This is a genomic window from Cupriavidus sp. TMH.W2 (genome assembly GCF_050847365.1).
GTDB lineage: Bacteria > Pseudomonadota > Gammaproteobacteria > Burkholderiales > Burkholderiaceae > Cupriavidus.
In genome coordinates, this window is the sequence record NZ_CP193794.1 from 57,672 (window position 1) to 108,561 (window position 50,890).

The following is a 50,890-nucleotide window of genomic DNA, read 5'->3' on the forward strand; positions in this document are numbered from 1 at the left end:
TCGGGTCGCATCCTGCAGCGCGTCATCGATGGCAAGAAGACGATCATCCGTGACGATGGGCTCGAACGCGCCACCTTCCTCCATGCGCGGACCGACAGCGAGCTGCGACAGGTGGTGCGCGGCTTCGTGCGCCGCATCATCGTCAAGAATGCCAACCTCAAGCGCGAGGACCTGCAGGCGCTGATGACGGTGTCCAACGAAGGCGGCTTCAGCGAGCGCCAGTATCAGGAAGCGGTCGAGACCGAGGCGAATCTGCTGCTGCAGGAGGAGGCTGGCAAGCACCTCGCCCGGGGCTGGGATGCGATGGGCGTGTTTGATATCGCCAACCGCATCTATCTGGGGTTGCCCAAGCTCGCGCACCGTACGGCGAGCTCGATGGCGCTGCAGCAGTACTCGACGCCGGCGCCCATGGCGCTCCTCGCGCAGGCCATGCTCGCGTCCCGTGAGGAACTGGCTGGCCGCTCCGTGTTCGATCCCACCATCGGCAACGCGTCGCTCGTGACCACCTTCAACGCGGGCCGCACCGACGACGCGCGCAGCCGCATCTATGGAGTCGAGCTTGACGAGGAGCGGGTCGCGGCGGCCCGTGATTTCGCGGACAAGGTGGTGCAGGGCGATGCCACGGAAGCTTCGTTCCGCAAGCTGTTCGGCGAGCCCGAGGGCTTTGATTACGTGATTGCGAATCCGCCCTTCGGCAGCATGAGCAGCAAGCGCACGGTGCGCCTGCCCGACGGCAGCGCGACCGACGAAATGGAAGTGCAGCGGCTCGATCACTACATCTTGCTGCGTTCGCTGCACGCCCGCCGTGACAACGGCCGCGCCGTGTTCATTACCGGCGCGGACAGCACCGTCGACGAGGGGGCGATCGAGGGCCGCAGCAAACACCTGCTGGCCTATCTACTGGACCATTATCACGTCGACGGCGTCGTCGATGTGAGCGGGGATCTCTACAAGAAACAGGGCGCCGGCTACCCGCTGCGCCTGTACGTGCTTGGTGCCCGCCGCGTCGAGCCGACCGAGGCCGTCGTGCCGGACCGGCTGCCGGTGCTGCGGACCTACGACGAGCTGCGCAAATGGTCGCAGGTCATTATTGACCGCCGCGACAACCCGGCGATTGCACCGGAACTGCGCGTCATGTCGCCGCGCGCTTCGGCGCAAGCGCGTCGCGAGATGCATCGCCATACCGGTGAGATCGACGTGGTCGAGTATCTGGCCGAACAGGCCCGCACCGTTAGCGCCGCGCTGCATCGCTATGCCTTCGAGAGCAAGGTGCTGTCGCTGGTCATTCCCCAGCCCGGTACCGACGTCATTCTGCGCACCCCGGGGGCCTTCTGGTGGGACGAGCGCAACCCGCGCATTGCGCTGCGCGGCATGGACGGCCGTTTCATGGTGCTGGGCCTGCAGCGACGCAGCGGCAGGTTCGCCAAGATGAATATCCTTGCCGTGGGCGACGACGCCGAGCAGCGCTACAGCGGTGCGATCGAGCGACTGGTCATGGCCGAAGCCGGCCGTGATCCGGACGTGGTTCCGGCCACGCCGGCGGCCGCCGTGGTGGTCGACGAGGCCGCCCAGCAGGCCGCCGAAGCCCTGAACACGTTCGAAGTCGACCTGCCGGATCTGCATGCGGTCACCGCCGGCCTGCGCGAGGGTCTGCATCCGACCAACGGGAAGCCCATCGAATCCGAAGGCATCCGCCGGGGGCTGCTGGACGAGGCGGGCAAGCTGATCGGCAGTCTGGAAAGTGTCAAGGAAGCCCGTCCGGGCGATGCGGAGGTGGCGCGGGCCGTGGATGAGGCCGTAGCCGCCGCCCGACAGGCGATCGATGCGTCGCAGCCCGTCGCGGCGCAAGGCAGCCAACTCCTGCGTCCGGGCCCGGAGGCGCCGCCGTGGACGCTGACCCCGGCGCAGTGGGATGCGGCACTGGCCGCGCTGGCCACGCCCGACGTTGGCGGCCGTCACCCCGGCGGGCGCGAAGCGCGCCGCGTGGGCGAAAAGGAGCGGCTGCGCTATGGCGTTGCCGACTGGTACCACCAGCGTGCCAAGGCCGGCGATGCCGACGCCGTGGAATGGGTGACTGACAGCTTCGCCCGGGTCACGCACGAGGATGTCATCCGCAAGGCGGTGGCCGAGGGCAAGCCGGTGCCCGAGCACGTGCTCGCGCAATACCCGGAGATGACGGCGACACCCGCCGACGCCGGCGCCGCCATCCGTGAACAGGTGCTGGCCTTGCGCGGCGTAGTGGGCGGTACTGCGCCCTTCACGGATCTGCCGCAAGGCTGGATCGTGATGAATGCCCCGCGCCCGCTGATCGGCGACCTGCTCGCACAGGGCGACTTCCTGCATGGCCGCTTCTACGCCGCGATCGATCCGGCCGGTGCGATGGCGGCCCGCTATATCGAGCAGAACCGCCGCGACGACGCCTACGTGCTGTTTGCGGCCAACGAAGCGACGCTGATGGCGATGGCCCTGCAGAACATCAATCCGCGCTACCACGCTGCGTATCTCGAATACGACGAGGCAGACCGGAAGGAGATCCTGCGCCCGCACATCAACGCGCTGAACGAAGGCAAGACCTACGGCGAGCTGCTGGCGCTGGCGGCCAAGGGCATGCCCGTGACGGCCATGCCGCAGGCCGAGCCGGCCGCCCCGGCGGCAAGCGGCCTGCATGCCGTCGAGACGGCCGAGCCGACGGAAGTGGCGGGCGTACCCGATTCTGCGGACGCAGCGGACAACCCGTTCGTGGCGGAGATGCACCGACTGGCGCAGGCGTCGGCGTCGCGCGGCACCTATCGCAACAGCGCCATGGAAGCGTTCAACAGTGCGCCTGACGCTGACCGTGCGGCCTTCTACGCCATGCTGAACCTCCAGCGCGGTGTGCCCCGTTCGGTGTTCGCCACGGCGCTGGAGAATTACTGGGTCGCGCAGCACCCGGCCGTCGAGGCCCCGGGCCCTGCGGCCCCGGCCGACGTGGCGCCGGACCCGAACATCGGCCGCACGTGGCGTACCGCCGGCGGCGAGATCGAGATCATCGGCCACTGGCATGCCAACCCGGCCAAGTATGTGACCCTGCTCAACGGCAAGACGCTCGGTGCGCCGGTCGTGGAGCGCGACACGCTGGAAGCGCGCATCAAGGAAGACACCCAGCGGGCGGCCGACCGCGAGGCGCGCCGGGCCGAGCAGCAAGCCCGCGAGCAGGCTGCGCAACAGGCGAGCGCGCAGGCACAGGATCTGGGCGGCTTCGCCGACGATCTGTCACCCCAGCGTCGCGGCAAGATCGTCGCAACACTGGACAAGACCTATACGCTGAACCAGCGTCAGCCGGCCAAGCTGCGCGATCACATCCGCGAACTGGTCGCGCACGGGTACCGGATCACGCGGGGCCCGGAGGGCGATCGCCGGTTGACGGGCCCCCGCGACAACTTCTTTGACGAGCGGGCCATCCTGAAGACCGGCATGGATTTCGCCGAATTCCTGATCGCTGGCGCGAACGCGGCACAGCTGGATGAGCCGAAGCCTGCGGCCGCCGTCGCCGTGGACCCAGTGGCGATCCCGGCGGCGAGCGAGGTGTTGCCGGCCACGGAACTGGCCGGCCCGGGCGCCGATGGGCTGGGCACGCTCGACGAGCTGCTGCAGCCGATGGAGCTGCCCGAGGGGGCGCTCGCCGAGGACAAGCGGGAGGACAACGAATTCCAGCAGCCATACGTGCCGTTTTCGAATGCCGGCGAAGCCTCGATGATGATTCCGGCGAACCTGTCCGGTCCGGTGTATGCGGCACTCGCGATGGTCAAGGCACGCCATGGCGATATCGACGAATACGTGGCCAAGGCGCTCCAGTTCGACGTCAGCGATCTGGAACGGCTCAACATGAAGCCCGAGCAGATCGACGCGCTGGCGCTGATCTTTGCGGCCCACGACCAGAAGCTCGGTTTCCTGCTGGCCGACAAGATGGGGGCGGGCAAAGGTCGTGTGATCGCGCTGGTGGCGCGCCGCGAACGGCTGGAAGGCCGCATTCCGGTATTCGTGACCGTGACCGACAACCTGTTTACCGATTTCATGGAACGGGACATCGTCGACGTCGACAGCCGCGCGCTGTTCCAGAACCCGCTCATCATCAACGATGGCTCCAAGACCGTCGATCGTGATGGCAATGTCGTCGCGCGCTCGCTCAAGCGCGATGCCTATCGGCGTTTGGCCGAGGCCGGCGAGCTGCCGCCGGGGACCGACATCATCCTGCTCACGTATTCGCAGCTGTCCCGCCGTCCCGAAAGCCACCTGACCTCGCGTTACATGCTGCAGGTCGCGGACCGTTACCCGATCTCGATGCTGCTCGATGAATCGCACAACGGCGCAGGCAGCAGCAATACGAGCGACAACCTCGATGCCATGTGCAGTCTGGTGGAGCGTCGCGGCGGCAACCTGCTGTTCTCCTCGGGTACCCCCATCAAGGGCGCGAAGAACCTGCGCCTGTACCGCGCGATCCTGCCCAAGGGCATCAATACCGAGGAGCTGCTGGAGGCGGTCGCGAGCGATCCGCTGTCGCTGCAGGAAGCGCTGAACTACGAGATCGCGGCGCGCGGCTGCCTGATCTCGCGCGAGCTGGACAGCAGCAACGTGATCCGCGAGTTCCGCGAGTCGCCACGGAAGGAGCATAACCTGCGCGTGGCCGATCAGGTCGCCGAGATCCTGAGCGGCATGGCGTTCCTGTCGGGGGACGTGCGCAAGATCGTGGGCCGGATCAACAAGGAATACGCCAAGGAACTGGAGAAGATTCCCGAGTCCGAGCGCGAAGGCGCCCGGATGGGCGCGACCAGCATGAACTTTGGCTCGCGCCTGCACGCCATCACGGGCCAGCTGCTGCTGGCGCTCAAGATGCCGGACGTGCTGGACTACGCCGTGCAAGCGATTCAGGAGAACGTCAAGCCCATCATCGCCCTGCGCCGCACTGGCGAGAGCCTGCTGGCCGACTACGTCAGCGAGGGCGACGTCGCGCATGAGCCCGATGCCACGCGTCGCAAGAAGGAGATGGGTACGGTCACGCTGGATCGCCCGATTACGTTCCGCGATTACCTGCGCCGCACGCTGGAGCGCCTGCTGGTCATCACCGACACCAATCGCTATGGCAAGGTCAGCAAGCGTCGTGCGGTGGGCGAGGAGATCGAGCGTGTCACCGAGCGTCTGCAGGGGCTGATCGACGAGCTGCCGGAGGATCTGCCGCTCACGCCGATCGACTATCTGCGCGAAGGGCTCGCCACCTACGGCCACAGCATGGTGGAAGTGTCGGGCCGCAACCTGCGTGCGCGCAGCATGGAGAACGGCAAGGTCGCCGTGGAGGCGGTGCCGGGGCGCACCGACAAGACCCGGGTGCAGCGCGCGGTGCGCGCCTTCAACAACGGAGATGTCAGTGCCGATGTGATCCTGCTGACCTCCTCGGGCAGCACCGGGATCTCGCTGCACGCGAGCCTGGCGACCGGCACCGACCTGCGCCCGCGCCGCATGATTAAGGTCGAGATGCAGGCCGACATCACGCAGGAGCGCCAGATGGATGGCCGGCATGACCGGACGGGTTCGGTCGAGCGCCCGCAGTATCTGATCCCGCTGACGGGCCTGCCGGCGGACGATCGTCTGGCCATGATGTTCAACAACGCCAACCGCTCGCTCACCGCCAGCACCGTGGCCAACCGCGACAGCGGCGAGCTCATCAAGCATGTGCCGGATCTGCTCAACGTGGTGGGCGACGAGGTGGCGCACCGCATGCTGCTAGAGCATCCGCGTCTCGCCGAACAGCTGGACATCAACATGCCGGACGATGGCGATGCCTTCATGAAGGGGCCGCTGTGGTTCGTCAAGTCCCTCACCGGACACATGTCGCTACTGCGCTCGGATGAGCAGTTCGCGTTGTACGCGGACCTGCAGGCCCGTTTCACCGAGCGGCTGGACCAGCTCAAGGCCGAGGGCCGCAACCCGCTGGAAGTGGTCTGCCACGACTGGCGCGCGGTGGTAACCAGCCGCACCGTCTTTCAGGGCGGAACGGCCGCGCAACCGTCCGGCGGGGCAGCGGTTGCGTCGGGCTCCATGTTCGACAAGCCGGTGTATCTCACCACGCTGGAGTACCAGCAGGAGATGAAGGCCGTGCGGGCGCTGGAGGTGGACGAGAAGATCGCCAAGGCCGACGGTCTGGACCATGGCGTGGGCGCCGCGCGGGCCATCGTCGAGAACCTGCGCGGCCGCCGCGAGGCGCTGCTGCAGCAGGTGACGGGCAAGAAGTTCGACAGCGTCGCACAGGCACTGGCTGCGCCCCCGGACAAGGACAACAAGCTCAACGAGACGCGCAAGCTCGCCGACAAGCTCGACTGGATGGAGCGCAATCTGGAGGTGCTGGGTCGCGGCTCGGTCATCTATCAGAAGGACATCACCGGCGAGGCGCAGCCGCACGTGGTGCTGTGGTACGCCCTGCCGGGCAAGCCCGAGGAGTACTCGCGGCCCAGCAGCTTCTACGTCTACACGTTGCAGCCGGGCACCGATGTCATCAACACCGTGACGCTCAGCGCACTGGCCGCCGAGGGCATCAACTTCGAGCCGATGGCGTTCAAGGACCATCTGGATGCACGGGAGACCTTCGACGAGGCCGAGAACGGCATCGTGACGCGGCATGTGCGCGTGCTCGACGGCAACCTGTTCGATGCCACGGGCTTGAACCTGCGCGAGCACGTGGGACGCAAGATCGTCTATACGGACGACGCCGGTAGCCGTCAGCACGGGATCTTGGTGCATGCGCACGTGACCGACAAGGCGCTGAACTCGCTGGCCGAGCGCGTGCGCGATCCGGCGCTGGTGGCGCAGCTGATCGAGCTGGGCCCGGTCGGCACGAACGCCTCGGGCAAGGTCGAGACCGACGATCGCGGGGCGGTCTATTTCTACAAGGGCCGGGATGGCGAATACCTGTTGCGCGTGCCGGCGAGCGTCGCGCGCGGCGGTCAGTACTTCCTCGATCCGGTGCTGTCGGTCATCAAGGGCATGGAGGTGATGAACCGCTTCGAACTGGACTTCAAGGAGGTCAATGGCGGGCGCCGGGCCACGGTGCCGCCGCATCGGCTGCAGGCCGTCATTGCCTACCTGATCGACCAGCACAACGAGAATTTCTATTGCAACGATCGCGAGCGGCTGGCCACGGCCCGTCGCGAGCTGAATCACGCGGCGAACCCGCTCGATCTGGCGGCGTGATGCCAGAGATCACCCACTATCCTCAGTCAGGAGATGACATGACCACAAACCAAGCGGCGCCAGCCTCGTCCCCGCAGGCGCCCGTCACGACGGCGCTGGTGCGGGAGATTTTCACCGCGCAGGGTCGCGAGATCGACGAGGCGCACGTGGCCAAGGTGGTGGATGTGGCCACCCGGGCGCAGGCCGTCGCGGTGCGGCTGCAGCAGGCGGGCGACCGTATGCTGCAGGCCGCCAGCGTGCTGGCCACCGACAGCCCGCAGCTGGCGCCGGCCGAACGCGCAGTGGCGCGCGTGGTGGAACAGATCGAAGTGCTGCTGCTGGTGTGCCAGTCGGTGACAACCCTCGTCTTCGAGCCCGATGACGCCGAAGTGGTGGGGGCCATCGACATGGGCGACGCGATCGCGAATCGTGTCCTCGCGGCAGCATAAGGGGAGGGGATCGCGATGAATTTTTCCAAGCTGGAAACCGATCTCGGCGCGCTCGTCGAGACGATGACGCCGCCGACGGTCAAGGCATCGGGCCAGAGCCTGATGGAGTACTACACGGCCAAGCGCGACGCCGTGTATGCGCGCTGGAGCGCCCTGCACGACAAGCAGCAAAAGGTCCATGAACGCTCCGCCGTCGTGGCCTTGGGCGCCGCTGTGGGGTCGCTCGGCATGCTCGTCACGTCGACGGCGCCGGTGGTGCTGCCGGCGGCCACGCTGGTGGCCGTCGGGACGGCGACGGTGGTGGCTGCGCGCGTGCTGATCCACCATGTGCGGATTGCCGCTGCGGATGCCGAGCTGGACGCGACCCGGCGCCTCGTCCACGAGGGGTCGGACGAAGACATGGTGCGGGCCTATGTGCGCGAGGCGGGCGGCCCCCTCACGCAGCTTTATCAGCGCACCAAGGACATGCTGCTGGGGCACGATCGCCGGGCAACCGCCCTGACGGCACGCATTGACAGCACGGGCCTCTCCGGTGACGCGCACCGGCACGCCGTGCAGCGCATGCTACGGGAGGCTGCGACGCCGGCGTTCGTCGAGTATGTGCGCCGCAACGCGACGCTGCCGTATGCGGGGGCCGCGCACCTGATGACACGTCTGCGGGCATTGCCCGGACTGGATCTCACGCCGCTCAAGCCCGGCATCTCCGCCGGCGCCGGCATGCCGGCGCTGGGCCGCACGCTGGTGGGGCTGGCGCCCACGCGGGGCGCGCCCTCGCTGTTGGCGGATCTGGGCCTGACGGCCGAGCGCAAGGCCCCGACGCCGGTGACGCACTATGGCTATATCGCGGCCAGCGAAAGCGACCGCAATTTCCTGCAGAGCTTGGGGATCGATCTGGGGACCTATGACGACATGCAGGGCGCGTTCCCGGCCCGGGTCGACGCGCAGGCGCTGCGCCAGCTCAACGAGTACCGCGAGGAGTTCCACGCCGACCTGCATGCGCTGCCGGATGGTCGCGTGGACGCGCGCACGCTGCTGCTGGATACGCCCGTCGGCACGGCCGATGCGGCGACGCTGTCGGGCTACCGTGCCTTCCTGCGCTATACCGTTGGGACCGAGGTGGGTGGCCGGCGTGCGGGCGACGTGCTGTCCGACGTCAATCGCGAGGTGCACCGGCGCAACGCCGCCCAGCGTCAGCTGGAACAACCGGCGCGCACCGCCGGCGCCACGGCACTGGAAATGTGACGACAGGCGGGCGGGCGTGTCCGGCACCGGACGCCCGGCCGCTCACATTGTCAGGCCAACAACAAGGCCGGCATGCGAGGGCATGCCGGCCTTTGTTCATTTGGCGTCCCGCTCAGGACGCCGCAGCGGGGAGGGGCGCGTCGCCGTCGCCCCACACCTTGACGGGCGGGGTCCCGCGCTCGAACTGCAGCCACAGCCCGCGTTCCGGCGTGACACCGTCCATGGCGCGGCCCCACGCTTCGGAAAAGTACACCTTGATCTCGTGGTCGCTCAGGCTGTTGGTGCCCGTGTAGGCTTCGACGACCCGGCGCGCGTCGGCGCGCGACGTGGCGCAGATGTAGACCGTGACGCTGTCGGGACGCACGCCCTGCCAGCGTGGGTCTTGGCGGTGGTGGCAGCACCAGCCCCGGCCGTTCCACACCTTCAGCTTAGGCCGCATGGCGGACCTCGCCGAGCGCGCGCACCACGGTGAGCAGGGACCCTTCGTGGTAGCCATGCTGGTAGTCACTGTCGCGGTAGTGGTAGTAGACCGCCTTGCCGTCGCGCATCAGGACGCCGATGCCCGGATCGCGCAGCGAGGGCGGCAGCACGGTCACGCCCTCGCTGCGCACGGCCTCGGCTTCCAGCGGCGTGAGGGGTGGGGTGAGCGTCGGGTGCTCCTCGTCGTCCGGTGCGTCGACCTCGTCCCACCCGCGCGCGTGCACGGACGGCAGCACCGGCTCCTCGCGCGTCCACTCGATGCGGCAGTGATGAAACGGCGTGTAGCCGCTGGCGGTGGCCGCGCGCGGGGTCTCGGCACGGTAGGCCCGGGCAATCAGGGCCCGCGCCTCGGTCTTGTTCTTCGCCTCGACAAACGACTCGGGGTGGACATGGGTGGGGGCGTGCAGCAGGAAGAAAAATCGGGTGAGCGGCTGGGCCATGACGGGCTCCGGTGCAGTGGGCTATGGCGCCATGGTAGAGGGGTTTTGGGCACTCCGCAAGTATCAATACGATACTTCATATGTTCTGTGATCCGGCGCGGCGGGGCAGCGGCTGGGATCAAGGCTCCCGCCGGAACCGACCGGGTGCGATCGCGCCGGGACGTTTGAGCTTGATCCAGTCGCCGGACGGGCCGGCCGTGTAGGGGCTGCCCACGCGCTTGCCGACCATGCCCTCCAGCCGCAGCGCGAGCACCAGCGCCCAGAGCGCGGCCGGATCCGGGATGTCGTCAACGAAGAGCATCGCCGGGACCGTGGCCACCAGCTCGCGCAGCCGGGCCCGCCGCTCCTCCAGCGGCCGCGTGCGGATGTCTTCGCCATCATGGACCAGCAGGTCGAACATGCAATAGGTGGTGAGATCGGCGCCGGCAACCCAGCCCCGGCGCAGGGCGCGCGCGTGCAGGCGGTCGAAGTCACTCACGCCACGCGCATCGAGCACGGCGATCTCCCCGTCGATCACGTGGCGGCGCCCCGGCAAGCCCGCGAGCAGGGGGTGCAGCTCCGGAAACCACGCCGTGGCATCGGCGCCGTGGCGCGTGCGCAGCGCCACGGGCGCGGGCGGCGCGCGTCGCCGGCCGCTCGCCGCCGCGATCGCCACCCCCGCCGGCCCCGGCAGTGGGGCGGTGTCGGCGAGCAGCCGGTAACCATCCATTTTTGGCTGCCATTGCCACTCGCCCGTGGCCGGCAGACGGCGGACCGCCCGGGCCAGCATCGGGTCCAGTGCGGCCAAGGGCGGGGGTGGGGGCAGCAGGCGGCGGGGCACGCGTGGTCTCGCAAGCGACAAAGGCTGCGTCAAATTATTCCAGAAATATTCCCGCCGGCTGGCGGACGGCGGGCAGACATGGGCGGCGCTCGACGCGAGTTGCCGAGCGGCACGCATCGCGATTACCATCTGTTAGGTGCCAATTGCTCAGATTCATATGATAATTTGTCCAATTGGATGTAAAAAAAACATTAATTTACGTTGAGGTCGACAATGCAAAGGTTCTATGGTCGGGTGCGCGCACCGGAAACCGAGCGCGCCATGCTGGAAAGTCTGGGGATCGAGGTGGCGCCGCTGCGTGCCGAGGATGGCGAGTCGTTCTACGTGGCGATGGGCGAGGCCGCGCGCGCGCGTCTGGCCGAGCTGGCCGCCGATTTCCCGCACGGGCTGCACGCGCGCAGCCGCGACCTCGACGGACCGCTCGCGGTGGTGGTCATGACGCCGGCCGAGCGCGCCGGCGAGGCGGCGTGGCTCGATTTCCTCGAAGCGCATCCGGCGCTGCGTCGCCCGGCGTGGTTCAGCCTGCAGCGTGACGCGCTGGCCGGCAAGCAAGGCGCCTACTGCACGCCGCGCGAGCAGGTGCAGGCGGTGCTCGCGGCGCACGGCGAGTCGGCCGACCTGTCGCACATGCTGCATTACGCAAGCCTCGACCACCTCGCCGAGACCGTACGCGGCAGCCGGCACTGGGGCCAAGGCGAGATCTTCGTGTGCGCGATCGACGATGCGCGCTTTGTCATCCTGAAGCAGATCGCGCCGTCGAGCTGCGAGATGCTGACCCTCACGCATCACGGCTTTCACGACGTCCTCACCGCCTATCGCTATGAGCAGCAGGCACTGGTCGAGACCCTGCGCGACTATCTGCAGGTCGACCCCGAGCCGGCCCCGCGCTACGAGCAGCCGCCCGGCTACGAGATGGGCGGCTTCGTGGTCGGGCATGCGGCAAAGATGAACGGCAATCCTGCGACGGCTACCATCGTCGCCCTCGAAACGCGTGACGGTCGTCCCCTCGTGACGGTGCAGTACCCGACGCCACAGCGCGTGGACGCGCCCGAAGGGGCGACCAGCACGCGTTTTGAGACGGACTGGCGCTCCATCAGCGCGACGTGGCGACCGGCGCCCCGCGAGCGGGTGCTGCCGGTGCTGCCGACGTTCCGCGATGACGTGTTGCTCCGGCAGGGCACCACGGTGGAATTGCATGACCCGATCGCCGACGTGCTGCGCACCGGGGTGGTCGCCGACGACTACACCGTGGCGGACCGCACCGGCGGCAGGACGCTCACGATGCAGCCGGTGGCCGCCCACACGCCGCGCGTGAGCTTCACCGAGGACGACCTGCGCCGCATCGTGACGCCGGCCCCCGACAGCGAGAACTTTGTCAGGCGCCCCGCGCACACCTATCGAGTGGCGATGCTGTCGGTGTCGCCCGAGGGCGAGCGCGCGCCGCTGGGCGTGGTCTTTGCCCATGGCGCGTCGGCCGGCGACGCCGAGGTGCGGGCGTACGACCGCCTGTGGACGCCGGCGCTGCGCGCCGCGCGCTGCCAGCCCGCGTATCAGACCGAGGCCGTGCCGCGCTATGTGCATGGCGGCTGGGGCCACCTGTTTGCGGACGCCGGCGGCACCGAGCGCGACTGCCGCCTCGTGTTCGATCGCAACACCTACGCGCTCACGGCCCTGCAGGTCCGCCATGGTGCGAAAGGCTGGGGCCCGGCCACCGAGGCCGAGCGCGCGAGTGTCGAGGACAGTCTCGTGCACGCCAATCCCGAAGCGCTGTTCGGGCCGGCCCAGTGGGGCCTGTCCGAGTCCGATACGCCGCCGGCGTGGACGCGCGAGCCCGCCGCCGCGCCGCGCATGGCAGCGGCCGACCTCGCGCCCTGAGCGGCCCCTCACCGTGCCGGCGCACCCTTCACCACGCACTCTGGAATCCCGTATGCCCGATCCGATTCTCCATACGCCCGCTGGGCCGCTGGCGCTGACCGCCGAGCAGGAATGGCTGCTCCTGCAGGCAGGTCTGCTCTGCGAGCGCGATGCCCGCGCCACCTACGACCTCGACACGGGCCGCACCATGGCCGAACTCGTCGACGCATGCGCGGCCGGTGGCCAGCCGCTGGGCGCGGCCGTGCAGGTCTGGCTCGCCGCGCCGGCGCCGGTGGCGGCGCTCGCGTGCCGGCGCTATCTGGCGGTGTGGGATGCGAGCCACCTGCAGCCGGGCGAGCAGGTGGTGGACGCTGGCGCCTTCGGCGCGGCGGCCGGCTACAGCGCGGCCGACCGCCGCGCGATCGCGGCGCTGCCGCTGGGCGAGCTCTGGGAGTGTCCCGACCGGGGTCCGGCCCACACGGTGCGGCGCGTGGCCGACGCGCCGCCGGTGGCCGACCTCGCGCGCATGGTGACGATCGTGGGCGAGTTCGCCGACGCGGTCGGCAAGGCGCCGGCCGCGCCGGCACCGAGACCGGGCGCAGGGGCGGCGCCGGCGGCAGCGCAGGGCTGTGCGCATGACTACCAGCAGTCGCCTATGGGCTACTGGCGCTGCCAGTACTGTTCGCAGGAGCGCGCGGCGACGGCGGAGGAGACGGTGCCGTGGTGGCCCAGCGCGGCGGAACAGCAGCGTGCGAGCGAAGCGCGGGCGCGTCGCGCCGGGGACGACCCGCAGCCCTGAGGGTGCGCACGGGGGGCGGGCAGAACACCGGCCCGGCGTGCGCCTGCGGCCGCCGCGTGCCAGCCCCCCCGGAAAGCGCTGGCGTTCCGAGACGCCCCCCAACCAACTTGGAGTGGAACGATGCATCAGAACAAGCTGGACCTGAACCAAAACGCAGAGGAGCCGGCCGAGGCCGCGCTGGACGCTGCACGGGCGCGCCGCGACGCCGCGATCGCGGCCACGTTTGACGCGCAGGTCGAGCGGATGCGTGCCATGCGGCCCAGCGTGCGCTGGCATGCGGAGACCCGCCATCACGCCCGCGACGACGGCGAAGCGCTGCCCAGCGACACCCGGATTCTCTGGGGTGACCAGCTGCGCCCCGTGCTGGTGGGCACCGTGCTACGTGAAGGCAACCACCTGCTGCTCACCATCACCGATCGCTCGGGCGCTGCCCCGGTCGTCCACGAGCAGCGGTTCGCGACGCAGGATTTCATCTGAGCCACGCAGCCATGACAACAACGGCGCTGGCTGGCGCTGCTCGACAGCGTAAGCAGGTTTCTGCATTTAACCGCCGGGCATGCGCGCAGGGCTTCCGCCGGGCCGCCGGCCCGGTACTCGCTACCAAGAAAGCGCGCCCGTTACGAGACCGCGCTGCTTCTGCCGTTTTCGAGAATCCTGATGACTGAGCCCGACAACACGGTACTACTGGTGGACGTGATGCAGATGGTCACCTCGTTGCACCGCAAGGCCGAGGACATTGCCGACGGCGATCTGCTCGACCGGCTCTCGCGCTTCGTGGCCTTCGCCCGCGACACGCGGCGACACTGCCGCCGCAGTGGGCGAGACTTCTCCACCAAACTTCACCCATCCTAGCGAAGGAGCAACACATGCCACTTCAACTGGGCGCGTCTTGGGCGCTCCTTGCCGGCATCGCCATCACCCTCTATGCCCTGCAACGTGATCCCGCGCCTCTATCAGCGTCCACCATGCTTGCCGCCGTCGGCTGGGGCGTGCTGCCGCTCGCCGTCGTGGCCGCGCTCGGCGCGCTATGCCATGCGATCGCGCTGCGGCGTGCGCGCCGGGCCGAGCGCGCGCTGAAGGCCCAGCAGCTGGCGGTGGCCGCCGCCCACCCCGGGGCGCGCGCGACGCCGCTATCCAACGGACGTTGGCTGCTGGCCGATCTGGCCACCGGCAAGACCGTGGGGGAAGTGGATGCCCCCGCGTGAGTGGGTCGAGGCGCGCATCGCCGGCAACGATTGGGCCGGGCTGGACCTGCCGGCGCCCGAGGCGCTGCGCGCGACTCTGCTCTCGGGCGCCAGCACGACCGTGGCCGACCATTTCCTGCAGTATGACGACGGCGTCGTGTGGTACTGCAACCCCTACGGCGTCGATGGCCTCCTTGGCGCCGAGCCCGATCTCGCGCTGATGCGGCGCTTCCTGACAACCGTGGCACTGGGCCAGATCTACGGCCCGACGCCTGACACTTCCTCCCAGTAGCGATGACTCCCATTGAGCTGACCGCCGGCGGCGCGCGCATGCGCCTCTACCCCAACACCGACCTGTTGGTCGATGTCCCGCGCGAGGTCGCGCTGCACCTGTTCAGCCTCGTGTGCCGCTACAACGTTGCGCGCGGGCGTAGCTGGAATCGATTCTGGCGCGGCCTCAAGCAGATTGAGCGCGACATGACGGTGTTGTTCGTCGAGGCCAATGGCAAATGGGAAGATCCGCTGCCGGCCGAAGCGATGCTCGGCACGACGCTGTGGTACAGCGGACTGGCCGAGGATTTCCGCGCCGTCGCGCACAGCGGCCGGCGCCAGCCACTGACGGTGGCTGTCAAGAACGAGCTGGTGAGCCTCAGCGAAATCTACACCCGCGCCACCGTCTCCAAGGAGGCGCTGGCGAGCGCATGGAAGGAATCCTATCCGGGGATCTCCACGCTGCTGCAAGAACACGGGGTGTGGGCGCCGCTCTTCGACGAAGACCGGTGCTTCGAGACCGGACATGTGATCGCAGTCGTTGAAGCCGTGCTTCTCGCGCACGGCCATGATGTCGTGCAGCAGATAGAGGGTTGGAGCCACTTGGACCGCTGCCGCAATGATGCGGTGATTTTCGCGTCTTGCGTGAGGCAGCTGCTGCCCTGAAAACTAATCGAGCCGTGCGCGATTTCGCCAATGGCTTTGGTTAGACCGCCACCTTCTACCGGCAGATTGCGCCACTGGCGCTAATCGTGGCGTCTTGGGCTCAACAGCGGCTTAGAAGCGGAAGCCCTGTTTCACGTACCGGATGTGGGATTCGGTGAGGAGATTCGCCCGAAGTTTACCGGCCTTCTCCCAGCCATGGACCGTCTCCAGTGCGGTCAGGCGGTTGATGACCGGCCCAATCTCGTACTTGATGTAGAACGCTGCCACCTCTTCTGGCTTCATGCCACACTGCATGCCGAACCGGTGCAGGCCCATGCGGAGCGTGGGCTCGACCTGCTGGGTCTTCACGCCGGCCTTCTCCAGCGCCCAGTTGTTTCGCATGATCGCGACCATGCCTTTGAGCATCGCATTTTCCCCTCGTTGTGATCGCAGCATTCTAGTGCAGTACGGCGCCGGTGCGGCGACGCGGCGGGCGCGTTGTGCGGGGACGCTACGCCGGGGCTGGGGCGCAGCCTATCAGCATCGCTTACCGGCTGAAGTGCTTCCCAAGATACCGGGCAGCCGCGCGGTGTCGGACGGCGCCCGATACCGTCCCCACCGGGCCGGGCAGACACTGGTGCAATCACTTCAGGAGATTGCTATGCCGAGACAGGACCTTCACGTGGTACCGGCCGGCGACCGCTGGGCAGTAGAGGCCGTAGGCGGACGGCCGTGAGACGTTCGAGACACAGGACGAAGCCGTTGCGGCGGGCACCGGCCGCGCCAAGGCCAAGCAGGTCGAGCTGATCCATGGCCGGGACGGCCAGATCGGGGAGCGCAACAGCTTCGGTCACGACCCTCGGGACAAAAAGTGTTAAGCCCGGCATGTATGCGGCGTGGAAACGTCGGCGTAGCACTCCCGCCTGTGGGTAGTGGCTGCGCTATCATGAGTCGTGCACGGCAGGCGCCCGGGCCTGCCGTGCGGCGACGCGGGGCACTCCCGCCGCTGGGAGTTCATCATGGCTGCGCGATCTATCGCCTCCCTCTCGATCAGCTTCGGTTTGGTCTCCATCCCGGTGAAGGTTTTCTCCGCCACCGAGAGCAAGGCCGCGATCAGTTTCAATCTGCTGCACAAGTGCGGGTCCCGCCTGCGGCAGCAGTACATCTGCCAGAAGGAAGGCGTCATCGTCGAGCGCGCCGACATGGTCAAGGGCTACGAATTCGAGAAGGACCGGTACGTGCTGTTCACCCCGGAGGAGCTCAAGGCCTTGGAGGAAGCGGCCCAGCCGACCATCGACATTGTCGCGTTCATGCCGCTGGCGGCGATCGACCCGATCTACTACGACAAGGCCTACTACCTCGGCCCCGACAAGCGTGGGGCCAAGCCGTACAGTCTGCTCTCCGAAACGCTGCGCAGCACTGGCAAGTGCGCGCTGGCCAAATGGTCATGGAAGGGCAAGCAATACATGGTCCAGATCCGCGTCGGCGATGACGGGCTGATCCTGCAGCAGCTGCTGTATGCCGACGAGGTGCGTTCCATGGCAGATCTGCACGTGGAGACCGTCGACGTGTCGAGCGCTGAGCTGGCGCTGGCCAAGCAGCTCGTCGAGCAGAATGCGGTGGAAGGGTACGATCCGACTGAGTACAAGGACGAAGAGAAGCAACGCATCCTTGCCCAGATCGACCGCAAGGTTGCCGGCAAGGCCATCACGGTGGCCGAGACCCATGAGGCCGTCACCGGCGCCGAAGTGATCGATCTGATGGAGGCGCTGCGCAAGAGCATCGGACCGGCCAAAGCGGCACCAGCTGCAGCGAAGCCTCCGAAGGAAGGCAAGCCGCCAGCCCGGCGCACGGCGAAACGGACGGAAGCGGAGCGCGCGCCCGCCACGCCGGCTAAGCGGACCAGCAGAAAGCAAGCGTGATGCGTGCGTATACGATGCGCGACGTCATGGAGATTGTCGGCATGCCGCGCACAGCGGTGATGTCGCTGGTCGCGGCGGGCGTGGTCGCGCCCACCCGAGGCGATCGCGGCGAATATCGCTTCAGCTTTCGGGATCTCGTGGTGCTGCGTACGGCGCAGGCCTTGCGCCAGTCCAACATCTCCGCCGGCCGCATCCGGCGCTCGCTGCTGCGCTCGCAGTCCCTCGCGCACGGCCGTCCCACCTCGGCGATGTCGCTCAGGGCCGAAGGCAATGACGTCATCGCGCGGGCCCACGGCGCGGAATGGGTAGCCGACTCTGGTCAAATGCGACTGGCCCTTGGCGACCCCGCTGCAGACGACGGGGTCGTATCCCCGTTGCAGGCGAGCGCCAAGGATGCCTATGACGCCTATGAGGCGGCGCGGCAGCACGAAGCGCATCAGCGCGTCGCCGAAGCCGAATCGGCGTATCGCAATGCGATCCGGCTCGATCCCTCCCTCCATGCGGCGTGGCTGGACCTGAGCGCGCTGCTCTGCGATCAGGGCCATTGCGCCGAAGCGTTACAGGTGCTGGCCGACGCGCGTGCACAGTTTCCGTCGAGCACTGCCTTGCTGTTCAATCTCGGCCTCGCGCTCGAAGACAGCGGCGATGATGACGCTGCGATGCAGTCCTACCACGATTGCCTCGCTCTCGACCCGCAGAACGCCGACGCGCATTTCAATCTCGGACGCCTGTACGACCTCGCCGGACGTTCGCAGCAAGCGCTGCGGCACTACAGCCGTTATCGCGTGCTGACGCGCTGATTCCAAGTCTTCTCTGAAGGAGATCGCGCCGTTCGACGCCGTGCACAAGCCAGCATGAGCTGATAGCGTGTGCAACCGCGAATCAAGCCTGCAGACCAGCCGGCCGACGCACCCGCCGCTGGTGTGCGACGGCGAGACGCCGGCGTCGCTGGGCGTGCAGACACGCGCCGTGATCGCGCGGGTCGCCAAACCATCCCCCGCCTGAGTGCGAGGTCTGTACGCTAACGCACTGAACTTCCCTACCTTCGGTCTAATGTCTCACGGGATTGGCAGAGCCGAATTGTGGCGGTTCGGCTCAACCACGCGAGGAGACGACATCATGGAAGAAAAAGAGCTGCTGCCGCTCCGTCTGGCCGCCGTCACACAGGCGATTTCTGTTCACAACGACGGCGCCGATGACAAGACCGATCTGCACCTCTACCTGTCAGACGCCCACGGCGCTTACAAGGTCGTGATGTTGGCCAAGCAGCTCAGGCGCGGCGACGGCGTGACGGTGGATTTGTCCGCGCAGCAGATCAAGGCCACCGAGGCCGGCATCCTGTATCGCGGGCGCGATGGCGTCGGCCGCTATGTCTACGCCACGCCCGTTCCGGCCGGGCAGCACTTCAAAGCGCTGAGCTGCGGGTGGATCGCACACGTGGACGACGCGACGGTAGAAGAGTGGTATTTCGTGTCGGGAGCAACAATGCGCGTCGCTGCAGTGTCGCCGTCATGAGAGAAGGGTGCCGCGTGCGGTGCCCGGCAAACGATCCCTAGCGTGACCGCGCTCGGGCGCCATTGCCAGCCCCGTCCCGTCGCGCGATGCGCGGATCGGCTTGCCGCAGTCGTCTGCCAATGCCGCGTGGTAAGCGATCTATGGATCGTGACCAATCGACTTCATGGTCAGCAAAAATCCTTGTGGTTGAAAGTTGCACGCAGTGAAGGGCAGATGCTGCACCAATAGCGAGGGGGTCCTCATGTCCGATATCGATGTCGTCATTTGGGGTTACCGTGCAGACGCACCATTTAGCGTGAGCGTCGGACACGTGATGATTACGTACACGGGCACGCATGACGTCGTGCTCAGCCAGTTTCCCCATCGCCCCGGTACACCGCGCGTCGCGCGTGGCCCCAATATTTGCTTCACCTACGCACAGACAATCGCGGAAGAGGCGAGGCCGGCGAGCGCCATATATCGCTTGAAAGTGCCGAATCTCGCGGACTTCGAACAGACCGCACAGGGGCATCGCAGCCGTCTTGTATGGGACTGGGATCCGATGCAGCCGCAGGAGACGCATTGCGCGCGGTCCAGCTACGACAGTCTGAAAGCGGCCGCGTTCGACTTTGACCCACTGAACCAGTACGTCGCCATCAGCGGACAGCGCAAGCAGATCATCCCAAACACGCTTTGGGTGTTGCTTGACCGCTCAACCAACGCGACGTGCATGGAGCAGACCGAAGGCAATCTGCCCGAAAGCGAACGTCTTGCGTTCGAGGCCGATGTCTCACGGTATGTGCCTTTCAGTGACTGGCACAGCATGGAATATCGGCGGCGCATCGAATCAACGGAAGGATGGCGATAAGCACTGGCTGGCGCCAGCAGCGCAGGTCGTTCCCGAGACATGTAGTTCTACCGTGAGAATCGCCATGGCAACCGGCAACAAGACAGTCGCGATGTTCCTTGTAGGCGTGCTTGGCTTGGCCAGCGCAGCGCACGGCGACGAAAGCTGGAAAAAGGAAATCGGCATGAGCTGTAAGCGAAATCCGTCGCCCAGTCATGTCGTGAAAATTTATGCGCAAAGCTTGGCAAGGAAGCCGTGGACCTGTCACGTGATTTGTCCCTACCGGTTGCATGGCGGGATCACGGGACGCATTGAAGCCACGGTCACGGTGGAGGCCCGCACGAAGGGCCACCCGGTGTACAAATCCACCGTGAAAGACGTCTCGACCGTCGGGCTGGTCGAGTTCGACTGTTATTGAAGACAGATACGATGGCGCCACCCTTCGGTGGCTTCATCGGGCGCCGTACGCCAGCCCCCGGAAAACCCGGCTGTTATGGGGGCCGGGTCAGCCGGGACGGCCCTTGTTCTGAATGTACTTCGCCGCCTTGGCCGCAAGCGCGGCGTGGTCCGGCGGGTACAGGGTGGTGAGCGCCAGCTCGATCATCGCGAGAATGTCGCGAATGTCCTTGTGATCAGCGACGCCAGCGTGGCTGCCCGCGTTGCCGACCCACTTCGCGGCCATCAGGAAATCGGCTACCCCGGGTTGTTGCTTGCCGAATGCCACCAGACGATCGTGCAGGCTGCCGCTTGCTGGCATCTGCTGCGCGTCCATCAGCCGCTCCAGCGCCACGCGGATGGCATTGGCCGCGAGTCCGGGCGCGCTCCAGTACGTCGCGAAGGCCGGATCCAGCGCTGCGCGCACGGGCGCCGGACACGCCGGCGTGAGCGCGATTAGCGGCACCGGCGGCACGAAATACTTGGGGTAGAACACTTCCACCGTGTGCTCGGTCCCTTCGATCTCCCACTCCTCGGGCCCATACGCGCCAATCGCCATCACGCGATCGCCGCAGTGCCGGCATTGCAGGGTCATGGTGTACCGCCCGGTGTCATCGCCGGCTGTGAAACCGTAGTCGGGCGTCTGCATCCGGCGCTGGGACTCGTAGTCGGCTTCGGTGCGCAGGCTGTCGGCGACCAGTTGCAGGGTACCGGCGGCGCAGGCCGAGCGGGTGCAGCGCCAGTGCGGCAGATCTTCGCGGGTGTGGTAGATCTGGAAGTGTTCGGGATGCATGGGGCGGCTGGGACAGGGGAATGAGGCGCGGCGGCGCATTGTCGCACAGCGTGAGATGCCACGGGGCGGGGCGAGCGGCCATCGCCCAGCCGCTCACATCGGCCGACTCACCTGCGTGCTGCGCACGCCCTTGTACTCGTCGTGCTTCTTGATGGTGGCGCGGAACGTGATGACCGCGCCCAGCGTGCCAAGCGCCTTGTTGCCGACGTAGGTCACGAGGTCATCGCCGCAGCGCACCTTGGTGATCCACGGGCTGAACTCGTCCTTCTGGTAGGCCGTGACCACTTCGCCGGTGAAGTCGCGGCGCTCGCCCACGGTGCCGAGGAAGTTCGACTGCGCATCGAGCGCCGCGCGCTCGGCGCGTGCGGCGTCGCGCTTCGCGATCAATCCCTTCTCCAGTGCCGCGCCCATGCAGGCAGCCGCCAGTGCGGCCTTGACATAGTCCTGCTCCGCGTCTCGGATCTTGTCGGCCCAGTACAGGAGGTAGGCGTCGGGTGCCTCGGCGATTGGTGTCTCGGCGTGCTTGCCGAACGGGAAGAATCCGGCCTCGATGCGCTCGACCGTGCGCGTATCGCGCACCGACAGACGACCCCGGCGCTTGAACGCTTCGCGCTCGGGCGCGTCGTCAAACACGATCTGGAAGGTGTCGCTCTCGCCGATACGCTCGCGCATCGCCTCGACGTACACGGCGGCCTTCTCGGCGGCGCGCGTCTCGTCGGCGGCCAGCGTGCAGACGTAGAAATCTGGCATGAAGGCAGACGCCGCTGCGCTGGCGCCCACGGCGTCACGGCGGCAGCGTAGTGTATAGAACGCACCCTTGCGGCCGGTCGAGATGTAGTAGGTCTGTACGATCATGGCGGGAATCCGGAAGTGGACGAGCGGCGTTCGGTCGCAACGGGCGGCTCAGGCCGCGAGTGCCCTGAGCTTGGCCAGCAGCTCGCTGGCCTGATGCACGTTGCAGCGGCACGCCGGCGTCTTGGCCTTCATGGCATCGACGTCCCGGTTGTACTGCGCGCGGGCTTCGTCAGAAATGCGGCCAAAGCGCCCGGCGCGCGGGCCGTTGCCCAAGACCTGCTGCATGTGGCGCTGGTGCAGCTCTACCGGGCAATCGCGCTCGTGACGCGGCGCGGCAAGCAGCCGGCCGAACGTGCCGATCACTTCCTTGGCCAGTGCGCGCTGGCCTGACTCATACGACGGCTGGTCCATGGTTCTAGTCTCCGGAGGCGCGTCCCAATCCGAGACGGGAAGCGGTACATGATGGGAGGATCTTAAAGTATCAATACGATACTTGCAAGTCCCGTCGCGCGATGCTGGCATACAGGCGGGCGACCCGGGGTGGCCACTCCCGCCGCTACCCGCAGCGGCGGCACGCACGTCAGCCGAGCGCCAGCGCTCTGGCGATGACCCGGCGCGTCTTGGCCGTTCCGATGCAGACGCCGTCCACGCGATATCCCGCCCAAGCGGTGCCAGTGTGCTGGACATGGCCGACTGGTCGGCCGTGGTACAGGACGTGGTACACGTTGCCTGCGCGCTGGTACGCGATGTCATTCGCAGGAGACTCCATGGCGGGTTGGCACGTCACGCGGCGGATCACTGAAACTCGACGATGGTGCATTCGTCGGCGAAGGCCAGATGACGCTGGACCATGCGCGTGAGCGCCGCCTGCGCACGGGCGTGCGAGCGGTAAGGCTGGGCCGCCTGCTGCTCGCTTCGGGCCGCGACAAAGCGCCGGCCATCCCACCACCGGCGCGTCGTGACGTCGACGCCCTCGCACTGCTGCACACGGTCGCGGGCAATGCAGAAGGTCGACGGGACGTGCTCCTGATCGACGATGCGCTTGGCTTCGCCAAAGCTCACCGCCCAGTCGTGGGTGCCGTCGAGGCGATAGACCCGCCATAGGCCATGGTCGCCAAAGGCCCGGAGGATCCGGCGGGAGCGGTATTCATAGTGACCGGCGCTGAGGCGCTTGGCGCGTGGCATGGTGCGTTTCCTGTCTGGTGTGCGGTCGGGGCGGGCGCTCAGGCCTGCCGGTACTGGTGGGCGGCGAGCGGGGCAATGTTCAGGACCCGGAAATGCGTGAGGTCGTGGTAGGCCGCGTACGCGTCGGCCTTGCCCTCGGCCATGGCCAGACTGTCGGCCTCGACGTCGAGCTGACCGTCCCCGCGCCGCTCGGCGCCGAAAGAAGATGCGCCACTGGTCAGCGTCCGGCGCGATGGCTGCAATGGCGGCATCGAGCTGCGCCCGCAGGTCGGCGTAGCGCGGATGCATGAGGCGCATGTTGACGCTGCGCCCGTCGCGGTAGCGTGCGACGGTGTACTCGCCGTCAAATACGTGGTAGCGCTGGGTCGCCGAGTAGACCGTGAACATCGGCTTGTCACCGAGCCAGCTGCTCAGGTGGGCTTGCATCGGGTGGGCGTTGGGCATGGCGTGGGCTTCCGGTGGGTCAGACTGGGGTGTAGCCGAAGCGCGCGATATAGGCGTGGCACGCGTCGGCGGTGGCGAGCTGCACGATGTTGTGGAGCGCACGGCCCTCGGCATGCTTTTCCACGGCCCACTGCTGCGCGTCGTCCGTGCTGGTGCAACCATCGCACAGCAGCGGTTCACAGTCGACGATGGTCGCGGTGACGTCCGTGAAGATCAGCACGATGAATCGGTCCATGGCGGGAAGTCCTAAGCAGTGGGGCGTGGGTCAGAGCGGGTCGTGGATCGCTTCCACGGTGGCGCGATCGCGCACCACGTACTGGGCGTGGGCAAAGGCCGAGCAGAACTTGTCCGCATCATGGTGATCGTTGAAGCCTGCCACGATGTGCTTGGTGTCCTTGTGAATGGCGTACCACGCGAAGACGGTCGGCATCGGTTCTGTCCTTGTTCAAGCCCTTGCGCCGAAGTGTGCGGCGCGGTGTTGGAACGAAGCTTAGAACACTCAATGAGTGTTATGCAAGGGCTCGGTAAAAAAATCTTGGCGTAAATAGAAAACTATTGACACAAAGAAATGCGCCGCCCTACGATGCGAGCCATGACATCAAACCGCCGTCACCCGGGGCGAGACCCTTGGATGGCGCACCATCGAGGACATCAGCATGGCCAACAAGCATTTCGTGATCGCGCTGGACCGCACCTATGCGCCCAATGTGGGCGGGGTGGAGAAGGGCACCGTGATCTCGGCGCACGCCGAACTGGAGCCGGCGCGCGCCAAAGTCGACAAGCACAACCGCTACAACCACGCGTCGCCGCACAAGCCGCTCTTCGGGATCGTGCAGAGCCACACGGCGCTGACCAAGGGCGAGGCCTATCCCGCGCTCGCGGACCAGTGCCTCGCCGAGCGGTTCGACGCCGACGCGATGCGCGCCATGAAGTGCGTGCTCAATCCCAACTGGCAGGGCGGCCGGCCGGTGACCGACGACGACATCGGCTGGATGCTCGAATGGCTTGGCATGCCACTGGACCTGCTGCGCATCCAGTACGAGGCGCGGGCGCAGGCCGAGCTCGACGCCATGCACGTGAACCGGATCGAACTGGCCGAACAGACGGCGCGGGTGCGCGCGGTCGGGCAGGCGCTGGCCACCGAGCGCAGCCAGTTCACCTATGCGTTTCCGGCTGTGGCCGGCATGCAGGCGGGTCGCGCCTACTACGCGGCGCAGGTGCCCTATAGCGCGCTGGTGAAGCTCTACACGTTCGACGCGGAGGAAGCGGTGCCGGCGCACCTGCGGGCGCAACGGGTGCTCAACGAGCGTCGTGCCGAGGCGATCGGCGAGTACGTCGTCGCGAACCCCACCGGCTACGTGCTGCCGGCGATCACGGCCAGTGTGTCGGCCGAGATGTCCTTCGAGCCGACGCCCGTGCCGGGCGCGGGCGGGCGCATTGGCCTCTTGCACATCCCGATGGATGCGACGCTGCTCATCAACGATGGCCAGCATCGGCGGCGCGGGATCGAGCAGGCGCTCGCGCGCCGGCCGGAACTGCGCGACGAGACCATCACGGTCACCATCTATTTCGATGAAGGGCTGGAGCGCTCGCAGCAGATGTTCGCGGACATCAACGGCCGGCAGGTCAAGCCCTCGTCGGCGATCAATGCACTGTACGACCGGCGCAACCCGTTCAATGCGTGGGTGCTGTCGGTGATCGATCTGGTGCCCGGCGTGCGGCCCCGCATCGAGGTGGAGAATTCAACGGTGCCGGCCAAGTCGACCAAGCTGTGGAGCCTGATCGCCTTCAAGAAATTCCTGTCCCTGCTCACGGGCGTGACCGAGAACAACGTGACGACGATCGAGGCGGCCAAGCTGCAGGAGATCGACACGTTCCTGCTGGCCTTCTTCGAGGCTTGCGCGACGCACATCCCGAGCTGGCGCGCCATGATGGCGGGGGATATCGCCGCCTACGAGGTGCGCGAATCGCTGGTGATCGGTCACACCGTGTGGCTGGAGGCGCTGGCGACGTTCGCGCGGCGCGCGCTCTTTACCGGCTACGTGATGCACCACGGCGAGACCGAGACCGGCGTGATCCGGCCCGAACTCGCGCTGTGGGAGCGCATGGAGGCGCTGGCCAAGATCGACCCGCACAAGGCGTGCCGCATGTGGGAGGGCCGCTGCGTGGTGCTGGGCAAGATGCAGAAGACCAGTGACGGCATCAAGGGCACGGTCATCCGCCTGCTGCGTCTGGCCAACGTGTCGCTGACGCCCGAGCTCCACACGCTCGCCAAGCGGCTGGAAGCCTGAGGTTCTCCCTTTCACTGTTATCCACGAGGAACACCATGCCACAGATCCCTAGCGCCGAAGCCCTGCGCCACGCGCGCGCAGCACTGGCCACCGAGACCGAGACCATTGCCAAGGCGGGCGGCCGCGCGCCGGTCACCGACCCCGTCATCACGCCGTTCGTGCGCGCCCTGCGCGCCGGTGGCTTCACGATCCAGACGAGCGCCAGCGGGTGCGACGCGCTGGGCACCTGCCCGGCGTGCCAGAACCGGTATCTCTACACGGCGCTGCGCGCCGGGTTGGCGCACGCGGTGTGTCCACATTGTCGCGACGCGGCGGATCGCAAGGCGGCGGTGGCCGGGGCGGCAAGGGCGTCGGCCGGACCGTGCCCGCCCGACCGGGTAGGATGGCGGGGGGCGGCGATCGCTGCCCCCCCGGCTTAACGACTGCACCCATGACGACTTCCGATGCACCGGATTCTCCGGACTATCCCCTGACCGCCGAGATGCTGGCGGCGATGCTGCGCGTGACGCGCATCACGAGCCCGGCGATGCAGCAGGCGCTGCACGATCATCTGGTGGCGGGCGACACGCTGACGGCCGCCGCCGAACGCCACGACTACGCCAAGCAGCAGCTCGGCGTGCATGCCCGCCTCATCCGCGACAAGATCAAGCCCGCCTTCGATGCGTACGCGAGTCTCGCGCGCGCGCCGCGCAAGCGCCGATCCTGAGCGGTGCGGACGGCGGTACGCGCGCGGCCCGCTGGCGTGAGCAAGGTGCTGACAGCCGCCACCACTGGGCGATGCGCCTCGGCCTGCCCGGCGACTGGCCCGTCGTTCATGGGAAAATGGTGGTCCCCATTTCGACCGTACCCCAGTCATGATCGACTTGATCCAAGCCGTGCAATCGGTGTTCGACAAGGGTGCCCGTGCTGACCTGCAGCGCTGGCTGGCGCCGCTGCCACGCGGCGCGTTCTGGCACGTCATCTCCGACTATGTGTTCGAGGATCCAAAAAAGAACGACACGGCTGCCTTCGTGCTGCTGCTGCACCACGACCAGCTCGATACCATCCTCGACTACCTCCAGCACATCGCCCCGAAGGACATCAAGGAGACCCGGGCGCCTGCCGAAGGCATGCTCAGGTACCTGAACTCGCCAGTGGTCTTCACGGTCAGCTTCGTGCTGGACGACGACTCCCGCTTTCTGCAGCCATTCGCGCGGCTGGAGGATATGGTGGCCCAGCTCGAAGAGTTCGAGACCATCGCGGATCATATGGCGGCGCTGTCCGGGGACGCGCAGCAGGCGTACTTCGTGGCGGTCAGGAAACGCCTTACGGCCTTCGCCCGGGACCTGCGTCAGAAAGGTAACCAGAAGCTCGCCCGCAAGATGTTCCTCGTCGCGGCGTTCGCGGCCTTGCTGCTCGACTATCTGGATCAGGTGGCCGAGCCGAAAGCCATCGGCTGGACCTCCGATCGGGACGCGATGCTTGAGCGCCATGACGGCATCGTGTGGGATATCGCGTCGCTGATGTTCTACGCCATGAAGTCATCCCGTGCCGCGCCCGGCACGACCACCGTCGACCGGCCGCAGCTCATTCACGTGACCCAGTCTCCCACGGGCGACAACCATCTGGACCCGCTCATCCGCATGGCCGACTACATGGCGGGTACGGTGGCGGACATGGACCTCGCGGGCTGGGGCTTTACCCATCCGAAGTTCGAGGCAGTGGCGCAGGCCTGTCTGCTCGATGCGCCCAACCACGTCGTGCTCTCCGTGGCATGGGTGGGCGATGGCTTCCGGGTGCGACGGCTCGCCGTCCGCAGCGACCCTTCGGCGGACGCACCGGTCGTGTAGGCGCCGCGCGATTCCGTGCGCGGTGGCGTGTCCGTCAGTCTCCGGCGACGGGGTCCGAGTATCCAGACGCTGGCGTGCCGGCGGCCGGTGTCGGCGTGCGTTGCAGCGCCTTCATCGTGGCGAACAGGGCGATGCGGTGCGCACCGGCTTGCAGTAGCGCGGTGGCGGCCGACGCGGTCTGCTGCGTGTCGAGGCACGCGCCATCGGCCTTCAGAACCTCCACGAGCTGCAGGCTCTCGTGCAGCGCCTTGGCAAGCGGCGTCTCGCCGGCGGCCGCCAGCAGCGCATCGCGCGACGTGTTGAACTCGGACAGTTCCGCCTCGGACAGCTCGCCGCGCTGGCGCCGCTCATCCAGCGCAAACAGCGCATCCAGACGTTCGTGCAGGGGCTGGGCAGGGGAGATCTCGGGCACCGGCTCGGGACGCGCCGCGCGCGTCGGGGGTGTGGCTCGGGTGGGCTTCATCTCAGCAATGGTGGGTGAACCATTCAACGCCGGTGATTTCAGGGTAGACGCCCGAATCGAACTGGTCTTCGAACCAGTCGCGATGCTCATCGACTTCCGTCTTGGCTTCGAGGGCATCCACGCCCAGACCGACGAGCTCGTGCTCTACCTTGGCCAGCCAGCGATCAAACTCCATGGTCGGATCCGGTTCAATGTGCCTCGGCGGCCGCCAGCGCCATCACGTAGCCGGGAAAGTCGCGGTCGAGCTTGGTGGCGGGTTGGCCATCGGCCTTGTTGAAGGTGAGCGTGCGGCCCGTCTCCGGCAGCTTGACCTGTACGCGCTTCTCAGTCTCCGCCACCACGCGGGCGGTGCGGGACGTCTGATCGTCGCCCTGCGTCGGGCGCAGCGTCACGACGCGGTCCAGCCACGGGGTGGGTGCGGGCAGCGGTACCACTTCGGGTTCGCCATCCGGACGCCGTTCGTTGCTATCGAGAATGATCCGGTCCAGTGCGGACATCCATTGCTCCATGGTCAGGTGGTTCAGGCGGAACACACTGACGGAGGAGGAGTAGGCCCACTGCACGTCCGGGCCCTCGAAATAGTAGTAGCCCTCATTGCCACGGTAGAGGACGGCATTGACGCCACGGGCCTTCACGGCATGGTTGACGGCGGCCAGCGTGAGCTTCTTGACGGTTTCGGTCATGGTCGGATCGGGCTGGGGCGGAATGCCGCCCCTCATGGCTTTGCAGTGTAAAGTATCAATACGATACTCGCAAGGCCTGTGTGCGCCGGCACGAGGTGGACGCGGGCCAGCCGCTCATGGCCATCCGCTGCAGGCGCGCGCACCGCGCGGCCGGTGTCCCGTGCAACCGGTCCGCCGGATCGGCTCAGGGGGGTCACCAGCCGATGCGGACCAGATCCTGCAGGATGTCCCGCAGCGGCGCGTCAGGCAGCGCCAGCAGCTGGGCATGGAGCCCGCGCGCCACCGGTCGGGGAAATACCCGGTTCACGAGCTGAGGGCTGCGCATGACTTCTTCCCACGTGCGCAGCAGCAAGCGGTACGTGGCGGGGTCGACCGCGAGCGCGCCGGTGTAGCCGGGCAGCGTCGTGGCATCGAGCAGGCCAGCGCTCGATTCCCCGCGCGGAAAGACGATCAGTTGGGGACGGAAGGCGATGCGTTGACTGATCATCAGCAGCCTCCAGTCGCGGTCGGCGAGGCTGGAGGCTGCCGGGACCAGCTCGCGCGCGATGGCGGGTGACTCGCCTTGCGCGAGCCATTGATAGACCTGTGCGACGATGGCCGGGTCGTCGTTGGCCAGCAGCGCATAGCTGCACCGTGGGCCCGGTAGCGGGCCGGCGTCGCCCAGCCGCTGGTTCAGGCCGAGCAGCGTGACCAGCTTGCGTTGGGTGGGCGGGGGTAGCGGGCGGCCTTGCGCGAGGGCGGCCGTAAGGTCGCGCTCGCCCGTGCCGATGGCATGGGCGATCCGTTCCCGCGACAGGGGCCAGCAGGCGAGCAGCGGTGCGACGACCTGCTGCATGAAGTCGCGCTCGCGTCGCTCTTGCGGCGACCGGGGACGGCGTTTGACAGCCACGCCCAGCGCCACCGCGCGGGCCCGCAGGGCGAGGACACTGCAGCCGAGTTCCCGCGCAAGATCCTTGGCGAGCACGCGTCCATACTGGGCGCGGATCTGCGCGTCGGCCTCGGGCGGCCAGCGGATAGCGCGTGGCTTGGCGGGCTTGGTGCCGGTCGCTGGATCAGCTGGCGCGGGCGGGTGCACGGGATGTTCTCGGTAGGCGGGTGCCGGAGATTGACCACTCGTTGTGCGCCGGATTATAGCGCCCGCCAGCCGGCGACCCGGCCCGGGCGCTTCTCGCTGTCATCCCATCGGGCGATGGTCATCCGCAAGCCACGTGCTGGCGGCCGGCTCGTCGTGAGCAAACGGGCATGGCTGCCGCTCGCGCAAACGGGTAGCCGAGTCGCTGGCTAGTGCGCAGGCGAAAATGCCCCCGTCTGGGTATTGATGTAGCCCCCGCCGACGGCCTGATGGAACGTGCCGGTAGCCGTATCGACCACGCCGCCGGCAGCCGGCGCATAAAACTGTCCGGTGTGCACATTGATGGCCCCTTGGGGCACGGCAGGCGCAGCGGGGGCATAGACCGGTGGTGGCGCCGGATTGGCGTAAGCGGTTGGATTGGCGTAGGCAGGGGGCGCGCGTTTCGCCTTCTGCGGCTTGGGCGTTTCCGGCGCGCCCCACGTGTACGTCTCGACCATGCGCGCTTGACCCTGCCACTGCGCCGGCGCGATACCACTGGCGCCCGCCAGCAACAGGATTGCGATGGCACGTTTCATAGTTCCCCCGATCTCCCGTAGGCGTGGCGCCTCTGGGCGGTCACCCTGCGGTAGGGACAGTTTAGACAGGTCGGCAAGGGAGGGGAATCGTGCTTTCGGCTGAGGCTGGGACGGCCAGCCAGCAGCCGGCCCAGCGGCCGAATAAGCGATGCGCGTGCACAGGGCGGTGAGCCGCTCCGGGAGAACGCGGGGGCACAATCGCAGGCGGCGGCCCTCGGTCCGCCCCCGGAAAGCACGCCCGTTACGAGGCCGGGTGCGCCGGGGGCGCGGTGAAGGTCGCGACCGCACGCAGGCAGGCGCGCGAGATCGGGTGATCGCCGGCATAGACCTGCGCCGTTGCGTGCGACCACACCGCATACAGGCCATTGCGCGTGTGCACGACCTCGTAGGTCACGCCGTCGAGCTGCACCGTGTAGTGCAGCGCGGTGTCCGCAGCGGTCACGGTGGCGGGCGGCATGCCGCCCGCGCTCAGGTCGGTGCAACTCTGGTTGAATTGCGCGGTGCGCTGGTTGAACAACGCTTCGAGTTTTTTCATGGGCGGGGTGCGGATCCGGTGGCGGGTCGAGGCCTGCGCCTCGGGCGGCGAACCCCGCCATTGTGCCGCAATGGCGGGTGGGTGTTCCAGCGGGGTCAGTGCAGCGCCGGGGGCGCGCCGCTGGTGGCGCCGGGCACCGGCACGGCGGCCAGCACGAAATCGATCTGGTCCAGCAGCTCGATGGCCAGCAGCACGTCGTCGTGGCCCTCGGCGGGCGCGGCCACGTGGCTGCGGGCGCTGGCCAAGAGCGCGTACATGGAGGCGAAGCTCGGCAGCTGGGCGCGGGCGAGGATCGCGTCGGCGCGCGTGATCGCTTCGAGCTGCGGCGGCGTGAGCAGGTTCAGGAGGAGGTCAGTCGTCATGGGCAGTTCCGGGGTCGGTCGTCAACAGGGAGGCGGGTGGGTCGAGCTGGCAGCGGTACGTCGGCGCTCAGGCGCGCAGCGCGATTTCGGTGGCGGCCGCCGGCAGCGTCGCGCCATCGGCGTGTTGCGGGGTCGTCACGTAGGCAATCCACGCATCGAGCGCCACCAGCGTCATCTCGGTGGGCGCGTTGCCCGCGCGGCAGGTCACCATCTCCTGCGGGGCGATGTTGGAGAGCCACATGCGGTCCGCCGGCGAGCGGCGGCGCTGGATCGCGATCGCCTCTTCGGGGCTGGCAGCGGCCACGTAGACCGTGGACAACGTCACCGCGTCACGGTCTGCCACGGCCAGCACCTCGAAAAAGGTGTAGAGACCGACGGCCACCGGCGCCGGGGCGGGCTGGGGCGCGCGCGCCGTCGCCTGCAGGGCGGCGACGCGGGCCTGCAGGGCGTGGCTGAGCGGAAAGCCATCGGCGCTCACGATGTCGTACGGGTTGCGCGCGTGGTCCTTCTGGAGCAGGACACCGAGGAACGACACGGCGTCGCCCGGCACCATGAAGGCGCCGACGGCGTTGCGTGTGTTCTCGTTGAGGACGACAAACTGCAGGGCGTCGAGTTGGGGTTTCATGGTCGTGTCGGAGAGCAGGGCAGCGTCAGACCGCGTCGAGGAAGTCGCGGGCCAGCGACAGGCTGACATCCCAGCCCCATTCGGCGCGCAGCTTGGTTTGCAGAAACTCGGCGGCGTCAGACGGGTCCGCTTCTTGGGACTTGCAGTGCTGGACAACGAAGCGCAGGGCTTCGGGCAGGCATTTGACTTTCATCGGTGACATCCTCGTGTGGTTTTCTGGTCGTCGGGTCGGGTTCAGGGGTGGGCGACAGCCGGCGTCGTGGCGGCCTCGGGGTGCTGCCAGATCGTGAGATGCGCGCCATGCTGCGCGCTGAGCCGTGCGCAGGCGGCCTTGGCCGCGTTGGTGTTCAGCGTCACACCAACGAGCCACTGCGCCTTGTGCAGGCGCTCCAGCGTGAAGCGGCGGGCGCCGACCGCTTGCACGATGCGGTAGCGGCCGCTCTGGATCTTGTCGAGGATGGCTGGCGCGTTCATGGTCGGGGCTCCGGTGGGGCGGGTCTCAGGCGAGGGGTCAGGCGTGGGCCACTGCCGCCGGTGCAGCGGCCGGTGCAGCGGCCTTGCGGTAGACGAAAAAGAGGCCGCCGCCCTTGCGGTCGATGCGGTAGCCACGATTGGCCAGCGCGCGCACCGTCACCTCGGCGTAGGCCTTGTACTTACCGGTTTCGACGTAGGCGTACTCGCGACCTTCCTTGAAGGCGAGCTCCACCACCCGGGTCAGCGTGTCGAGCGGCGTTTCGTGCGGGGCGAGCCGAGGCAATGACGCATCTCGTTGACGTTGCGCATGGCCTTGGCGGCCGACAGGTCGAGCAGGGCGTCAAAGGCGGTGCCCGTCTCGTACAGGCGCAGGGCCAGCAGACGGCGCGGCGTGGCGTGGCGGCTGTAGCGGATCAGATCGACGCAGAAGTCGCTGTGCTCGGCGGTGTAGCCTGCGGCGATCGCGTCTTGCACCATCTGCGCTTTGGCGGGGCTCAGCTTGTTGAGGTCCATCGTGGTGGTCCGTCCTTCGGGTCAGCTTCGTTCGCGGTTGCGGCACTCAATGAGTGCTGCGATGGACGGACTTTAAACCACTCAATGAGTGTTGTGCAAGGAAAATTTTTCAGCCGGGGTGATGGGGGTGCGGAACCAAAGAAAAAGCCCCGCACGGGGCGGGGCTTCAGGCGGGGGCGAAAACGCGGTGATGGGGATCAGTGCATGGCGTCTGCTTCGGGATCAGGCCTCGACCTTTTCGACGTCGGCCTCGTTCCAGTAACGACAGCAGTGCAGGTCGCGCTGGAGGAAGAGACCGCCCTCGATATCGGAGAGGCGGCTTTGTACAACGGCGGTGCGATGATTGTCCCGGCCCTCGATCCGGAACGCGGTGCGGCGCACGCTGGCTTTGAGCCGGACGGTATCGCCGGGCTGAATCGTCTGGGTGGTGGTCATGGTTGGCGGTCCTAATCGTCTATCGGGCTTTGCGCAGTCGAGCGGGCGGCGGCTGCTGCTGCCCCGCGTGGCGACTTCACGGCTACTGTAAAACACTCAATGAGTGTTTGCAAGTACGCTGGCCGGGCGCGGGCTTGCGTGGCACCGCGTCGGCGGTGGGCGGCGCGGGCGCCAGCAAGCTTACCGCAAGCCGTGCGGCATACTGACATCCCTCATGGGCCACTTGGGAGGCTTGACCGATGTGCAACAATGTACCTAGTACGATTGCACTCGTAGGTCTTTTCGGGAGGCTGCGTCCACACGTCGCATGCACGGCAGCCGACCGCGTTAAAGTTGCCCCGCTGCCCGACCATCAGTGAGGCCGGTTGGTGATTTAAGCTGATGGCTATCGCGGGCGCAGGAGCCCAGAATGGCCAAAGATCAATCCAGCCCAACATCGTTGGCATCTGCATCACTATCACAATGATCCCTGTAGATTCTTGGCAGTCAATGTCTGCGTCCGATAAGGACAAAACGCTGTTTGCCGCATTGACAGTGCTGGAACCGTTCTTGGATGTTCGGGTAAACAGAACGCCAACAGTCACCGAAATTAACTATGCCCGGGAGGTAGCCTCAACGGCTATCGGCAGCGGGACTTTCCTCCGGGCTGGAGCAGCTGGCCTTGTCGGCACGTTGTTGGCGATTAGCGCGTTCTTTTTGGACTACAGTCTATTTGTCAGACTTATTTTGGGCACAGCCATCTTGCTCATTAGTTTCCAACTCGGAAGACGTCTTACACTTCGCGCCATAACAAACGCCGCTTGGCAGGATCGCAACGTGTTTCAGCAACTCTGGGATGCCGGTGTAGTGGCAATCGCAGTTAGCGACGAGTTCGAACACCTCAAGGGCGTCTACTCTTCTAAGTTCGGCACGCCTCGTTGGCAAGATGTAGTTCTTGCTGTTTGCGGACATCCGACGCTGATGGAAAGCACGGCAGAATCCAAGGAAGCTAATCTAATCCGGACTCTAGCCAACCTGCCTGAAAACAGCAGGTAACACCGCCTTCTTTTACTCGCGTCGCCCGCTCTGGGGATGTTTCAGGCATGGACGCCTCCAATGGGTCTGTGTCCATACCGAGCATCTTGCCGTTACCGGCGACGGCCATTTTCGGGCCCAACTAGGAGCCGACTAGCGGGCTGGAGGGCAAGCGGTCGGTGCGGTACCGGATCTGGCTGCAGGACCAGCCGGGTACCATTCGCCGGCCGTTGCCCGCACCCGAGCAGGAACTGGGCTAGGCAGCCCCGCGAAATGGCGGTGCAGACACCTACATGGCTTCCCGCTCGGTAAGACTTCGGTGGTTCCCGGGGCAGGCAGTGCGGTCAAACTTCCCGATCGGGAAGTTTGCTCCCGCGAACGTTACAAACGCACGGAAAGCTTCCCGATCGGGAAGGAAATTGGTTGCGGCAGGGGGGGAGGGGCGCTAAGCTTCCCGTACGGTAAGCGTTTGGAGGTTCCCATGCCCGCTCCCTTCTCCCCATCGCCCGGCGCGTCCCCGGCGAACCGGGCCGTACTCGGTACGGTAGTGTCGGCGCTCGACCTCGGTGAGGTGGTCAAGCGGCTGCGCACGCAGCAGCGCATCACGCAGGAAGCCCTCGCGGAATGGGCGGGCACGGGTGAGCGCTTTATCGTCGATCTGGAACGGGGCAAGCCGACCGTGCAACTCGACAAGGTGCTGAAGGTGCTCGATACGCTGGGCGCCCGACTGGCCGTGCTGGAGCGTTGACCATGCAGCAACTGCACGTCTATCGCGAACAGGCCATGGTGGGCACGCTCACCGATGTCGAGACCACCACGACCTTCCTTTACGCCCCGCAGTGGATCGCCGCCGGCGGACAGGCGCTCTCGCCCCGGCTGCCGGTGCCGGCCGTCGGGGCGGAGAACGTCCTCTATGAGGGCGAACCGGTACAGGCCTTCTTTGAAAACCTGCTGCCCGAAGGCACGATCCGCGAGTTTCTCGGGCAGGCCCTGCACGTCTCGCCCGAGAACGTGGTCGGTCTGCTGGCCAAGCTCGGGGGGGACACGGCGGGTGCATTTTCCATCCTGCCGCCCGACGTCCCGCCCGGCGTGCATGCCCGCTACCTGCCGGTGACGCGCGCGGATATCCTCAAATGGTTCAGCGACTCGCGCGGCGTGCCGCTGTCGCTCAAGGACGCGGGTCTGTCGTCACTCTCCGGCGCACAGGACAAGATGGCCGTGCACATCGGCGCCGACGGCGCGCTGTCGATCCCGATGGGCGATGCGCCCTCCACCCACATCCTCAAGCCGGCGGTGAACTATCGGCCCGATGTGCCGGATACCTCGGTCAACGAAGCCTTCACCATGCAGCTCGCCCACGCGGTGGGGCTGGATGTCCCGCCGGTGCATTACGACGCGCAGCTCGATGCGGCAGTGATCGCGCGCTACGACCGGCGCCCGGCCGGCGCGGGGCAGCTGGAGCGCCTGCACCAGTACGACCTGTGTCAGGCCTTGGGCATCGACTCCAAGAAGAAGTACGAGGCCGAAGGCGGCCCGAGCTTCGCCGATTGCTACCGGTACGTGTGGGCCAACAGCGCCACCCCGGTACCGGACGCCGGCCGCCTGCTGGAATGGGTCGCCTTCAACCTGATCGCCGGCAACATGGACAGCCATGCGAAGAACCTGTCGATGTTGGTGCGCCCGGCCGAACAGCGGGCGCGGCTCTCGCCGTTCTACGACCTGCTCAACACCCGTATGTACCCGAACCTGAGCCAGCGTTTCGCGTTCAGGATCGGCGGCGAGAACCGCCCCGACTGGATCATGGCGCGGCACTGGGATCGCTTCTTCGAGGACCTCCAGAGTCCCGCGAAGCGGTCGCGGGCAATCATGACGGCGCTCGCGGCGCGCGTACAGGCGAAGCTGCCCGAGGTGCTGGCCAGACTGAAGGCGCAGGCCCCGGCGCACGAAACGCTGCTGCAGCGCCTGCACGACGAGGCGCTGCGACAAGCCCAGCGCCTCGAAGGGCGGCTCAACCCGCCGCCACCCCAGCCTGTGCCCGCCGCGCCAGCGGGACCGCAACCCGGCTAAGCGCGCAGCCGTCCTGCGCTGGCTTATACTGTATAAACATACAGGTGTTTGGCGCGGGAGCGGGCATGTGGGCGGAGGTCATGAAATTGCGGCTGGAGGGGCGGGTACTGCACCGGGGGTGGTGGGGCGCGCAGACGTTGTTCCGGGGCAAGCTGGTGCTGCGCCAGCGGCCGGACCAGCACACCCACCGCTACTCCGTGCAGGCGTGGATGGCGAGTTGTCCCCATCAGGACCCCGCCGAGCTGGGCGTGCTGTTCGATGCCGAAGTGCTGTGGATCGACGGGGACGCGATGTGCCTGACCGGCTATGAGCGCGATACGTTCATGATGCGCGAAACGCGCCAGTCGTGGCTGGTGCGGGCGATCACCTTGGAGCAGGCCAACGCCGCGCCTGAGCGCAGCCGGGGCCCGGCGGTGGCCGCGCATACCGTGGCACCCGAGGTGGGCAAAAACGCCCCCGCTGACGAAACGGCGCAGCTCACCGGGCTGCCCGCCGACGACGGCCTGCGGCCGTAGCGGCGGGATCTCCGTTTCATTCCTCGTCCGTCTCGCTGTCGTACCCGGCGCGCCACTGGTCTTGCGCCTCGGGCGCGAGCTCGGCCGGCGCTTCGCGGTCTTCGCCGCGCAGGGCGGCATTGGCGCCTTCCGCGAACGGCGACGGGGCCGGGGCATGCTCGTACAGCTCGCACTCGCGGCGCATTTTGTCCATGGCGCGCTCAAACCGGGCGCGGCCTTCGGGGGATTCCAGCTGGGCCTTGCGCTCGGCAAGGTCTTGTTCGACCAGTTCGTCGAGCGAGGTGTAGGTCTGGGTCATGGTGTGGCTCCTGTGCGTGCGGTGGGAATGGACGCATCGTAGGTCCTGAGCGGCGGCCGCGCAAGTATCGTAACGATACGAGCAGCGCGTGCTGGTTCTCTCCAGAACAGGGGAATTTGCCGGATTTCCGCCAGATCGTGCGAAGCGTCGTTCCCGGGGAAAAGCAGCAATGCGGAGCCGATCGTCAACCGTCCGAAATGGACCTCCCATGGGGACTTTTCGCGTCAGGCGATTTTTTTTGTAACAGGGCGACAGACGTCGCGCGCCGGCCACGTCGGCTGCGCCGCGCGGGGCCCCGGGGCCGGGACACACGTCGCGGTTAGCGGATCAGGGCGTGGCGACAGCGGAACGGCGCGGGCGAAATCCGTGACGGCAGTGCCGGGCCTCCGGTACAGTGCAGTGACGCCGCGCTAAGCCGGCCAACCCGAGGCGCCACTGACCATGACAACCGCAGCCACCCACGTCGCGACCCCCACACCGATCTCACCCGCGCCGCGCCGGCTGGCGCCGCTCGATGCGGAAAGCCGCGAGCAGCTGCATGGGCGCTTCATAGAGGTGGTGGACCTGCGCGCGGCGATCACGCGCGGCGAGTTCGCGTCGCTGGCGGCGCTCGCCGCGCACCTGACCGATCTGGAAGCGCGCATGCAGCGCACGCTGCAGCAGGCCTACGCCGGCGCGCCGGTGGGCATGCAGGGGTGCTGTTTCACGCTGGACGACTGAGTCAGGGCGCCACGCGCCTCGGACATACGAAACGGCCGCGAGGGAGCGGCCGTGGTCGTTGGGGGGGGCTTCGGCGGGCTCGGAACGGGCGAAGTTTCCGGGGAGCGGGCGCGCGGCGGCAGGTTGCAGGGATCGCAGTCCTCCCGTCACGACCAGCTCGCCCGCGAGCGCGCAACCACGCGCCACCGGCAGTCGTGGCAGTCAGGTTTTGATATATGATATGTATATCAAATATGGAGAGGCGCATGAGCCGGATCTTGGTGGACCTCCCAGAGGCACAGGTCGATGAGCTCGCCCAGTTGGTCGAGGCAGAGCATCGGCCGCGCGCGGCGATCATCCGTGACGCGGTGGAACAATACATCGCCCGGCGCAAGGCCGGGGCGCACGTGGATGCCTTCGGCCTGTGGAAAGGCAAGACCGAGGGTCTGGCGTATCAGGAGGGCTTGCGCTCGGAATGGTGAAAGCCCTCTTCGACACATGCATCCTGATCGACTACCTCAACGGGATCGCCGCCGCGCGCACCGAGCTCGCCCTGTACGAGTCGCGGGCGATCAGCACCATCACATGGATGGAGGTGATGGTCGGGGCATCGGCCGACAACGAGGCCGCGACGCGGGCGTGGCTGGCCACGTTTGATGTCCTCGACATCGATCCTGTGGTAGCCGACCGTGCGGTGGCGCTGCGCAAGGCACGACGCATGCGCCTGCCCGACGCCATTATCTGGGCCACGGCACAGGCGCACGCCATGCTGCTGGTGTCCCGCAATACGAAGGAGTTCCCGGCCAAGGAACCGGGCATTCGTGTGCCGTACACAATTTGAACGAGCGCGATTGGGTCGCTCGGTTGCCGGAGCAATGGGGAGGGCGTCCTTCCGCGACGCGGGAGGTTGGCCCAATCCGCGTTAAAATGCCCATGGGTTCACTATCGGGAGCGCGCATGACAAGATCCTTTACGTGGCATGGCATCACGCTGCGGGCCGGCATGCATCTCTGGTCCAACCCCGCTCGCCGGGGGACCGAGGCGGCCGTGCCGGTGGTGATGCGCGCGCCTACCCTGTTGGATTTGGTCGTCCTTGCCGAACAGAAGCCGGTCGAGGAGCTGGCCCGGATCAACGAGCGCCTGTATGCGCAAGGCGAGATCTCGGCGCGCCAGCGCGCCACCACGGAAGATTTTCTGACCCGCATTGACCGTGCCAACCATGCCCGTGCCGCTGCGCTTCGATAAGCTGCCGCCCGCCACCGCGCGCTTGCTGGAGCTCATGGCGGCCGAGTGCGAGCCCCTGCAGCGCTTTGCCCTGATTGGCGGGACCGCCCTGACGTTGCATCTGGGCCATCGCATCTCCGAGGATCTGGACTTCTCGTTCCCGGGGCGCCATCTGGACCCCGGCGATGTGATCGAGATACTCGAAGCGCTCAATCGCCACGGCGTGACCTGTGTGGACATCATGCCGTCCGCCGCCAAGGAAGATGCCCTCAACGACGGGGACGACCTCGATGAGATCCAGCGCAATTTCATGGCCACAGGCGGGCCGTTGGGCGAGGCCGAGGTGAAACTCACCTTCGTCATCCATGGGGCCTACCGTAAGGACACCGAGTACCTTGCGCGCGTGATGCCGCAGTGTTTGCCCTATGGGAATGTGCGCATTGCGACGGTACCGATCGTGTTCGCCAGCAAGTGTGTGGCGCTGTCGGAGCGGATCAAGTCCCGCGACCTGTTCGACCTGTGGTGGCTGACCCATCGCTATACCCCGGCGTGGCCGGTCGAGGAGATCTTCCACGCCGTGCGGGAGTTCCGGCCACAGCCCTACGAAGACACGCGGGCACGTTTGCTGAGCTATCCCATCGCCGACACCGACGAAGGTTTTGCGACCCTGATGGACGAGCCGATTACGGTCGATACCATCCGTGCCGATTTTCGCCGGGAGGTCGAGCAGATGGAAGAGCGCCAGATGATCCCTGCCCTGCAGGACCGCGTGCGACAGCCCGACGATACGCCCGAACCCTGACGCGGCCAGTCGCTTGGACCGCCACGCCTGCCCACGATGCCTTCCCCCAGTTTGCAGGCGACGGTGACCCCGCGCCACGGAGTCCGAGCATGACCCGCGCACCCGCCCACGGTGGACCGATCTTGCCCGTGGCAAAGCGTTTTAGCGAACCCGCCCACGCCACCATGCTGATGGCCGCGCAGCAGGATCTCCCACGCCTCGCGCACACGCATTTCCATCAGGTCGACGCGCTCAATACGGCCCTGCGCGAACAACGCGAGGCGCTGACCGGCGCCGTGCAGCAAGCGATCGAAGAGATCCCCATTCTCGATGCGGCCGAGCGGAAGATCTGGCAGGCGGTGCCAGACGTGCGGTACACGACGGCGCCGCCAACGGACCCGGCCCTTGTCTGGTTTGGTCATGCCCTTGCGCGTGACCGGGAAACGAAAGGCAAGCAGCGTTCTCGTGCCGAGGTGCTGGAAATCTGCGATGTCTGTCTGGACGCCGAGGTCATGGTGTGGGAGGGGCTGGAATTTCACGCCGTGGCGCGGGCGGGGCGCAAGCCGCTGCGCGAGCCGGCCCGGGCCTTGTGGGTGAAGTGGGGCAACCTACGGCTCTATCTCTGTGGCAACGTCTATCCCACCGGGTGCGCCTTGGGCGAGGTGGCGCAGCAACTGGCGCAGGTGGAACACGCGCTGGAGGCGATGGGCGGGGCGCACGAGCAGCGGGGGAGCGTGGTCTGGCAGGCGCTGTTCATCACCGATGACGCACGCCTGTTTGCGGCGCTGGCGCCGCAAGCGTGGGGCCTGCTGTATCGCGGCAGCGAGTTGCTGCAGCACAATCTGCCCGAGCTGCCGGATTTCCTGAACGATCCAGAGGACGTCCTTGTCGAGCTCGCGGCGCCCTATATCTCGTAACGCCCGACGTTTCCGGGCGGCGGCGGGGGCTTGCCGGCAGCGGCTTGACATCCCTCCGGCCCGGCCTAGAATGTACATGGTATGTTCATGTACATCGGGGTCAAAGATGGCAGCCGCCACCGAACGCATTGTCGTACAGGTCACACCCGTTCAAAAGCGTGCGATCGCGCACACCGCCAAGCGCCTTGGGCTTAACGTCAGCGAACTGATGCGACAGGCCGCACAGGGCTTCACGCCGACCGAGGACGAACAGGACCTCAACGCGCTCATTGCACGCGTCAATGCTTCCACGAAGGAAGCGAGCGACGCGCTCGATGACGCGCTGGCGTTTGTCGCCGAATCAAACAAGCGCCTTGCGGCACTGGCGGGAGGGACGCGGTAATGGGGATGACCGACAAGGTGTGGGATGCGCTCACGACCGTGATCAAGATGAATGACAAGGTAGTGGCGCTCGCGGGCACGGTCAAGGAACAACAGGGGAAGATCGAGCAGCTGACCGAGCGTGTGATTCGCCTCGAAACCACGCTGGAACTGCTGATGCGGACCGGCGGCACGCCGACAAAGCTGCCGCGCTGAGGGCATCGCAGCCGTAGCAGGGGCGAGCGCAATGACCACGGCGTACCTCGACACCAATGTCATTTGCGAAGTTCGCAACAATGAACATCCTTCGGAACTGCCGTTCATCAGGAAGCTCTTGGGCGCGCAGGGCGGGGCACTGACCTTGGTCACCTCCGTCCTGCAAGGATAGCGGCGGCGTGCCGGCGGCGCCCATCGGCCAGATGGTGGAGGGAGGCCAGTCCGCGCAGCGCCCAGCAGGGCCGCGCGCAGCGGCCCGACGGCTCCGGGCGCGCGGCGGCTGGCCATGAATCCGGTGCGCTCGCGGCGCGCCGCCAGCCGTCTCGGAGCGGCCGATCTTTCTGGGTGGGGCGTTCCTATCTTGACGCCCTGCGGCAAGGCTCCTATGATTTCGCGCAGACGGAGCCACCGGCCCGTTTGCGCTGGCATTGCATTATCTCTGTTCGAGAACCGGTTCCACTTCATCAGTCGCACCCCATCGCCCTCGGGTCCTTTCCTGTGGCAGGTTACAGCCAGCATCTCCTGCACGATCTGGAGAGTTCCTGTCATGTCCGGTACGTTCTATCCCCGCACGATCACGTACGTGAAACACCGCGCCAAAGAGCTGCAGGCGGCGTTTCCGGGCCTTCCGCTCACTACCGCCCAGAAGTCGACGGCGTGCGCGCTGGGCTTTCAAAACTGGTTCGACTGCCTAGCCCGCCTGCAAGGCGTCCATCCGCAGGATTCCCCGCCCGATGAGGCGATCTCCCGCGACGCCGTGCTGGCAAGGCGTTATCAGCAGATCCGCGCGCTGGTGGAGGTCGGCGGACTATCCCGGGCTGACGCGGATGATTTCGTACGGTATTGGTGTCCCACTGCGAACACTCGGCCCGAGCTCCGCCAGTTCGTGAGCCTCTATACCGAAGTCGAGCAAGTGCTGGCGTCGTATGAGCAAGACCCCGACGGGGAAGAGTTCGAGGACGGCGGGGAGCCGCGACGCATCGCCGAAGGCATCATCGAGGTTGCATGGCAGACCAAGAACCCGTTTTACTATCTGAGCGTTGCGCGCATGCGCCAGATGCCGGCCTACCTGCGCGGCGAGCAGGCGGCCTTCCTGAGCTGGGAGCATGGCCTGCTGGTCGTACTCAGCTTTCCTGAGTGCTTTGCCGCGCCGGAACGCCGCCAAGCCATGCGCTTCTTGGCCGACCAAGAGCCGTGGCTGTTTGAATGGCACACCGGCAACGCGCCCCAAGACTTCGGGGGCATGACGGTGCGCGACATGATGCAAGCGGCCGACAACGCGCCGGCGCAGTGGTTTGCCCTCTCGTCGCGGCGCTTGACCCAACGCCAAGAGCAATGGCAGGAGCCGATCATCTGCGCACTACGCGGCCGCGACTATGTGCGCTTCCTCCAAGCGCGCGGGGATCTCGCCGGCTTGCAGCCATCATGGTTTGCGCTCACCGGTCCCGATGCCGACGCGCGGCTGCACGCGCTGTTCCTGCACGAACGAATCCGTGGGGCTGCTTTCGCCTACCGCGACAGCGAGCTGCGCCCGATTGCCCCGCCCTATGGGTCACCCTTCAAGCGCGGAGCGTTGTTCCACGAGGAATTCGACTGCGGCCACGAAATGGTCGCACTGCCCTTGGGCGATGAGCTGGTGCGGGAATCGGTGGCGCCCCGGGCGCCCCTCGGCAAGTCGTTGGTTCTTGTGAGCAACGTTCCAGCTGCGAGGAGATGATGGACTCGCCTGTGGTCGATGACCAGTCGCTGCAACGAGCGCCGTCGGACGGGCCATTTGTTGCCTTTTGCGTTGATCCGACGCGACCGGTCTTGCGCGGATACCGCCTCACGCCCGCCGCGCACGGACTCGCGCTGGACGTGGTCATGCCAAATGCCGCCGCCGAATTGCCCGATGGCCATCCGCTCTGGGCGCGCATCGAGGAGATCCGGCGCGCGGCAGCGGGGCCGATTGGCCTTGCCAAGGTGCCGGCGTGCGTGGAGGCGGGGCAGGGGCATTTCCGCGTTGGCGTCGCGCGCCCGGTGATCGTTTGCCGGTTGAGGCTGGATGCGCAAGGGGGCTGGGTCGGCGGCCTGCACACCGTGTTCGCCGCCGTCGACGCAGTGGAACCCGTAGCGCTCAGCGAGTCGGCTGGTGCGACCGATCGTTTCGCGGCGCTCTGGCAGCTCGCCTGCCAGCTGGTGGCAGGGCGCGCGGCGCGCGGCGAGCTGGCCATGCTGGACGAAGCGCGCCGCCGTTACGCCGACGGGGCAGGGTGCGTGCACACATGGTCCGATCCGCGTGCACTGCAGCTGGCGGTGGTCACGCAGGAGCTGGATCTGCTCGTCAACGCGGCGATCAGTGACTGGATGGCGGCCCGCCACGCGCCGTTTCTGCGCGAAGCGCAGGTCGCCAGCTTGCAGGGCGATCCGGCTTCCCACTTGCCATGGGCGGCCGCATGGCTGGGCGACACGGGCGCATCGGAGCGGATGGGCCAATGGGTGACCCTGATCGGGCAGCCGGTCTACTATGCAGCGGAGGATCGCTTCCACTGGGCACGCAACCGCCGCAACGTCGGCACCTTTGCCTGCCCATGGGAGCGCTATGTCGACCTGCTGAACCAGCGACAACTGGTCTCGACGCTGGCGCGCACGCCACGCCCGTGGATCGCCCGTGACATGAAGCGTCAAGCGCGCGGGCAGAGCGACGGCGCCGGGACGTTGGCCATGGTGCTGCGCGACGAGGAAGCGCAGCCGCAGGTGGCCATGGCAAGGGTCAACGAGCAAATGGCCGCCGGGCAGGCCGTACTCGGCCGTCTGGTGCCCGTTGAGCGCCTGCGGCAACGTTACCGGCAGAGCATCGCGGACGACCTGACAGCGGGGCGGCCCACGGTGGCGAAGCGGCTGGCCTACGGTCTGTCGGTGGCGACGGCCGATGTCATCCGCCAAGCGGCCGCGCGCTATCTGCCGGCAATCCGGGGTGGCCCCCACGTATGCCTGCAGGAGATGAAAACGCTTGGGCGCCTTGCGCGGCTGGAATGCACCGTCGCCCCTGACGTCGCCGATCCCCAGCGACGCGTAGCCACGCTGGTGGCAAGCCGAAATCAAGCGGTCTACCGGGTGAGCGGCGAAGGCGCGGATGAGGTCGCCGCCAAGGACGCGGCGAGCATGGCGCTCTTGCGCGAACTCTGTGCGCTGCCGCCGCTGGCGCCGGAGCCGGTCGTGGCGCCTGTGCGGGCGGCGCCGCCGGCGCCGTGCCTGTTACCCGAGCAGGCGGCGCTGGTCGAGCAATGTCGTGCGCTCGGCTACGCTGCCCCCCGATTCGGTTGGGCGCCCAAGGCGGCGAACGGGACTTACCGGTGTCGGGTCAGCGTCATGGAGCGGGCGACGCGGACGCGCCTGCAGGCATGGTCGGACGCGCTGCCCAGTCGCAACGAAGGCCTCGCACAGGCGAGTGTGGCCATGGCGATGCGCCTTGCTGCGCGGCAACGGCTCAGCGCGGGGGCGGTCACGCCGACAGGGGAAACCGACGCCGCCGCGCTGATCGCGCGCTGCCGGCAACTCTGGACGGCGGAGCGGCAGTTTCTGCGCGAACGCGCGCCCACCGTGTCCGGCGAGCGTCGGGCGCGGCAGCTGGACCAGTTTCTGGCGCATCTGGATTGGCAACGGCGCCGGGCGGCCCCGCTCGCTGCCGATCCCAACTTGGCGCGTGCGCTGGAACGGGAGTTGGGACGCATCGCGGCGTACGCCGAGCCAAGCACGCGCGTACAAGCGCTGGTGGAAGTCTTGGATGCCTGTGTGCCGGCCCTGCCCATCCGGAGCGCCATGGCGCTCGCCGAAGCCGACGCGTTGGCGCATGCCGCGTGCAGGCTCGGATTGGACGTGCCGGCGCTGATGCGGCAGCTTCGTGTCGCGGGTCTGGTTGCATGGGAGGCGGGTGCGGCGCCGGTCCTGACCCGACGCGGGGCACGGGAGCTGCGTGCGCGACGTGGAGACACCGGGCAACAGCCTCGGGGCACACCGCCCAACCCGTCGCCCATGGCGAGTCTGCGGCAGGGGCGAGCGCTGTTGGGCGCGTCGCTCGACGAAGCCAGTCAGCAGGCGCTCCAGCGTTTGCTGGACCGGTAAGCCGTAAAAGGCAAGCTGCGCGAAAGTCGAGCTGCGGGAGTACGACCCGGTCGAGATGCCGCCCGCTTGCCCCCGAGATGGCGATCGAGCGGCCTGCCCACATCTCGTAACGCTCCGACCGTGGAGGGTGCGCCGCTTGCGCGATCGCGCTCATCGCCTAGCATGAGAAGCGTGGCCTCCTCGGCATGGCTCCCCGGGACAGCGAGCATGCAACGCTCAGGAACGCAAGAAAGCCATCCTTATTCCGTCGCCAGACGGCTGGCGGATCCGGCGCACGAGCGCATGCTCTACGCGCTGCACCGTGACTTGCCCGGTCGGCCATGGGCGGCGATCGACGAGACCGACGCCCTGAATGCAACGATCCGTGACCACCGCGCCGAACTGGACGTGGCGGTCTCGGAAGTTATCCGGGAAGTCCCGATCGAATCCCCGGAGGAGGTGCGCGTCTGGCAGCGCGTGCCAGCCGTGCAATTCCCGGTTGCAACGCGGCCCGTGGCGCCCGTAGTGCTGGGGGTGCCGCTGCAAAGCGAGCTGGACCAGCACGGCAAACGCCGCGCACGTCCGGAACGGTTAGATGTGTGTGACTTCTCGTTCACCATCCACACGTGGTTGTGGGACAAGTTGGCGCTACATAGTGTCGACAGGAATGGGCGTCGGCGACCGTTGCAAACACCCGAGGCGGCATTCGACATCAGCTGGCGCGATCGCGAAATCACGTTCTTCGGCAACGTCTATCCGCGCGGCTGTCCCTTAGGCGCCGTTGCCGAGCATTTTGCCCATTTGCAGCACGCGGTGGCCGTGCTGCGCGCCGAGCGCAAGGCAAGCGACGAGGGGCGCGACGCCACGCTGCGTACGCTGCTGGTGACGGATGACGCGGACCTCTATGGCGTGTTCATGCTGCAGGCGTTCGCGGTGCTCTATCAACACGAATCGCTGGAGCAAGACAATCTGGACCGGCTTGCTTGGTCCTTGCATGGCCACTCACCGTGGATCGATCTGTCTGTCCGGTGGACCCCATATGGGTCCGACGACTGCGAGCCGCCGCCCCGGAACTCGTAACGCCCGATCTTTCCGGGAGGGGCGTCGGGCGGTGACTGGCGTCGGGCTGCGTGATCGCCACCTCGCAGTCGGGGCCGTTGTCATCAATGCGGATGTGCACCGCGCCTGCGCCGATCACCGTGAATTCTCCACGGTCCTTGATTGCGTTTGCGTCGCAATCCTAGTGTGCGATATCGCACCGACTGGCTCAAGACGTCGGGGCAGTCTCGGTCGCGTCCGGCGGCAGGTCCTCGCCGGTCTCGGGATCCTTGAATACGGCCGGCTTGCGGAACTCGTTAATGATGTTCATTGATATTCTTCTTTTCTGATGCGGGGATCGTATGGGAATCAAACGTGCGAGGACCATGCGCAGCGAGGTCGTTCCCACGCTGCTTCAGGAGATAGAGACGCAAAGCCGGTACCCAGAGAGAGATGCCGCTGTGCTGCTGTTGGGTCTCACGTGCGGAATGCGGATAACCGAAATCGCGAGCCTTCGGCTGTCGGATGTACTAACCAAAAAGGGCGAGCTCCGAAGCGAGGTTCCGCTGCGTGCATCGACAACAAAGGGAGGGCGGAGTCGCAACGTCTATTTGACCAATCCGCAAACGCGGCTCGCGCTGAGTAGGTACCTTGAGACGCTGCATCGCTTCAGCGGGCAGATTGGGACGTCACAGTACTACAGAGGGTTCAATCCCGTCGCGCCTTTGATCGTGGCCAAGTCAGGGAAGGGATACCGGCTCATCAGGAAGCGTCGCACCTTGGTGTCGGGTGAAAAGGTGGAGTACTTGGCCTCGGATGGCCTGCAGGCCTACGTCAGCTCCCTATATCGCAAGCTCGGGATGGATGGTTTCACGAGCCATTCAGGTCGCAGAAGTTTCGCGACGCAGTTGGTCCAGTCGGGGGAGGACATTGCCACAGTGCAGACGTTGTTAGGTCACGTGGATATCGACCATGTTGGAGTGTATGTGGACGTCAATGAAGCCTCACTGAGGGAGGCTGTGCGGAAGGTTTTGTAAGCTGATACCCGCCTGCCAATCTTCTTGTTGGATTCCTGCCGAATGGCTCGGCGCGCCGCGCTTGGTATAGAATACTCAGTGAGTGCCCTCATTTCGGGGGTGAATTGCATTCGCGGAGTGGCAGCTTTTGGTGGCTGACTCCCTCACGACATTCTCATACGCAAGAGACGATCCGTGGCCAAGAAAGTCAAGGACCCTTCCAAGCTCCCGCAGCGAGAACTGATCCGCTATGCCATGGAGCGGCTGGATCTGCCGACCCGGCAGCAGTTCGCCGATCGCTTCTTGCTGCCCAAACGCACGCTCGACAACTGGCTCATTCCCGACGACGAGTCGAAGGAATTCCGCACGATGCCGGCAGTGGTGGCGCTGTTCATCTGCTATGTCCTCAAGCACGAGGATGTGTAGCCGACCGGGCCCGCCACCTCGATGCCGCAAAAGACAAGGCGCCGCGAGCATTTCGTGGCGCTTTTTCTTTGATGCCCTTCATTTTGGGGCGCGGGCGCCGTTTATCTGCATCGTGGCCAGCGAGGCCGGATCCGCCTAGAACGAGCTCTACCGTCGGTAAATGTTGACAGCACTCAATGAGTGTTTTAGGCTTCATCTTAAGCACTCATTGAGGAAGCATTGCCATGTCGCAACGTATGAAAGCCCGGATGCGCCTGCTGCACGCAGCGGGCGAACTGGATCGTCAGCCCGAGGGCGAGACCGATGCCTATCAGTCCCTGACCCGGATGGCGGCCGGCGCTGCGCTCTCGCGCGGCCCGGAGCAGTTTCGCGAGCAGCTGCAGCGCCAGTACGGGACCGTGTACCGTCCCGAGTGGGCGCCCTATGGCACGCATGGCTATGCGCTCTATCGCGTGGGCAAGGACGGGAAGACCATCTTCCTGTGTGCGAGCTCGCCGTTTCATGGCCATCAGATTCCCCTGACGTGGGACGATCAGGCGACCGTCAAGCAACTGGCGGCGGTGCTGGGCTGTTCCGTGACCTATGCGTGCCGGGGGGATGGGATCTCGGGGGCTGCCTACCTGATGGGTGACGGGGTGGTGCGCTTCGGTAACGCTGGCGATCCGGTCTTGGTGCCGAGTAAGGATTGTGAGGCCCTGCTAGCTGCATGAGGTGCCGGTGGGCAGTGCCTGCCTGCGAAGCGGTGCCGATGTTCCCTGCGGGGTTTCGATTCACGCTTCGCGTGCCGGCCGATTCCGGCCGGTGTCGGTTGGGTTGGTTTGGGGTTGGTTTTTAAGGACGGCCCGGTCTCCCGAAAAACAAGGATTGGGTGCCTGTCAATGCCCCATGATCGGGGTCCAGAATCCGTCCTTGCGGTCGATACGACAGGGTTGGGGTCCCGATTTTTCGCGTGGCGGGGTGCCGGTTTTACCCTGCGGGGTCGATCGGCGCGCAGCGCCGGGTGGGTTGGGTTGGTTCTGGCTGGTTTTGTCGGAACGTCCGGTGCTCGCAGGCCTGCGCCGAAGGGCGGGGTGGGTCGGTCCCCATGTCGCGTAATGCGGTTGGGTAGCTATCTAAGGTCAAGATGACGAAATCGAATCAACGGACGCGGATTGGCGTCGAGGAGCCGAGGGAATACACCATCGGCCATGCGACGGCGCTGCCGATCCAGCGCAAGGCGCGCTACGACACGGCGTCGGTGTCGCTCAAGATCACCTATGTCCTCGTGCTGCTCGCGGTGGCCGTGGGCGTCTGGGTCGCGACGGAGCGGGCCGCGATGCCCAACTGGGCGCAGATCGTGCTGCCCGCGCTGGCGGTGGCGGGCGCCCGCTCGGCAATGCGCTTGGCGTATGCGGCCCGCATGGCCGCGCAGCACCGCAAGCAGTTGGCGGTCTATGCGGAGCGTCTGGGGCAGATGTCGCGCGCCACCAACAACTGACTGCCTCTGGAGACATGATGACAACGCATTGCTGTGCCGCCGTGGCGGCCATCCAGTTCGCGCTGAAGACCGATGAAGGGCTGGTCTTCCTCCGCTGCTGGAACGAAGGGAATTTCGAGGCGATCCGCCGGGAGTGGCCGGCTGCCCCGGACGCATTCATTGGCGCCGATCCGCTGTATCGACCTGCGACCGCACAGGAGGGCGGGCAATGAAGCTGACGCTACAGCAGGAGGAGCTCTACCTTGCCGAAGTAGCGCCGCTGCTGGCCAAGCTGGAGGGCGACGTCTCCGCCTATCGGGCGGAAGGCTGGTCGGTGGCCAAGGGCGCGGTGGAGGTGCAACCGCAGCGCGACGGCAAGCATCAGGTCGTCGCGGCGTTGCATCTGTCCCGGCCCCTACCGGATCAGAAGAACACACCGCCTGCGCCGGGCCGCGCTTCGTCGGGCGGCGCGCAGGCGGTGGAACAGCAGCACGCCTGTCGCACGGCAACGGGTACCGGCACAGGGCGGCACGCCGGCACGCTGGCGCAAGGTGAACGGCTGGCGGCCATCGCGCGACCTCGACTGAGGCGCTGCCCGCCGACGAGGACGAAAGTCATCGGGCGGACGGGCGACACCAAGGAAACCATGAAGGAGTATTGATGAAACAGACTTTGAAGCGACGCGCAAGCGAGTTCGCCACGGACCTCGTGGTGGCATTGATCTGGGCAGCGGTCCCGCTTGCCGCCTCGGCCTATTTTTCGGACTTCGCGCAATCACCGGTGGCGTCCACCATCATGGTCATCAGCTCGCTTGCGCTCGGCCTGTGCTTGGCAGGGGCGAACCACGGCTGTTTCGAAACGCAGGGGCAGGCGCCCGGCTCGCAAGCATAGGCGCCAACATGCCGTGCGTGCTGATCGATGGCGTGGCATACGTGCCGCGCGCGGACATTGCTGCGCTAACGGACGAGCGCTTGCGCGCGGCGCTATAGACGCCGCATAGGTGTCGAGGGAATGCAGCCGGGCGCGACGGACCGCGCGTGTGGCGGCACTGGCCCCGGCAAGGTCAAGGAGAACTGGCGCAGGGCGCCCCGCACCGGCCGGTCGCCGGCAGCAAGCAATAATGGAGCAAGCAGTGGAACCAATAATTCAGTCGATGAGCGCGCTCGTCACGGCGGTCGTCATCATGGGCGCGCTCGTCGGCTATCTCGCCTTGCGCGTGGGCCGGCGCTTCGGTCGCGACGTAGCGGCCGCGAAGATGATGATCCTCCTTGCTGCAGAGGCGCGCATCGGACAAGCGGGCCGGATGTCGCGCACCAGTCAAGTCCTGAAATGGTAAATACAAGCATGACCGCCATTCTCACCGAGCCAGTCTGGGAGGCGTTTGATCCCGCTGCATGTTGGTGGGCCGGGGCGGTGCTCTGGTTGTGGGAAGCCTCGTGGGCCGCGCCCCGCCTTGCCGTCGCGGATGAGGACGAGGGGGGCGAGTGGCACTACGCACGCGGCGGCAGGGTGGGGGCAGGCGGCGCGCCGTCGCCCACGCATTGCAGCGTGCCGGTGGCACCGTTGCCGCCGCAGCAGCGCGAGGTCGTCGACCACGAGGGGGCGGCGGCCAGTGTCAAGGACGG

The 50,890-nt window shown here is 66.8% G+C and carries 70 protein-coding genes and 1 pseudogene (2 of these 71 only partly in view); 46 read left to right on the plus strand and 25 right to left on the minus strand.

All coding sequences use genetic code 11. The features are described 5' to 3' along the window. The 3 genes in view from ACREYQ_RS29820 to ACREYQ_RS29830 are tightly spaced (at most 38 nt apart) and all read left to right on the plus strand, a layout consistent with a single transcriptional unit that may run on beyond the window. Nucleotides 1–7,221: the 3' portion of an N-6 DNA methylase gene (locus tag ACREYQ_RS29820; protein ID WP_432263075.1), read on the plus strand. 381 nt of this gene lie to the left of the window's left edge; only the last 7,221 of its 7,602 coding nucleotides appear in the window; its start codon lies beyond the left edge, outside the window; the stop codon is at nucleotides 7,219–7,221. A 38-nt stretch (nucleotides 7,222–7,259) separates the two neighbouring features. Next, on the plus strand, nucleotides 7,260–7,649 hold the full coding sequence (locus ACREYQ_RS29825) for a hypothetical protein (RefSeq protein WP_432262899.1): 390 nt from the start codon (nucleotides 7,260–7,262) through the stop codon (nucleotides 7,647–7,649). A gap of 15 nt (nucleotides 7,650–7,664) precedes the next feature. Next, nucleotides 7,665–8,891 (plus strand): hypothetical protein, encoded by a 1,227-nt coding sequence (locus ACREYQ_RS29830; protein WP_432262900.1) that lies wholly within the window; start codon nucleotides 7,665–7,667, stop codon nucleotides 8,889–8,891. Between the two features lie 112 nt (nucleotides 8,892–9,003). Here ACREYQ_RS29830 and ACREYQ_RS29835 read toward each other — a convergent pair whose 3' ends face one another. The 3 genes from ACREYQ_RS29835 to ACREYQ_RS29845 all read right to left on the minus strand — a co-directional run bounded on the left by ACREYQ_RS29835 (nucleotide 9,004) and on the right by ACREYQ_RS29845 (nucleotide 10,598). Continuing rightward, nucleotides 9,004–9,330 carry a hypothetical protein gene (locus ACREYQ_RS29835; RefSeq protein ID WP_432262901.1) on the minus strand — a complete coding sequence of 109 codons (327 nt, stop codon included), beginning with the start codon at nucleotides 9,328–9,330 and terminating at the stop codon, nucleotides 9,004–9,006. Next, complete coding sequence (locus ACREYQ_RS29840) at nucleotides 9,320–9,811, minus strand: hypothetical protein (RefSeq protein ID WP_432262902.1); 492 nt, start codon at nucleotides 9,809–9,811, stop codon at nucleotides 9,320–9,322. The genes ACREYQ_RS29835 and ACREYQ_RS29840 overlap by 11 nt, the downstream gene beginning before the upstream one ends. Before the next feature lie 118 nt (nucleotides 9,812–9,929). Then, entirely contained in the window at nucleotides 9,930–10,598 is a 669-nt protein-coding gene (locus ACREYQ_RS29845; RefSeq protein WP_432262903.1) for a hypothetical protein, read from the minus strand. A 246-nt stretch (nucleotides 10,599–10,844) separates the two neighbouring features. Between ACREYQ_RS29845 and ACREYQ_RS29850 the strand changes: the two genes are divergently transcribed. The 7 genes from ACREYQ_RS29850 to ACREYQ_RS29880 all read left to right on the plus strand — a co-directional run bounded on the left by ACREYQ_RS29850 (nucleotide 10,845) and on the right by ACREYQ_RS29880 (nucleotide 15,404). Then, the gene (locus ACREYQ_RS29850; protein WP_432262904.1) at nucleotides 10,845–12,506 is read left to right on the plus strand and encodes a hypothetical protein; all 1,662 of its coding nucleotides are present in this window, start codon (nucleotides 10,845–10,847) and stop codon (nucleotides 12,504–12,506) included. A 52-nt stretch (nucleotides 12,507–12,558) separates the two neighbouring features. After that, nucleotides 12,559–13,284, plus strand: coding sequence for a hypothetical protein (locus ACREYQ_RS29855; protein ID WP_432262905.1), 726 nt, complete (start codon nucleotides 12,559–12,561; stop codon nucleotides 13,282–13,284). Between the two features lie 120 nt (nucleotides 13,285–13,404). Continuing rightward, complete coding sequence (locus tag ACREYQ_RS29860; RefSeq protein ID WP_432262906.1) at nucleotides 13,405–13,761, plus strand: hypothetical protein; 357 nt, start codon at nucleotides 13,405–13,407, stop codon at nucleotides 13,759–13,761. Between the two features lie 180 nt (nucleotides 13,762–13,941). Then, the gene (locus ACREYQ_RS29865) at nucleotides 13,942–14,136 is read left to right on the plus strand and encodes a hypothetical protein (protein ID WP_432262907.1); all 195 of its coding nucleotides are present in this window, start codon (nucleotides 13,942–13,944) and stop codon (nucleotides 14,134–14,136) included. Between the two features lie 14 nt (nucleotides 14,137–14,150). Then, nucleotides 14,151–14,489, plus strand: a complete 339-nt coding sequence (locus ACREYQ_RS29870; RefSeq protein WP_432262908.1) for a hypothetical protein — start codon at nucleotides 14,151–14,153, stop codon at nucleotides 14,487–14,489. Next, nucleotides 14,476–14,760, plus strand: a complete 285-nt coding sequence (locus ACREYQ_RS29875; protein ID WP_432262909.1) for a hypothetical protein — start codon at nucleotides 14,476–14,478, stop codon at nucleotides 14,758–14,760. The genes ACREYQ_RS29870 and ACREYQ_RS29875 overlap by 14 nt, the downstream gene beginning before the upstream one ends. A 2-nt stretch (nucleotides 14,761–14,762) precedes the next feature. Beyond that, nucleotides 14,763–15,404: a hypothetical protein gene (locus tag ACREYQ_RS29880; protein WP_432262910.1), complete on the plus strand. Its 642-nt coding sequence runs from the start codon at nucleotides 14,763–14,765 to the stop codon at nucleotides 15,402–15,404. A gap of 111 nt (nucleotides 15,405–15,515) precedes the next feature. Here the strand turns inward: ACREYQ_RS29880 and ACREYQ_RS29885 are convergent, their stop codons facing one another. After that, nucleotides 15,516–15,809, minus strand: coding sequence for a hypothetical protein (locus ACREYQ_RS29885; protein WP_432262911.1), 294 nt, complete (start codon nucleotides 15,807–15,809; stop codon nucleotides 15,516–15,518). A gap of 359 nt (nucleotides 15,810–16,168) precedes the next feature. On the opposite strand from ACREYQ_RS29885, the pseudogene ACREYQ_RS29890 reads away from it, so the two are divergent. The 7 genes and pseudogenes from ACREYQ_RS29890 to ACREYQ_RS29920 form a co-directional block, all read left to right on the plus strand. Then, a pseudogene (locus ACREYQ_RS29890) lies at nucleotides 16,169–16,261 on the plus strand (DUF2188 domain-containing protein); the annotation flags it as partial. Nucleotides 16,262–16,402: 141 nt separating this feature from the next. Continuing rightward, nucleotides 16,403–17,305, plus strand: coding sequence for a Ku protein (locus ACREYQ_RS29895; RefSeq protein ID WP_432263076.1), 903 nt, complete (start codon nucleotides 16,403–16,405; stop codon nucleotides 17,303–17,305). After that, the gene (locus tag ACREYQ_RS29900; protein WP_432262912.1) at nucleotides 17,305–18,105 is read left to right on the plus strand and encodes a tetratricopeptide repeat protein; all 801 of its coding nucleotides are present in this window, start codon (nucleotides 17,305–17,307) and stop codon (nucleotides 18,103–18,105) included. Before ACREYQ_RS29895 ends, ACREYQ_RS29900 begins: the two co-directional genes overlap by 1 nt. A gap of 67 nt (nucleotides 18,106–18,172) precedes the next feature. Continuing rightward, a complete protein-coding gene (locus ACREYQ_RS29905) occupies nucleotides 18,173–18,310 on the plus strand; it encodes a hypothetical protein (protein WP_432262913.1) in 138 nt (45 codons plus the stop codon). 114 nt (nucleotides 18,311–18,424) lie between these two features. Next, nucleotides 18,425–18,820 carry a hypothetical protein gene (locus tag ACREYQ_RS29910; protein WP_432262914.1) on the plus strand — a complete coding sequence of 132 codons (396 nt, stop codon included), beginning with the start codon at nucleotides 18,425–18,427 and terminating at the stop codon, nucleotides 18,818–18,820. A gap of 241 nt (nucleotides 18,821–19,061) precedes the next feature. Then, nucleotides 19,062–19,667: a hypothetical protein gene (locus tag ACREYQ_RS29915; RefSeq protein WP_432262915.1), complete on the plus strand. Its 606-nt coding sequence runs from the start codon at nucleotides 19,062–19,064 to the stop codon at nucleotides 19,665–19,667. 64 nt (nucleotides 19,668–19,731) lie between these two features. After that, nucleotides 19,732–20,064, plus strand: coding sequence for a hypothetical protein (locus ACREYQ_RS29920; RefSeq protein ID WP_432262916.1), 333 nt, complete (start codon nucleotides 19,732–19,734; stop codon nucleotides 20,062–20,064). A gap of 87 nt (nucleotides 20,065–20,151) precedes the next feature. Here ACREYQ_RS29920 and ACREYQ_RS29925 read toward each other — a convergent pair whose 3' ends face one another. The 7 genes from ACREYQ_RS29925 to ACREYQ_RS29955 all read right to left on the minus strand — a co-directional run bounded on the left by ACREYQ_RS29925 (nucleotide 20,152) and on the right by ACREYQ_RS29955 (nucleotide 23,728). Then, on the minus strand, nucleotides 20,152–20,874 hold the full coding sequence (locus tag ACREYQ_RS29925; protein WP_432262917.1) for a DUF4145 domain-containing protein: 723 nt from the start codon (nucleotides 20,872–20,874) through the stop codon (nucleotides 20,152–20,154). Nucleotides 20,875–20,967: 93 nt separating this feature from the next. Then, nucleotides 20,968–21,729, minus strand: a complete 762-nt coding sequence (locus tag ACREYQ_RS29930) for a hypothetical protein (RefSeq protein ID WP_432262918.1) — start codon at nucleotides 21,727–21,729, stop codon at nucleotides 20,968–20,970. Between the two features lie 48 nt (nucleotides 21,730–21,777). After that, nucleotides 21,778–22,080, minus strand: a complete 303-nt coding sequence (locus ACREYQ_RS29935) for a hypothetical protein (RefSeq protein WP_432262919.1) — start codon at nucleotides 22,078–22,080, stop codon at nucleotides 21,778–21,780. Between the two features lie 384 nt (nucleotides 22,081–22,464). Further along, nucleotides 22,465–22,854, minus strand: a complete 390-nt coding sequence (locus ACREYQ_RS29940; RefSeq protein WP_432262920.1) for a hypothetical protein — start codon at nucleotides 22,852–22,854, stop codon at nucleotides 22,465–22,467. A 38-nt stretch (nucleotides 22,855–22,892) separates the two neighbouring features. Next, nucleotides 22,893–23,105 carry a hypothetical protein gene (locus tag ACREYQ_RS29945; RefSeq protein WP_432262921.1) on the minus strand — a complete coding sequence of 71 codons (213 nt, stop codon included), beginning with the start codon at nucleotides 23,103–23,105 and terminating at the stop codon, nucleotides 22,893–22,895. Between the two features lie 212 nt (nucleotides 23,106–23,317). Then, nucleotides 23,318–23,533, minus strand: coding sequence for a hypothetical protein (locus ACREYQ_RS29950; RefSeq protein ID WP_432262922.1), 216 nt, complete (start codon nucleotides 23,531–23,533; stop codon nucleotides 23,318–23,320). Nucleotides 23,534–23,563: 30 nt separating this feature from the next. Next, the gene (locus ACREYQ_RS29955) at nucleotides 23,564–23,728 is read right to left on the minus strand and encodes a hypothetical protein (protein ID WP_432262923.1); all 165 of its coding nucleotides are present in this window, start codon (nucleotides 23,726–23,728) and stop codon (nucleotides 23,564–23,566) included. 226 nt (nucleotides 23,729–23,954) lie between these two features. Between ACREYQ_RS29955 and ACREYQ_RS29960 the strand changes: the two genes are divergently transcribed. The 4 genes from ACREYQ_RS29960 (at nucleotide 23,955) to ACREYQ_RS29975 (ending at nucleotide 27,418) form a co-directional block, all read left to right on the plus strand. Next, nucleotides 23,955–25,589, plus strand: a complete 1,635-nt coding sequence (locus ACREYQ_RS29960; protein WP_432262924.1) for a DNA sulfur modification protein DndB — start codon at nucleotides 23,955–23,957, stop codon at nucleotides 25,587–25,589. Between the two features lie 35 nt (nucleotides 25,590–25,624). Then, on the plus strand, nucleotides 25,625–26,008 hold the full coding sequence (locus tag ACREYQ_RS29965) for a hypothetical protein (protein WP_432262925.1): 384 nt from the start codon (nucleotides 25,625–25,627) through the stop codon (nucleotides 26,006–26,008). 11 nt (nucleotides 26,009–26,019) lie between these two features. After that, nucleotides 26,020–26,295, plus strand: coding sequence for a hypothetical protein (locus tag ACREYQ_RS29970; protein ID WP_432262926.1), 276 nt, complete (start codon nucleotides 26,020–26,022; stop codon nucleotides 26,293–26,295). 148 nt (nucleotides 26,296–26,443) lie between these two features. Continuing rightward, entirely contained in the window at nucleotides 26,444–27,418 is a 975-nt protein-coding gene (locus ACREYQ_RS29975) for a hypothetical protein (protein ID WP_432262927.1), read from the plus strand. A gap of 34 nt (nucleotides 27,419–27,452) precedes the next feature. Here the strand turns inward: ACREYQ_RS29975 and ACREYQ_RS29980 are convergent, their stop codons facing one another. From ACREYQ_RS29980 to ACREYQ_RS30040, 13 genes are all read right to left on the minus strand, one after another. Further along, entirely contained in the window at nucleotides 27,453–27,881 is a 429-nt protein-coding gene (locus ACREYQ_RS29980) for a hypothetical protein (RefSeq protein WP_432262928.1), read from the minus strand. A gap of 1 nt (nucleotide 27,882) precedes the next feature. Beyond that, entirely contained in the window at nucleotides 27,883–28,056 is a 174-nt protein-coding gene (locus ACREYQ_RS29985; protein ID WP_432262929.1) for a hypothetical protein, read from the minus strand. Nucleotides 28,057–28,069: 13 nt separating this feature from the next. Next, nucleotides 28,070–28,564 (minus strand): hypothetical protein, encoded by a 495-nt coding sequence (locus ACREYQ_RS29990; protein WP_432262930.1) that lies wholly within the window; start codon nucleotides 28,562–28,564, stop codon nucleotides 28,070–28,072. A gap of 193 nt (nucleotides 28,565–28,757) precedes the next feature. After that, on the minus strand, nucleotides 28,758–29,639 hold the full coding sequence (locus ACREYQ_RS29995; RefSeq protein ID WP_432262931.1) for a hypothetical protein: 882 nt from the start codon (nucleotides 29,637–29,639) through the stop codon (nucleotides 28,758–28,760). Nucleotides 29,640–29,845: 206 nt separating this feature from the next. Next, entirely contained in the window at nucleotides 29,846–30,211 is a 366-nt protein-coding gene (locus ACREYQ_RS30000) for a hypothetical protein (protein ID WP_432262932.1), read from the minus strand. Nucleotides 30,212–30,452: 241 nt separating this feature from the next. Next, nucleotides 30,453–30,746 carry a hypothetical protein gene (locus ACREYQ_RS30005; RefSeq protein ID WP_432262933.1) on the minus strand — a complete coding sequence of 98 codons (294 nt, stop codon included), beginning with the start codon at nucleotides 30,744–30,746 and terminating at the stop codon, nucleotides 30,453–30,455. Between the two features lie 95 nt (nucleotides 30,747–30,841). Next, on the minus strand, nucleotides 30,842–31,108 hold the full coding sequence (locus tag ACREYQ_RS30010) for a hypothetical protein (protein WP_432262934.1): 267 nt from the start codon (nucleotides 31,106–31,108) through the stop codon (nucleotides 30,842–30,844). A gap of 67 nt (nucleotides 31,109–31,175) precedes the next feature. Continuing rightward, the gene (locus tag ACREYQ_RS30015; protein WP_432262935.1) at nucleotides 31,176–31,733 is read right to left on the minus strand and encodes a hypothetical protein; all 558 of its coding nucleotides are present in this window, start codon (nucleotides 31,731–31,733) and stop codon (nucleotides 31,176–31,178) included. 25 nt (nucleotides 31,734–31,758) lie between these two features. Then, nucleotides 31,759–31,926, minus strand: coding sequence for a hypothetical protein (locus ACREYQ_RS30020; protein ID WP_432262936.1), 168 nt, complete (start codon nucleotides 31,924–31,926; stop codon nucleotides 31,759–31,761). A 41-nt stretch (nucleotides 31,927–31,967) separates the two neighbouring features. Then, the gene (locus ACREYQ_RS30025) at nucleotides 31,968–32,207 is read right to left on the minus strand and encodes a hypothetical protein (protein WP_432262937.1); all 240 of its coding nucleotides are present in this window, start codon (nucleotides 32,205–32,207) and stop codon (nucleotides 31,968–31,970) included. A gap of 37 nt (nucleotides 32,208–32,244) precedes the next feature. Next, entirely contained in the window at nucleotides 32,245–32,490 is a 246-nt protein-coding gene (locus ACREYQ_RS30030) for a hypothetical protein (protein WP_432262938.1), read from the minus strand. Beyond that, nucleotides 32,448–32,720: a hypothetical protein gene (locus ACREYQ_RS30035; RefSeq protein WP_432262939.1), complete on the minus strand. Its 273-nt coding sequence runs from the start codon at nucleotides 32,718–32,720 to the stop codon at nucleotides 32,448–32,450. Before ACREYQ_RS30035 ends, ACREYQ_RS30030 begins: the two co-directional genes overlap by 43 nt. A 222-nt stretch (nucleotides 32,721–32,942) precedes the next feature. Beyond that, complete coding sequence (locus tag ACREYQ_RS30040) at nucleotides 32,943–33,155, minus strand: hypothetical protein (protein ID WP_432262940.1); 213 nt, start codon at nucleotides 33,153–33,155, stop codon at nucleotides 32,943–32,945. A gap of 381 nt (nucleotides 33,156–33,536) precedes the next feature. Between ACREYQ_RS30040 and ACREYQ_RS30045 the strand changes: the two genes are divergently transcribed. The 4 genes from ACREYQ_RS30045 (at nucleotide 33,537) to ACREYQ_RS30060 (ending at nucleotide 36,751) form a co-directional block, all read left to right on the plus strand. Continuing rightward, nucleotides 33,537–34,190 (plus strand): hypothetical protein, encoded by a 654-nt coding sequence (locus ACREYQ_RS30045; protein ID WP_432262941.1) that lies wholly within the window; start codon nucleotides 33,537–33,539, stop codon nucleotides 34,188–34,190. A 460-nt stretch (nucleotides 34,191–34,650) separates the two neighbouring features. Beyond that, the gene (locus ACREYQ_RS30050; protein ID WP_432262942.1) at nucleotides 34,651–34,917 is read left to right on the plus strand and encodes a type II toxin-antitoxin system Y4mF family antitoxin; all 267 of its coding nucleotides are present in this window, start codon (nucleotides 34,651–34,653) and stop codon (nucleotides 34,915–34,917) included. 2 nt (nucleotides 34,918–34,919) lie between these two features. Continuing rightward, entirely contained in the window at nucleotides 34,920–36,236 is a 1,317-nt protein-coding gene (locus ACREYQ_RS30055; RefSeq protein WP_432262943.1) for a type II toxin-antitoxin system HipA family toxin, read from the plus strand. 80 nt (nucleotides 36,237–36,316) lie between these two features. After that, nucleotides 36,317–36,751, plus strand: coding sequence for a hypothetical protein (locus tag ACREYQ_RS30060; RefSeq protein WP_432262944.1), 435 nt, complete (start codon nucleotides 36,317–36,319; stop codon nucleotides 36,749–36,751). Nucleotides 36,752–36,767: 16 nt separating this feature from the next. On the opposite strand, the gene ACREYQ_RS30065 is transcribed toward ACREYQ_RS30060, so the two are convergent. After that, nucleotides 36,768–37,049, minus strand: a complete 282-nt coding sequence (locus tag ACREYQ_RS30065) for a hypothetical protein (RefSeq protein ID WP_432262945.1) — start codon at nucleotides 37,047–37,049, stop codon at nucleotides 36,768–36,770. A gap of 441 nt (nucleotides 37,050–37,490) precedes the next feature. On the opposite strand from ACREYQ_RS30065, the gene ACREYQ_RS30070 reads away from it, so the two are divergent. The 21 genes from ACREYQ_RS30070 to ACREYQ_RS30170 form a co-directional block, all read left to right on the plus strand. Next, the gene (locus ACREYQ_RS30070) at nucleotides 37,491–37,769 is read left to right on the plus strand and encodes a hypothetical protein (RefSeq protein WP_432262946.1); all 279 of its coding nucleotides are present in this window, start codon (nucleotides 37,491–37,493) and stop codon (nucleotides 37,767–37,769) included. 245 nt (nucleotides 37,770–38,014) lie between these two features. Beyond that, on the plus strand, nucleotides 38,015–38,230 hold the full coding sequence (locus tag ACREYQ_RS30075; protein WP_432262947.1) for a ribbon-helix-helix protein, CopG family: 216 nt from the start codon (nucleotides 38,015–38,017) through the stop codon (nucleotides 38,228–38,230). Then, nucleotides 38,224–38,589, plus strand: coding sequence for a type II toxin-antitoxin system VapC family toxin (locus tag ACREYQ_RS30080; protein ID WP_432262948.1), 366 nt, complete (start codon nucleotides 38,224–38,226; stop codon nucleotides 38,587–38,589). The genes ACREYQ_RS30075 and ACREYQ_RS30080 overlap by 7 nt, the downstream gene beginning before the upstream one ends. A gap of 116 nt (nucleotides 38,590–38,705) precedes the next feature. Continuing rightward, nucleotides 38,706–38,993, plus strand: a complete 288-nt coding sequence (locus ACREYQ_RS30085) for a hypothetical protein (RefSeq protein WP_432262949.1) — start codon at nucleotides 38,706–38,708, stop codon at nucleotides 38,991–38,993. After that, nucleotides 38,968–39,774, plus strand: coding sequence for a nucleotidyl transferase AbiEii/AbiGii toxin family protein (locus ACREYQ_RS30090; RefSeq protein ID WP_432262950.1), 807 nt, complete (start codon nucleotides 38,968–38,970; stop codon nucleotides 39,772–39,774). Before ACREYQ_RS30085 ends, ACREYQ_RS30090 begins: the two co-directional genes overlap by 26 nt. 89 nt (nucleotides 39,775–39,863) lie before the next feature. Beyond that, nucleotides 39,864–40,670, plus strand: coding sequence for a hypothetical protein (locus ACREYQ_RS30095; RefSeq protein ID WP_432262951.1), 807 nt, complete (start codon nucleotides 39,864–39,866; stop codon nucleotides 40,668–40,670). Nucleotides 40,671–40,776: 106 nt separating this feature from the next. Further along, nucleotides 40,777–41,052, plus strand: coding sequence for a plasmid mobilization protein (locus ACREYQ_RS30100; protein WP_432262952.1), 276 nt, complete (start codon nucleotides 40,777–40,779; stop codon nucleotides 41,050–41,052). A 5-nt stretch (nucleotides 41,053–41,057) separates the two neighbouring features. Then, nucleotides 41,058–41,246 (plus strand): hypothetical protein, encoded by a 189-nt coding sequence (locus tag ACREYQ_RS30105; RefSeq protein ID WP_432262953.1) that lies wholly within the window; start codon nucleotides 41,058–41,060, stop codon nucleotides 41,244–41,246. A 31-nt stretch (nucleotides 41,247–41,277) separates the two neighbouring features. After that, nucleotides 41,278–41,418, plus strand: coding sequence for a hypothetical protein (locus ACREYQ_RS30110; RefSeq protein ID WP_432262954.1), 141 nt, complete (start codon nucleotides 41,278–41,280; stop codon nucleotides 41,416–41,418). A gap of 375 nt (nucleotides 41,419–41,793) precedes the next feature. Then, the gene (locus ACREYQ_RS30115; protein WP_432262955.1) at nucleotides 41,794–42,963 is read left to right on the plus strand and encodes a hypothetical protein; all 1,170 of its coding nucleotides are present in this window, start codon (nucleotides 41,794–41,796) and stop codon (nucleotides 42,961–42,963) included. Then, a complete protein-coding gene (locus ACREYQ_RS30120; protein WP_432262956.1) occupies nucleotides 42,960–45,350 on the plus strand; it encodes a hypothetical protein in 2,391 nt (796 codons plus the stop codon). The genes ACREYQ_RS30115 and ACREYQ_RS30120 overlap by 4 nt, the downstream gene beginning before the upstream one ends. Before the next feature lie 207 nt (nucleotides 45,351–45,557). Then, the gene (locus ACREYQ_RS30125; RefSeq protein WP_432262957.1) at nucleotides 45,558–46,409 is read left to right on the plus strand and encodes a hypothetical protein; all 852 of its coding nucleotides are present in this window, start codon (nucleotides 45,558–45,560) and stop codon (nucleotides 46,407–46,409) included. A 320-nt stretch (nucleotides 46,410–46,729) separates the two neighbouring features. Then, complete coding sequence (locus ACREYQ_RS30130) at nucleotides 46,730–47,404, plus strand: tyrosine-type recombinase/integrase (RefSeq protein ID WP_432262958.1); 675 nt, start codon at nucleotides 46,730–46,732, stop codon at nucleotides 47,402–47,404. 174 nt (nucleotides 47,405–47,578) lie between these two features. Next, nucleotides 47,579–47,809, plus strand: a complete 231-nt coding sequence (locus tag ACREYQ_RS30135) for a transcriptional regulator (protein WP_432262959.1) — start codon at nucleotides 47,579–47,581, stop codon at nucleotides 47,807–47,809. A 224-nt stretch (nucleotides 47,810–48,033) separates the two neighbouring features. Further along, nucleotides 48,034–48,519: a hypothetical protein gene (locus ACREYQ_RS30140; RefSeq protein WP_432262960.1), complete on the plus strand. Its 486-nt coding sequence runs from the start codon at nucleotides 48,034–48,036 to the stop codon at nucleotides 48,517–48,519. A 413-nt stretch (nucleotides 48,520–48,932) separates the two neighbouring features. Beyond that, nucleotides 48,933–49,286 (plus strand): hypothetical protein, encoded by a 354-nt coding sequence (locus ACREYQ_RS30145; protein ID WP_432262961.1) that lies wholly within the window; start codon nucleotides 48,933–48,935, stop codon nucleotides 49,284–49,286. Between the two features lie 14 nt (nucleotides 49,287–49,300). Continuing rightward, nucleotides 49,301–49,498 (plus strand): hypothetical protein, encoded by a 198-nt coding sequence (locus ACREYQ_RS30150; RefSeq protein WP_432262962.1) that lies wholly within the window; start codon nucleotides 49,301–49,303, stop codon nucleotides 49,496–49,498. Next, complete coding sequence (locus ACREYQ_RS30155) at nucleotides 49,495–49,926, plus strand: hypothetical protein (RefSeq protein WP_432262963.1); 432 nt, start codon at nucleotides 49,495–49,497, stop codon at nucleotides 49,924–49,926. The genes ACREYQ_RS30150 and ACREYQ_RS30155 overlap by 4 nt, the downstream gene beginning before the upstream one ends. After that, complete coding sequence (locus ACREYQ_RS30160; RefSeq protein ID WP_432262964.1) at nucleotides 49,926–50,156, plus strand: hypothetical protein; 231 nt, start codon at nucleotides 49,926–49,928, stop codon at nucleotides 50,154–50,156. The genes ACREYQ_RS30155 and ACREYQ_RS30160 overlap by 1 nt, the downstream gene beginning before the upstream one ends. Nucleotides 50,157–50,418: 262 nt before the next feature. Continuing rightward, a complete protein-coding gene (locus ACREYQ_RS30165; protein WP_432262965.1) occupies nucleotides 50,419–50,601 on the plus strand; it encodes a hypothetical protein in 183 nt (60 codons plus the stop codon). After that, nucleotides 50,595–50,890: the 5' portion of a hypothetical protein gene (locus tag ACREYQ_RS30170; protein ID WP_432262966.1), read on the plus strand. It continues 10 nt past the right edge of the window; the window shows 296 of its 306 coding nt (coding positions 1–296); it begins with the start codon at nucleotides 50,595–50,597; its stop codon lies off the right edge, out of view. The genes ACREYQ_RS30165 and ACREYQ_RS30170 overlap by 7 nt, the downstream gene beginning before the upstream one ends.

Bases quoted from the DNA above. Each gene is read 5' to 3' on its own strand.
- ACREYQ_RS30155 (WP_432262963.1), top strand. From the start codon at position 49,495: ATGAAGCTGACGCTACAGCAGGAGGAGCTCTACCTTGCCGAAGTAGCG.
- ACREYQ_RS30110 (WP_432262954.1), top strand. From the start codon at position 41,278: ATGACCACGGCGTACCTCGACACCAATGTCATTTGCGAAGTTCGCAAC.
- ACREYQ_RS30025 (WP_432262937.1), bottom strand. From the start codon at position 32,207: ATGAACGCGCCAGCCATCCTCGACAAGATCCAGAGCGGCCGCTACCGC.
- ACREYQ_RS29900 (WP_432262912.1), top strand. From the start codon at position 17,305: ATGCGTGCGTATACGATGCGCGACGTCATGGAGATTGTCGGCATGCCG.
- ACREYQ_RS30040 (WP_432262940.1), bottom strand. From the start codon at position 33,155: ATGACCACCACCCAGACGATTCAGCCCGGCGATACCGTCCGGCTCAAA.
- ACREYQ_RS29835 (WP_432262901.1), bottom strand. From the start codon at position 9,330: ATGCGGCCTAAGCTGAAGGTGTGGAACGGCCGGGGCTGGTGCTGCCAC.
- ACREYQ_RS29915 (WP_432262915.1), top strand. From the start codon at position 19,062: ATGTCCGATATCGATGTCGTCATTTGGGGTTACCGTGCAGACGCACCA.
- ACREYQ_RS30165 (WP_432262965.1), top strand. From the start codon at position 50,419: ATGAGCGCGCTCGTCACGGCGGTCGTCATCATGGGCGCGCTCGTCGGC.
- ACREYQ_RS29980 (WP_432262928.1), bottom strand. From the start codon at position 27,881: ATGAAGCCCACCCGAGCCACACCCCCGACGCGCGCGGCGCGTCCCGAG.
- ACREYQ_RS30090 (WP_432262950.1), top strand. From the start codon at position 38,968: ATGCCCGTGCCGCTGCGCTTCGATAAGCTGCCGCCCGCCACCGCGCGC.
- ACREYQ_RS29825 (WP_432262899.1), top strand. From the start codon at position 7,260: ATGACCACAAACCAAGCGGCGCCAGCCTCGTCCCCGCAGGCGCCCGTC.
- ACREYQ_RS30035 (WP_432262939.1), bottom strand. From the start codon at position 32,720: ATGGACCTCAACAAGCTGAGCCCCGCCAAAGCGCAGATGGTGCAAGAC.
- ACREYQ_RS29985 (WP_432262929.1), bottom strand. From the start codon at position 28,056: ATGGAGTTTGATCGCTGGCTGGCCAAGGTAGAGCACGAGCTCGTCGGT.
- ACREYQ_RS30010 (WP_432262934.1), bottom strand. From the start codon at position 31,108: ATGACGACTGACCTCCTCCTGAACCTGCTCACGCCGCCGCAGCTCGAA.
- ACREYQ_RS30085 (WP_432262949.1), top strand. From the start codon at position 38,706: ATGACAAGATCCTTTACGTGGCATGGCATCACGCTGCGGGCCGGCATG.
- ACREYQ_RS30115 (WP_432262955.1), top strand. From the start codon at position 41,794: ATGTCCGGTACGTTCTATCCCCGCACGATCACGTACGTGAAACACCGC.
- ACREYQ_RS30015 (WP_432262935.1), bottom strand. From the start codon at position 31,733: ATGAAACCCCAACTCGACGCCCTGCAGTTTGTCGTCCTCAACGAGAAC.
- ACREYQ_RS29935 (WP_432262919.1), bottom strand. From the start codon at position 22,080: ATGGACCAGCCGTCGTATGAGTCAGGCCAGCGCGCACTGGCCAAGGAA.
- ACREYQ_RS30100 (WP_432262952.1), top strand. From the start codon at position 40,777: ATGGCAGCCGCCACCGAACGCATTGTCGTACAGGTCACACCCGTTCAA.
- ACREYQ_RS30060 (WP_432262944.1), top strand. From the start codon at position 36,317: ATGAAATTGCGGCTGGAGGGGCGGGTACTGCACCGGGGGTGGTGGGGC.
- ACREYQ_RS29860 (WP_432262906.1), top strand. From the start codon at position 13,405: ATGCATCAGAACAAGCTGGACCTGAACCAAAACGCAGAGGAGCCGGCC.
- ACREYQ_RS29920 (WP_432262916.1), top strand. From the start codon at position 19,732: ATGGCAACCGGCAACAAGACAGTCGCGATGTTCCTTGTAGGCGTGCTT.
- ACREYQ_RS30005 (WP_432262933.1), bottom strand. From the start codon at position 30,746: ATGAAAAAACTCGAAGCGTTGTTCAACCAGCGCACCGCGCAATTCAAC.
- ACREYQ_RS30125 (WP_432262957.1), top strand. From the start codon at position 45,558: ATGCAACGCTCAGGAACGCAAGAAAGCCATCCTTATTCCGTCGCCAGA.
- ACREYQ_RS29855 (WP_432262905.1), top strand. From the start codon at position 12,559: ATGCCCGATCCGATTCTCCATACGCCCGCTGGGCCGCTGGCGCTGACC.
- ACREYQ_RS29955 (WP_432262923.1), bottom strand. From the start codon at position 23,728: ATGCCGACCGTCTTCGCGTGGTACGCCATTCACAAGGACACCAAGCAC.
- ACREYQ_RS29965 (WP_432262925.1), top strand. From the start codon at position 25,625: ATGCCACAGATCCCTAGCGCCGAAGCCCTGCGCCACGCGCGCGCAGCA.
- ACREYQ_RS29850 (WP_432262904.1), top strand. From the start codon at position 10,845: ATGCAAAGGTTCTATGGTCGGGTGCGCGCACCGGAAACCGAGCGCGCC.
- ACREYQ_RS29945 (WP_432262921.1), bottom strand. From the start codon at position 23,105: ATGCCGCCATTGCAGCCATCGCGCCGGACGCTGACCAGTGGCGCATCT.
- ACREYQ_RS30095 (WP_432262951.1), top strand. From the start codon at position 39,864: ATGACCCGCGCACCCGCCCACGGTGGACCGATCTTGCCCGTGGCAAAG.
- ACREYQ_RS30130 (WP_432262958.1), top strand. From the start codon at position 46,730: ATGGGAATCAAACGTGCGAGGACCATGCGCAGCGAGGTCGTTCCCACG.
- ACREYQ_RS30020 (WP_432262936.1), bottom strand. From the start codon at position 31,926: ATGAAAGTCAAATGCCTGCCCGAAGCCCTGCGCTTCGTTGTCCAGCAC.
- ACREYQ_RS30065 (WP_432262945.1), bottom strand. From the start codon at position 37,049: ATGACCCAGACCTACACCTCGCTCGACGAACTGGTCGAACAAGACCTT.
- ACREYQ_RS29830 (WP_432262900.1), top strand. From the start codon at position 7,665: ATGAATTTTTCCAAGCTGGAAACCGATCTCGGCGCGCTCGTCGAGACG.
- ACREYQ_RS29840 (WP_432262902.1), bottom strand. From the start codon at position 9,811: ATGGCCCAGCCGCTCACCCGATTTTTCTTCCTGCTGCACGCCCCCACC.
- ACREYQ_RS29950 (WP_432262922.1), bottom strand. From the start codon at position 23,533: ATGGACCGATTCATCGTGCTGATCTTCACGGACGTCACCGCGACCATC.
- ACREYQ_RS30075 (WP_432262947.1), top strand. From the start codon at position 38,015: ATGAGCCGGATCTTGGTGGACCTCCCAGAGGCACAGGTCGATGAGCTC.
- ACREYQ_RS30105 (WP_432262953.1), top strand. From the start codon at position 41,058: ATGACCGACAAGGTGTGGGATGCGCTCACGACCGTGATCAAGATGAAT.
- ACREYQ_RS29940 (WP_432262920.1), bottom strand. From the start codon at position 22,854: ATGCCACGCGCCAAGCGCCTCAGCGCCGGTCACTATGAATACCGCTCC.
- ACREYQ_RS30150 (WP_432262962.1), top strand. From the start codon at position 49,301: ATGATGACAACGCATTGCTGTGCCGCCGTGGCGGCCATCCAGTTCGCG.
- ACREYQ_RS30050 (WP_432262942.1), top strand. From the start codon at position 34,651: ATGCCCGCTCCCTTCTCCCCATCGCCCGGCGCGTCCCCGGCGAACCGG.
- ACREYQ_RS29910 (WP_432262914.1), top strand. From the start codon at position 18,425: ATGGAAGAAAAAGAGCTGCTGCCGCTCCGTCTGGCCGCCGTCACACAG.
- ACREYQ_RS30145 (WP_432262961.1), top strand. From the start codon at position 48,933: ATGACGAAATCGAATCAACGGACGCGGATTGGCGTCGAGGAGCCGAGG.
- ACREYQ_RS29895 (WP_432263076.1), top strand. From the start codon at position 16,403: ATGGCTGCGCGATCTATCGCCTCCCTCTCGATCAGCTTCGGTTTGGTC.
- ACREYQ_RS29930 (WP_432262918.1), bottom strand. From the start codon at position 21,729: ATGATCGTACAGACCTACTACATCTCGACCGGCCGCAAGGGTGCGTTC.
- ACREYQ_RS29970 (WP_432262926.1), top strand. From the start codon at position 26,020: ATGACGACTTCCGATGCACCGGATTCTCCGGACTATCCCCTGACCGCC.
- ACREYQ_RS30045 (WP_432262941.1), top strand. From the start codon at position 33,537: ATGGCTATCGCGGGCGCAGGAGCCCAGAATGGCCAAAGATCAATCCAG.
- ACREYQ_RS29875 (WP_432262909.1), top strand. From the start codon at position 14,476: ATGCCCCCGCGTGAGTGGGTCGAGGCGCGCATCGCCGGCAACGATTGG.
- ACREYQ_RS30160 (WP_432262964.1), top strand. From the start codon at position 49,926: ATGAAACAGACTTTGAAGCGACGCGCAAGCGAGTTCGCCACGGACCTC.
- ACREYQ_RS29885 (WP_432262911.1), bottom strand. From the start codon at position 15,809: ATGCTCAAAGGCATGGTCGCGATCATGCGAAACAACTGGGCGCTGGAG.
- ACREYQ_RS29865 (WP_432262907.1), top strand. From the start codon at position 13,942: ATGACTGAGCCCGACAACACGGTACTACTGGTGGACGTGATGCAGATG.
- ACREYQ_RS30055 (WP_432262943.1), top strand. From the start codon at position 34,920: ATGCAGCAACTGCACGTCTATCGCGAACAGGCCATGGTGGGCACGCTC.
- ACREYQ_RS29870 (WP_432262908.1), top strand. From the start codon at position 14,151: ATGCCACTTCAACTGGGCGCGTCTTGGGCGCTCCTTGCCGGCATCGCC.
- ACREYQ_RS29960 (WP_432262924.1), top strand. From the start codon at position 23,955: ATGGCCAACAAGCATTTCGTGATCGCGCTGGACCGCACCTATGCGCCC.
- ACREYQ_RS29990 (WP_432262930.1), bottom strand. From the start codon at position 28,564: ATGACCGAAACCGTCAAGAAGCTCACGCTGGCCGCCGTCAACCATGCC.
- ACREYQ_RS30120 (WP_432262956.1), top strand. From the start codon at position 42,960: ATGATGGACTCGCCTGTGGTCGATGACCAGTCGCTGCAACGAGCGCCG.
- ACREYQ_RS30070 (WP_432262946.1), top strand. From the start codon at position 37,491: ATGACAACCGCAGCCACCCACGTCGCGACCCCCACACCGATCTCACCC.
- ACREYQ_RS29880 (WP_432262910.1), top strand. From the start codon at position 14,763: ATGACTCCCATTGAGCTGACCGCCGGCGGCGCGCGCATGCGCCTCTAC.
- ACREYQ_RS30140 (WP_432262960.1), top strand. From the start codon at position 48,034: ATGTCGCAACGTATGAAAGCCCGGATGCGCCTGCTGCACGCAGCGGGC.
- ACREYQ_RS30000 (WP_432262932.1), bottom strand. From the start codon at position 30,211: ATGAAACGTGCCATCGCAATCCTGTTGCTGGCGGGCGCCAGTGGTATC.
- ACREYQ_RS29925 (WP_432262917.1), bottom strand. From the start codon at position 20,874: ATGCATCCCGAACACTTCCAGATCTACCACACCCGCGAAGATCTGCCG.
- ACREYQ_RS30080 (WP_432262948.1), top strand. From the start codon at position 38,224: ATGGTGAAAGCCCTCTTCGACACATGCATCCTGATCGACTACCTCAAC.
- ACREYQ_RS29975 (WP_432262927.1), top strand. From the start codon at position 26,444: ATGATCGACTTGATCCAAGCCGTGCAATCGGTGTTCGACAAGGGTGCC.